Source organism: Xanthomonas hortorum, assembly GCF_024339125.1.
GTDB lineage: Bacteria > Pseudomonadota > Gammaproteobacteria > Xanthomonadales > Xanthomonadaceae > Xanthomonas > Xanthomonas hortorum.
This window is the reverse complement of the sequence record NZ_CP101417.1, coordinates 746,058-803,728: the sequence shown is the minus strand read 5'-3', so window position 1 is coordinate 803,728 and position 57,671 is coordinate 746,058. Positions and strand designations below refer to the sequence as shown.

The 57,671-nt window shown below is 62.8% G+C and carries 50 protein-coding genes (2 of these 50 cut by a window edge); 25 read left to right on the top strand and 25 right to left on the bottom strand.

All coding sequences use genetic code 11. The features are described 5' to 3' along the window. From NMB96_RS03315 to NMB96_RS03305, 3 genes are all read left to right on the top strand, one after another. On the top strand, positions 1-532 hold the 3' portion of the coding sequence (locus NMB96_RS03315) for a tryptophan 2,3-dioxygenase (protein WP_043888876.1). It extends 362 nt beyond the left edge of the window; only the last 532 of its 894 coding nucleotides appear in the window; the start codon falls outside the window, past its left edge; the stop codon is at positions 530-532. Positions 533-789: 257 nt separating this feature from the next. Continuing rightward, positions 790-2,310, top strand: a complete 1,521-nt coding sequence (locus tag NMB96_RS03310) for a peptide MFS transporter (RefSeq protein WP_023902346.1) — start codon at positions 790-792, stop codon at positions 2,308-2,310. Between the two features lie 11 nt (positions 2,311-2,321). Beyond that, positions 2,322-2,927 (top strand): thioredoxin family protein, encoded by a 606-nt coding sequence (locus NMB96_RS03305; protein WP_006448741.1) that lies wholly within the window; start codon positions 2,322-2,324, stop codon positions 2,925-2,927. 235 nt (positions 2,928-3,162) lie between these two features. Here NMB96_RS03305 and NMB96_RS03300 read toward each other — a convergent pair whose 3' ends face one another. Beyond that, on the bottom strand, positions 3,163-3,651 hold the full coding sequence (locus tag NMB96_RS03300) for a MarR family winged helix-turn-helix transcriptional regulator (protein WP_255086216.1): 489 nt from the start codon (positions 3,649-3,651) through the stop codon (positions 3,163-3,165). Between the two features lie 122 nt (positions 3,652-3,773). Between NMB96_RS03300 and hppD the strand changes: the two genes are divergently transcribed. From hppD to hmgA, 3 genes are all read left to right on the top strand, one after another. Beyond that, complete coding sequence (hppD, locus tag NMB96_RS03295; RefSeq protein ID WP_255086215.1) at positions 3,774-4,889, top strand: 4-hydroxyphenylpyruvate dioxygenase; 1,116 nt, start codon at positions 3,774-3,776, stop codon at positions 4,887-4,889. 283 nt (positions 4,890-5,172) lie between these two features. After that, positions 5,173-5,565 (top strand): endonuclease domain-containing protein, encoded by a 393-nt coding sequence (locus NMB96_RS03290; protein WP_183086625.1) that lies wholly within the window; start codon positions 5,173-5,175, stop codon positions 5,563-5,565. Between the two features lie 35 nt (positions 5,566-5,600). Further along, the gene (hmgA, locus tag NMB96_RS03285) at positions 5,601-6,905 is read left to right on the top strand and encodes a homogentisate 1,2-dioxygenase (RefSeq protein ID WP_043888878.1); all 1,305 of its coding nucleotides are present in this window, start codon (positions 5,601-5,603) and stop codon (positions 6,903-6,905) included. Between the two features lie 322 nt (positions 6,906-7,227). Here hmgA and NMB96_RS03280 read toward each other — a convergent pair whose 3' ends face one another. Next, positions 7,228-7,782, bottom strand: a complete 555-nt coding sequence (locus NMB96_RS03280) for a hypothetical protein (RefSeq protein ID WP_255086214.1) — start codon at positions 7,780-7,782, stop codon at positions 7,228-7,230. 198 nt (positions 7,783-7,980) lie between these two features. Here NMB96_RS03280 and NMB96_RS03275 point away from each other — a divergent pair, with 198 nt between their 5' ends. Beyond that, positions 7,981-8,607: a lectin gene (locus NMB96_RS03275; RefSeq protein ID WP_255086923.1), complete on the top strand. Its 627-nt coding sequence runs from the start codon at positions 7,981-7,983 to the stop codon at positions 8,605-8,607. A gap of 76 nt (positions 8,608-8,683) precedes the next feature. Here the strand turns inward: NMB96_RS03275 and NMB96_RS03270 are convergent, their stop codons facing one another. Genes NMB96_RS03270 through NMB96_RS03245 form a run of 6 tightly spaced genes read right to left on the bottom strand, consistent with a single transcriptional unit; the run spans position 8,684 to position 14,627 of the window. Continuing rightward, positions 8,684-9,103: a Na+/H+ antiporter subunit G gene (locus tag NMB96_RS03270; RefSeq protein WP_023902356.1), complete on the bottom strand. Its 420-nt coding sequence runs from the start codon at positions 9,101-9,103 to the stop codon at positions 8,684-8,686. Beyond that, positions 9,100-9,384, bottom strand: coding sequence for a K+/H+ antiporter subunit F (locus NMB96_RS03265; RefSeq protein ID WP_023902357.1), 285 nt, complete (start codon positions 9,382-9,384; stop codon positions 9,100-9,102). The genes NMB96_RS03270 and NMB96_RS03265 overlap by 4 nt, the downstream gene beginning before the upstream one ends. Further along, positions 9,381-9,887 (bottom strand): Na+/H+ antiporter subunit E, encoded by a 507-nt coding sequence (locus tag NMB96_RS03260; protein WP_023902358.1) that lies wholly within the window; start codon positions 9,885-9,887, stop codon positions 9,381-9,383. Before NMB96_RS03260 ends, NMB96_RS03265 begins: the two co-directional genes overlap by 4 nt. Continuing rightward, positions 9,884-11,428, bottom strand: a complete 1,545-nt coding sequence (locus NMB96_RS03255) for a monovalent cation/H+ antiporter subunit D (protein ID WP_023902359.1) — start codon at positions 11,426-11,428, stop codon at positions 9,884-9,886. Before NMB96_RS03255 ends, NMB96_RS03260 begins: the two co-directional genes overlap by 4 nt. Continuing rightward, complete coding sequence (locus tag NMB96_RS03250; protein ID WP_023902360.1) at positions 11,425-11,799, bottom strand: Na+/H+ antiporter subunit C; 375 nt, start codon at positions 11,797-11,799, stop codon at positions 11,425-11,427. The genes NMB96_RS03255 and NMB96_RS03250 overlap by 4 nt, the downstream gene beginning before the upstream one ends. After that, complete coding sequence (locus NMB96_RS03245) at positions 11,799-14,627, bottom strand: monovalent cation/H+ antiporter subunit A (RefSeq protein ID WP_255086213.1); 2,829 nt, start codon at positions 14,625-14,627, stop codon at positions 11,799-11,801. Before NMB96_RS03245 ends, NMB96_RS03250 begins: the two co-directional genes overlap by 1 nt. A 166-nt stretch (positions 14,628-14,793) precedes the next feature. Here NMB96_RS03245 and NMB96_RS03240 point away from each other — a divergent pair, with 166 nt between their 5' ends. Further along, complete coding sequence (locus tag NMB96_RS03240; RefSeq protein ID WP_255086212.1) at positions 14,794-15,696, top strand: NAD-dependent epimerase/dehydratase family protein; 903 nt, start codon at positions 14,794-14,796, stop codon at positions 15,694-15,696. A 25-nt stretch (positions 15,697-15,721) separates the two neighbouring features. Here NMB96_RS03240 and NMB96_RS03235 read toward each other — a convergent pair whose 3' ends face one another. The 7 genes from NMB96_RS03235 to NMB96_RS03205 form a co-directional block, all read right to left on the bottom strand. Beyond that, on the bottom strand, positions 15,722-16,207 hold the full coding sequence (locus NMB96_RS03235) for an Mpo1 family 2-hydroxy fatty acid dioxygenase (RefSeq protein WP_023902363.1): 486 nt from the start codon (positions 16,205-16,207) through the stop codon (positions 15,722-15,724). 99 nt (positions 16,208-16,306) lie between these two features. Then, positions 16,307-17,902 (bottom strand): M4 family metallopeptidase, encoded by a 1,596-nt coding sequence (locus NMB96_RS03230; protein WP_255086210.1) that lies wholly within the window; start codon positions 17,900-17,902, stop codon positions 16,307-16,309. 431 nt (positions 17,903-18,333) lie between these two features. After that, positions 18,334-20,100 carry a peptidoglycan-binding protein gene (locus NMB96_RS03225; RefSeq protein ID WP_255086209.1) on the bottom strand — a complete coding sequence of 589 codons (1,767 nt, stop codon included), beginning with the start codon at positions 20,098-20,100 and terminating at the stop codon, positions 18,334-18,336. 74 nt (positions 20,101-20,174) lie between these two features. Next, on the bottom strand, positions 20,175-20,711 hold the full coding sequence (locus NMB96_RS03220; protein ID WP_255086208.1) for a hypothetical protein: 537 nt from the start codon (positions 20,709-20,711) through the stop codon (positions 20,175-20,177). A 231-nt stretch (positions 20,712-20,942) separates the two neighbouring features. Next, positions 20,943-21,440, bottom strand: coding sequence for a hypothetical protein (locus NMB96_RS03215; RefSeq protein WP_255086207.1), 498 nt, complete (start codon positions 21,438-21,440; stop codon positions 20,943-20,945). 303 nt (positions 21,441-21,743) lie between these two features. Further along, positions 21,744-22,379: a hypothetical protein gene (locus tag NMB96_RS03210; RefSeq protein WP_255086205.1), complete on the bottom strand. Its 636-nt coding sequence runs from the start codon at positions 22,377-22,379 to the stop codon at positions 21,744-21,746. Between the two features lie 256 nt (positions 22,380-22,635). Then, positions 22,636-23,562 carry a phosphoribosylaminoimidazolesuccinocarboxamide synthase gene (locus NMB96_RS03205; protein ID WP_016901356.1) on the bottom strand — a complete coding sequence of 309 codons (927 nt, stop codon included), beginning with the start codon at positions 23,560-23,562 and terminating at the stop codon, positions 22,636-22,638. A gap of 206 nt (positions 23,563-23,768) precedes the next feature. Between NMB96_RS03205 and NMB96_RS03200 the strand changes: the two genes are divergently transcribed. After that, complete coding sequence (locus tag NMB96_RS03200) at positions 23,769-24,098, top strand: J domain-containing protein (protein WP_006448472.1); 330 nt, start codon at positions 23,769-23,771, stop codon at positions 24,096-24,098. A 139-nt stretch (positions 24,099-24,237) separates the two neighbouring features. Here NMB96_RS03200 and NMB96_RS03195 read toward each other — a convergent pair whose 3' ends face one another. Then, on the bottom strand, positions 24,238-25,077 hold the full coding sequence (locus NMB96_RS03195; protein ID WP_006448473.1) for an outer membrane protein: 840 nt from the start codon (positions 25,075-25,077) through the stop codon (positions 24,238-24,240). A 144-nt stretch (positions 25,078-25,221) separates the two neighbouring features. Here NMB96_RS03195 and rpe point away from each other — a divergent pair, with 144 nt between their 5' ends. The 6 genes from rpe to NMB96_RS03165 all read left to right on the top strand — a co-directional run bounded on the left by rpe (position 25,222) and on the right by NMB96_RS03165 (position 31,312). Next, positions 25,222-25,893 (top strand): ribulose-phosphate 3-epimerase, encoded by a 672-nt coding sequence (gene rpe / locus NMB96_RS03190; RefSeq protein ID WP_104551395.1) that lies wholly within the window; start codon positions 25,222-25,224, stop codon positions 25,891-25,893. Continuing rightward, positions 25,890-26,381: a GNAT family N-acetyltransferase gene (locus tag NMB96_RS03185; RefSeq protein WP_168959940.1), complete on the top strand. Its 492-nt coding sequence runs from the start codon at positions 25,890-25,892 to the stop codon at positions 26,379-26,381. Before rpe ends, NMB96_RS03185 begins: the two co-directional genes overlap by 4 nt. A 233-nt stretch (positions 26,382-26,614) precedes the next feature. Then, positions 26,615-27,544, top strand: a complete 930-nt coding sequence (gene yegS / locus NMB96_RS03180) for a lipid kinase YegS (protein WP_006448476.1) — start codon at positions 26,615-26,617, stop codon at positions 27,542-27,544. 415 nt (positions 27,545-27,959) lie between these two features. After that, a complete protein-coding gene (gene trpE / locus NMB96_RS03175; protein ID WP_006448477.1) occupies positions 27,960-29,435 on the top strand; it encodes an anthranilate synthase component I in 1,476 nt (491 codons plus the stop codon). Further along, the gene (locus tag NMB96_RS03170; RefSeq protein WP_255086202.1) at positions 29,435-30,511 is read left to right on the top strand and encodes a threonine aldolase family protein; all 1,077 of its coding nucleotides are present in this window, start codon (positions 29,435-29,437) and stop codon (positions 30,509-30,511) included. The genes trpE and NMB96_RS03170 overlap by 1 nt, the downstream gene beginning before the upstream one ends. Before the next feature lie 18 nt (positions 30,512-30,529). Then, a complete protein-coding gene (locus NMB96_RS03165; RefSeq protein WP_023902374.1) occupies positions 30,530-31,312 on the top strand; it encodes an SIMPL domain-containing protein in 783 nt (260 codons plus the stop codon). A gap of 132 nt (positions 31,313-31,444) precedes the next feature. On the opposite strand, the gene NMB96_RS03160 is transcribed toward NMB96_RS03165, so the two are convergent. Together NMB96_RS03160 and NMB96_RS03155 are read right to left on the bottom strand one after the other, a co-directional pair. Next, positions 31,445-32,353: a LysR family transcriptional regulator gene (locus NMB96_RS03160; protein ID WP_255086201.1), complete on the bottom strand. Its 909-nt coding sequence runs from the start codon at positions 32,351-32,353 to the stop codon at positions 31,445-31,447. Between the two features lie 191 nt (positions 32,354-32,544). Further along, positions 32,545-33,450, bottom strand: coding sequence for a LysR family transcriptional regulator (locus tag NMB96_RS03155; protein WP_255086200.1), 906 nt, complete (start codon positions 33,448-33,450; stop codon positions 32,545-32,547). A 486-nt stretch (positions 33,451-33,936) separates the two neighbouring features. Here NMB96_RS03155 and NMB96_RS03150 point away from each other — a divergent pair, with 486 nt between their 5' ends. Beyond that, on the top strand, positions 33,937-34,413 hold the full coding sequence (locus NMB96_RS03150) for a flavodoxin family protein (RefSeq protein ID WP_255086198.1): 477 nt from the start codon (positions 33,937-33,939) through the stop codon (positions 34,411-34,413). A gap of 104 nt (positions 34,414-34,517) precedes the next feature. Here NMB96_RS03150 and NMB96_RS03145 read toward each other — a convergent pair whose 3' ends face one another. Continuing rightward, the gene (locus tag NMB96_RS03145) at positions 34,518-35,498 is read right to left on the bottom strand and encodes an IS5 family transposase (protein ID WP_183086603.1); all 981 of its coding nucleotides are present in this window, start codon (positions 35,496-35,498) and stop codon (positions 34,518-34,520) included. Between the two features lie 142 nt (positions 35,499-35,640). Between NMB96_RS03145 and NMB96_RS03140 the strand changes: the two genes are divergently transcribed. Further along, positions 35,641-35,940 (top strand): YciI family protein, encoded by a 300-nt coding sequence (locus NMB96_RS03140; protein WP_023902378.1) that lies wholly within the window; start codon positions 35,641-35,643, stop codon positions 35,938-35,940. A gap of 270 nt (positions 35,941-36,210) precedes the next feature. Here the strand turns inward: NMB96_RS03140 and NMB96_RS03135 are convergent, their stop codons facing one another. Together NMB96_RS03135 and NMB96_RS03130 are read right to left on the bottom strand one after the other, a co-directional pair. Continuing rightward, positions 36,211-36,951: an SDR family oxidoreductase gene (locus NMB96_RS03135; protein ID WP_255086196.1), complete on the bottom strand. Its 741-nt coding sequence runs from the start codon at positions 36,949-36,951 to the stop codon at positions 36,211-36,213. Between the two features lie 337 nt (positions 36,952-37,288). Then, positions 37,289-38,176, bottom strand: coding sequence for a LysR family transcriptional regulator (locus tag NMB96_RS03130; RefSeq protein WP_255086195.1), 888 nt, complete (start codon positions 38,174-38,176; stop codon positions 37,289-37,291). 170 nt (positions 38,177-38,346) lie between these two features. On the opposite strand from NMB96_RS03130, the gene NMB96_RS03125 reads away from it, so the two are divergent. The 4 genes from NMB96_RS03125 (at position 38,347) to NMB96_RS03110 (ending at position 45,608) form a co-directional block, all read left to right on the top strand. Beyond that, entirely contained in the window at positions 38,347-39,258 is a 912-nt protein-coding gene (locus NMB96_RS03125; protein ID WP_255086193.1) for an NADP-dependent oxidoreductase, read from the top strand. 12 nt (positions 39,259-39,270) lie between these two features. Continuing rightward, on the top strand, positions 39,271-39,960 hold the full coding sequence (locus NMB96_RS03120; RefSeq protein WP_255086192.1) for a glutathione binding-like protein: 690 nt from the start codon (positions 39,271-39,273) through the stop codon (positions 39,958-39,960). A gap of 281 nt (positions 39,961-40,241) precedes the next feature. Next, on the top strand, positions 40,242-42,455 hold the full coding sequence (gene paoC, locus NMB96_RS03115; RefSeq protein WP_255086191.1) for an aldehyde oxidoreductase molybdenum-binding subunit PaoC: 2,214 nt from the start codon (positions 40,242-40,244) through the stop codon (positions 42,453-42,455). Between the two features lie 321 nt (positions 42,456-42,776). Continuing rightward, positions 42,777-45,608: an HrpF/NolX family T3SS translocon protein gene (locus tag NMB96_RS03110; RefSeq protein ID WP_023902384.1), complete on the top strand. Its 2,832-nt coding sequence runs from the start codon at positions 42,777-42,779 to the stop codon at positions 45,606-45,608. Between the two features lie 453 nt (positions 45,609-46,061). On the opposite strand, the gene NMB96_RS03105 is transcribed toward NMB96_RS03110, so the two are convergent. Next, positions 46,062-47,024, bottom strand: coding sequence for an IS1595 family transposase (locus NMB96_RS03105; protein WP_023904071.1), 963 nt, complete (start codon positions 47,022-47,024; stop codon positions 46,062-46,064). A 205-nt stretch (positions 47,025-47,229) separates the two neighbouring features. On the opposite strand from NMB96_RS03105, the gene NMB96_RS03100 reads away from it, so the two are divergent. Together NMB96_RS03100 and NMB96_RS03095 are read left to right on the top strand one after the other, a co-directional pair. Next, positions 47,230-47,481 carry a hypothetical protein gene (locus NMB96_RS03100; RefSeq protein WP_183086628.1) on the top strand — a complete coding sequence of 84 codons (252 nt, stop codon included), beginning with the start codon at positions 47,230-47,232 and terminating at the stop codon, positions 47,479-47,481. 489 nt (positions 47,482-47,970) lie between these two features. Then, entirely contained in the window at positions 47,971-48,933 is a 963-nt protein-coding gene (locus NMB96_RS03095; protein WP_023904071.1) for an IS1595 family transposase, read from the top strand. 103 nt (positions 48,934-49,036) lie between these two features. On the opposite strand, the gene NMB96_RS03090 is transcribed toward NMB96_RS03095, so the two are convergent. Further along, a protein-coding gene (locus NMB96_RS03090; RefSeq protein ID WP_255086190.1) for an IS3 family transposase occupies positions 49,037-50,124 on the bottom strand; the annotation gives its coding sequence in 2 pieces (ribosomal slippage) (positions 49,037-49,872 and positions 49,872-50,124; 1,089 coding nt in all). A 524-nt stretch (positions 50,125-50,648) separates the two neighbouring features. Here NMB96_RS03090 and hap3 point away from each other — a divergent pair. Together hap3 and xopF1 are read left to right on the top strand one after the other, a co-directional pair. Then, the gene (gene hap3 / locus NMB96_RS03085) at positions 50,649-51,092 is read left to right on the top strand and encodes an Hpa3 family type III secretion system protein (RefSeq protein WP_023903165.1); all 444 of its coding nucleotides are present in this window, start codon (positions 50,649-50,651) and stop codon (positions 51,090-51,092) included. Further along, a complete protein-coding gene (gene xopF1, locus NMB96_RS03080; protein ID WP_043889033.1) occupies positions 51,089-53,122 on the top strand; it encodes a type III secretion system effector XopF1 in 2,034 nt (677 codons plus the stop codon). The genes hap3 and xopF1 overlap by 4 nt, the downstream gene beginning before the upstream one ends. A gap of 111 nt (positions 53,123-53,233) precedes the next feature. On the opposite strand, the gene xopZ is transcribed toward xopF1, so the two are convergent. Next, positions 53,234-57,184 (bottom strand): XopZ family type III secretion system effector, encoded by a 3,951-nt coding sequence (xopZ, locus tag NMB96_RS03075; protein WP_255086189.1) that lies wholly within the window; start codon positions 57,182-57,184, stop codon positions 53,234-53,236. A 256-nt stretch (positions 57,185-57,440) separates the two neighbouring features. Continuing rightward, positions 57,441-57,671, bottom strand: partial view of a pectate lyase gene (locus NMB96_RS03070; protein WP_043889717.1) — the end only. 798 nt of this gene lie beyond the right edge of the window; the window shows 231 of its 1,029 coding nt (coding positions 799-1,029); its start codon lies off the right edge, out of view; the stop codon is at positions 57,441-57,443.

Below are 57,671 nucleotides of genomic sequence, written 5' to 3'. Positions count from 1 at the left end.
CCCTTCTTCCGGCTTTCAGTCGCTGCAGTACCGCTATATCGAGTTCCTGCTCGGCAACAAGAACCCGCAGATGCTGCAGGTGTTCGCTTACGACCCGCAGGGCCAGGCGCGGCTGCGCGAGGTGCTGGAAGCGCCCAGCCTCTACGAGGAATTCCTGCGCTATCTGGCGCGTTTCGGGCATGCGATTCCGCAGCAGTACCAGGCGCGCGACTGGACCGCCGCGCATGTGGCCGACGATGCATTGCGTCCAGTATTTGAGCGCATCTACGAAAACACCGACCGCTACTGGCGCGAGTATTCGCTGTGCGAGGACCTGGTGGATGTGGAAACCCAGTTCCAGCTCTGGCGCTTCCGCCATATGCGCACGGTGATGCGGGTGATCGGCTTCAAGCGCGGCACCGGTGGGTCGAGCGGTGTGGGGTTTCTGCAGCAGGCGCTGGCGCTGACGTTTTTCCCGGAGCTGTTCGACGTGCGTACGTCGGTAGGTGTGGAAAACCGCGCGCCGAGTGGTGGTGAGGCTGCGAAGGGTTGAGGAAAGAAGCTGAAGCTGGCAGAGCGGAAGTTGGTCCGCTAGAGCAGAGTCCGGTCGCACGCAAGGCGAGGGGTGGGGTGAGCGTATGAGCGTCATCCTGTGCCATCTCCACCACCAAGCCCCCAATCAAACCCGCTGGCATCGCGCTCCCGAGTCCGGCGAATTTGACGTGAACATGACGTCTAAGTGATCCTCGCGCGTCGCCCAGGGCTCGCCCTGGTGCACCCAGCCATCACTGAATACGCAAGGGACACCTCATGAGCGTTGACGCTACTGCGCCGACTTCCGCTACCACTCCGCCGCAGCCGCCTGCGCCTCCCGAGTTCCCGACACTGCTCGGCCACCCCCGGCCGCTGTGGATGCTGTTCATGACCGAATTCTGGGAACGCTTTGCGTTCTACGGGATTCGTTGGGCGCTGACGCTCTATATCGTGGCCCAGTTTTACGAGGGCTCCGGCGCCGGCGAGGCACCGGCTAACCGCCTCTACGGTGCATATCTGGCACTGGTATATGCCTCGGCGCTGTTCGGTGGGTTCGTCGCCGACCGACTCATCGGCTACCAGCGCTCGCTGCTGATCGGTGCAGTCGTCATGTCGGTCGGTCTATTCCTGATCGCAGTGCCAAACGAACAAGTGTTCAAAATTGGCTTGGCGACGATCATCGCCGGCAACGGCCTGTTCAAGCCGAACGTCTCGACCATGGTCGGCAAGCTGTATCCGCTGAACGACCCGCGTCGGGATTCGGGATTCACGATCTTCTACATGGGCATCAATGCAGGCGGTTTTTTAGCGCCGATTCTGACTGGCTTGCTCGCCGACAAATTTTTCGGCACCGAGGCGATGCCTGCCTACAAGTACGTGTTCATTGCCTCTGGTGTCGGCATGTTGATCAGCCTTGTGTGGTTCTGGCTGGGACGTCGCCAGCTTGGGCCGGTCGGTTCGCCGCCGGTTGGCGGAGAAGGGATGGGGCGCACCGTGGCAGTGTTGGTAGGCACGCTGTTCGCCATTCCAATCGCCTACGGCTTGTTGTTGATCGATGCCAGCATCCTTGGCTGGATCCTGACCATCTTGTTCCTTGCGCTGTGCGGATTGATTCTGTTCGAAGGCATCCGGGAAGGTAAGGTACAGCGCGACCGCGCCATTGCCATGCTGATCGTCTTCGTATTCAACGTGATGTTTTTCATGTTCTTCGAACAGGCGGGCAGTTCGTTTAATTTCCTAGCGCAGAACATCGTTGAACGTGACCTCGGCGGCTGGATGTTCCCGGTGGGTTGGTTTCAATCGGTCAACACGCTGGCAATTCTCGTGCTTGGGCCTGTGTTCGTCTGGCTGTGGGTCGCTCTGAAGTCTGCCAATCCGTCGATTCCGCGCAAGTTCGGTCTGGGTTTGATCTTCAACGGCCTGGCCTTTGCGTTGCTGATGTATGCGCTGTCCGCACTTGTGGACGATGCCGGGAAGATTCCTTTCTGGACTTTGTTCATGGTCTATGTGATCCAGACAGTCGGTGAGCTGTGCTTGTCTCCTATTGGCTTGTCGATGACGACAAAGCTGGCTCCGGCCAAAGTCGTTGGCCTGGCAATGGGTGGCTGGTTCTTGTCCACAGCAATTGGTAATAACCTGTCCGGCATCTTCGCTTCCGCGGTCAGTGGCGAGACCGGTATGACCGTGGCCTCTGCACTGAAGGGCTACACTTTTGGCTTCTGGTCGCTGATCGCTGCGGGTGTGCTGCTTCTGTTAATTGCCCCCTTGGTCAACAAACTGATGCATGGTGTGAAGTGAGGAGAACCGCAATGCCGATGAAATCCACTGTCTGTGGCCCGCTGCTGGCGGGCATGTTGCTCACAAGCTTGTTGAGTGCCTGCGGGCAGCCCAGCGAGCAACAGGAGGCGCCACGGCCGCTGGACACCTCGATGCAGAAGCCGCCCAGCGCCGATCCCAGCCAGCCGGTGTCTTCCGGCAACACGCCGACCGCTGCGGATATCGCCGCGGCGGCAGCGCTCAACGCGCAATATGACCCCTCACGCGATCCGGCCGCAGATCTTGAGACCGCCAAGGTCGAGGCCAAGCGCGGTGGCAAGCGCATCGTGCTCAACGTCGGCAATGCGGCCTGCGAGCCGTGCAAGGCGCTGGACGAGCTGATGGGCGGCGATGCCGAGCTGCGCAGCTTCCGCGATGCGCACTTTGTGGTGGTCAAGGTCAACCGCGATGCGGCCAACGAGAACGCCGCGTTCCTGTCGCAGTTCGCGCAACTCAACGACTACCCGTCGCTGCTGGTGCTGGATAACGACGGCAAGCCGCTGACCCTGCAGTCCGGCCCGGAGCTGCGCAAGGGCGAGGGGTTCGATCGCAAGAAGCTGTTCGACTTCCTCAAGCAGTGGGCGCCGCCGCAGGCGTGATGCTCGCTGCAGCGTCATGCAAACCCCCGCGCTGCGGGTAGCGCTGTTCACTCAGGCGTCTGATCGAGTCTTGGCGACTCGGTGCAGTGTCCCAGCGCAATAAAAAAACGGCGCTTCCCCGCAAAAGGGAAGCGCCGTTTTTGTTGACCGAACCGCATGGCCGTGCTGCATGGATTGTGAGTGGTCTGCGCCGAAACGCCGATCACCCGCACCGCCTCTCAACGGTGCGACAGCCTCACTCCTTGCCGGCCATGCGCGGCAGCCCGTCCTTGGCCAGCCGGTCGATCAGCTTTTCCAGGATCTGCTGCTCCTCGGCGCTGAACACCGACATCAGCCGCTGCTCCATCTCGTTGACCAGCGGGGCGACGGTCTCGTACACCTGGCGTCCGGCCGGCGACAGCGCCAGCATCGAGCGGCGGCGGTCGTCGCCATGGGTTTCGCGGCGGATGAAGCCGCGCTCCAGCAGGCGCGCCACGGCGCGGCTCACTGCAACTTTATCCATCGCCGTGCGGTCGGAGACTTCACTGGCCGAGGAACCCGGATACAGCGCCAGGATGGTGATCACCCGCCACTCGGGAATGGCCATCCCGTAACGATCACCGTAGACCTTGGCGATGTTGCTGCTGATGCGGTTGGACAGCACGCTGAGGCGATACGGCAGGAACTGCTCGAGGTTGAGCAGCACAGGATGTTGCGGCGGAGTGGGGGCGTCGAGATCGCTCATGTTGCACTGTGTCTTGATTTTGGTTTCATTTGCAACTACAAACCGTGGGTGGCCTGCACATTCTCGCGGGTCTTCTGCCACCCCGCATAGCCCTGCGGATGGCCCAGCGTGGAGAAACGACGATGAGTGCACAACCGAACACCCCCATCAGCCGCCCCGATCCCGGCATGCAGGTCACCACCTTCGACAATCCGATGGGGATCGACGGGTTCGAATTCGTCGAATTTGCCGCACCCGCCGGCCAGGTGGCGCAGCTGCACGACTACTTTCGCAAGATGGGCTTCAGCCCGGTGCTGCGCCATCGCAGCCGCGCCATTACCGTCTATCGCCAGGGTGGGGTCAATTTCCTGCTCAACGAAGATCCCGATTCGTTTGCCGCCGATTTCGCCGCTGCGCATGGCCCGAGCGCCTGCGGCTTTGCGATCCGCTTCCGCACCCCGGCCGAGACCGTGCTGCAGACCGTGCTGGGCAATGGCGGCGAAGCGGTGCAGGACAAGGCAGAAACGCGCGCAGTGCCGGCGCCGGTGGTCAAGGGCATCGGCGACTGCATGCTGTATCTGGTGGACCGCTACGGCGAGGCGGGCAGCATCTACGACGCCGACTACGAGCCAATCGAAGGCGCCGACCAGCACCCGGCCGGCTTCGGGCTGACCTTCATCGACCACCTGACCCACAACCTGTACTTCGGCAACATGCAGCGCTGGTCGGACTATTACGAGCGCCTGTTCAACTTCCGCGAGATCCGCTATTTCGACATCAAGGGCGCCAAGACCGGCCTGGTGTCCAAGGCGATGACCGCGCCGGACGGCATCGTGCGCATTCCGCTCAACGAATCCTCCGACCCCAAGAGCCAGATCAACGAGTATCTGGACGCCTACCAGGGCGAAGGCATCCAGCACATCGCCTGCTTCACCGACGACATCTACACCAGCGTGGAAAAGATGCGCGAGGCGGGCGTGAGTTTTCTCGACACGCCGGACACCTATTTCGAAGTGGTGGACCTGCGCATTCCCGAGCACGGTGAAGACGTCGCACGCCTGCGCCGCAACAAGATCCTGATCGATGCGGATGTGGACACCAAGCAGCGCAAGTTGCTGCAGATCTTCACCACCAACTGCATCGGCCCGATCTTCTTCGAAATCATCCAGCGCAAGGGCAATGAGGGCTTTGGCGAGGGTAATTTCCAGGCATTGTTCGAGAGTATCGAGCGCGATCAGATGAAGCGTGGGGTGCTGTAAGTCTGGGATTGGTGATTCGCTATTCGGGATTTATGGTTGGTGCCATTAACTGCGTCGGTGCGGGTTTGAGTGGCACTCGTTGTGATGCCGAACGCCGCAGCTTGTTAAGTCAGGCGCAGCTTTGGTATGGATCAGGCGAATTACGCAGACAAGTCGCATGTAGCAGCCAATTGCGCGCGCGCCAAGCAACGCATGTGTCTGACAACACAGAGTGATGAAAACGTACGTTGCTGAAGCCCCTCTCCCCACGGGAGAGGGGTTGGGGTGAGGGTACGGTGGAACGATGAAAATCAAACCACCATTACCCACCGTCGCACTCACCAACGCGCGTGCGTTACGCACGGAGATGACAGACGCAGAGCGCGCACTTTGGCGCTGTCTACGCAGCAATCAGCTACAAGGTTTCAAGTTCAGACGTCAGCATCCGATTCCGCCGTACATCGCAGATTTTTGTTGTATCGATGCGGCGTTGGTTGTTGAGCTGGATGGATCGCAGCACCAAGCATCCAGCGATCAGGCAAGGACGCGGTGGCTGCAATCGAAGGGATGGACAGTGCTGCGCTTCTGGAACAACGATGTGTTGTTTTCGCTGGATGCGGTGGTTGAGACGATCTGCAAGATGGTCGCTACGCCGTACCCTCACCCCAACCCCTCTCCCGGTGGGAGAGGGGCTTAATTCCAGCCCCTGTGGGGGCCAGTCCGGACGCACCCATGCACAACGACCAGCGTTACATGACCGGCTTCGGCAATGAATTCGCCAGCGAGGCAGTAGCCGACACCTTGCCGGTCGGCCAGAACTCGCCGCAGCGGGTGGCGCACGGGTTGTACGCCGAACAGTTGTCCGGCACGGCGTTTACTGCGCCGCGTGGCGAAAATCGGCGCAGTTGGCTGTATCGCATCCGTCCGGCGGCGGTGCATGGCGCGTTCTCGTTGATCGAGCAATCCGCCTTCCACAACGACTTCGGCAGCGGCCCGGTGCCACCGGACCAGCTGCGTTGGAGTCCATTGCCATTGCCGTCCACGCCGACCGATTTCATCGATGGTCTGTACACGATGGCGGGCAACGGCGGGCCGGAGACCATGTCCGGTGTTGCCGTGCATCTGTATGCGGCCAACGCCTCCATGCGCGATCGCTTTTTCTACGATGCCGATGGCGAGTTGCTGCTGGTGCCGCAGCTCGGCCGCCTGCGTATCCACACCGAGCTGGGCGTGCTGGAGCTGGAGCCGCAGCAGATCGGGGTGATACCGCGCGGTATGCGGTTTCGCGTCGAGCTGCCGGACGGCAACGCGCGCGGCTATGTCTGCGAGAACTTCGGCGGCCTGCTGCGCCTACCCGACCTGGGCCCGATCGGCTCGAACGGGCTGGCCAACGGGCGTGATTTCGAAACACCGCATGCCGCCTACGAACAGCGCGAAGGTGCGTTCGAGCTGGTGGCCAAATTCCAGGGCCATCTGTGGCGCGCAGACATCGATCACTCGCCGCTGGACGTGGTGGCCTGGCATGGCAACTACGCGCCGTACCGCTACGATCTGCGCCGCTTCAACGCCATCGGCTCGATCAGCTTCGATCATCCGGACCCCAGCATCTTCACCGTGCTGACCTCGCCCAGCGACACGCATGGCACGGCGAACATGGATTTTGCGATCTTCCCGCCGCGCTGGCTGGTGGCGCAGCATACCTTTCGCCCACCGTGGTTCCATCGCAACGTGGCCAGCGAGTTCATGGGCCTGGTGCACGGTGTCTACGATGCCAAGGCCGACGGCTTCGCGCCGGGCGGGGCATCGCTGCACAACTGCATGAGCGGGCACGGCCCGGACGCGGCAACCTTCGACAAGGCCTCGCATGCGGATCTGACCCGCCCGGATGTGATCACCGAGACCATGGCTTTCATGTTCGAGACGCGTGCGGTATTGCGTCCTACCGGGCAAGCGCTGCAGGCGGCGCATCGACAGGGCGATTATCAGCAGTGCTGGTCGGGCTTGCGTGCGGCGTTTCAGCTGCCGACCTCGGAATGATGCGATGTCAGAGCGTCTGATAAGAAGTCGCGGGCGCTCGGCAGGCGGTTGCGGGCAGCACGCATGACTTTCGCCATCCCGTTCGCGCAGTTGCAGTTGCAGCGCGCTGAACCGCGTTCCGATACGGCCAGTGGCGTGGCATCGTTCGCCTTGCTGGGCAAAACGGTGCGCACGAAGGGACGATGCCGCATTGAGCAATGACCGTGCCGGCTGGCGGTGAGCAGCAGTGGTGATATGGATCGCTTCAAGCCCGCAGCTAGCCCAGGGTGATATCAGGGCGCACCGCTCGCGCTACCCATTGCGGCTGGATACCGCTGCTGGATCATGCCGCCTGCAACGTATCCGGCAGCAACTCGCCGATGCGTGCACGCACGCGTTCGGCGTAGGTTGCCGAGGTGATCTGCGGCAGTTCGCGTAGCGCCTCGGCAATGGCGGCACCGATGGCGTCTTCCGCGCGGGCGGCCTGCAGCTGACGGTGCAACGCGGCAGCGGCGGGGTTGCGTTGCAGTTGCAGGATGTCGAGCAGATACAGCCGTGCATTGGTGGCCGCGCGCCGCCGCTGACGCTGCAAGTCTTCTTCGGTCTGCTGCGCATCCGGCAGTTGCACGGGCGCAGCGGGCGTCGGCTCTGTCGCAGCGGACGTGCCGGACGCACTATCCGCGCTACCCGCACCTGCATCCGCTTCACCCAGCTGCAGATATCCCATCGCACACAAGGTCTGCACCAGCGTGGCGGCATTGCCGCCCAGCAACTGCGCCAGCGTCGCCAGGTCGCGCTGGCCATCGGCCAGGATCAGGGTGCGCCGCTGCAACAACGTGAGGGGGCTGCGGTGCGACTGCAGCGCGGTGACAGCGAGTTCGGTCTTGCGTGGGGTCATGGTGGCAGTCCTGCGAAGCCGTCAGCGTGACCGCAGCCAATGAAGCGCCGATGACATCGGCAAGACGCAATGGTCACACCGGCAATATGGTCACGCCGGCAATGGTCACAGCGTTCTGCACATCACCGCGCTGCGCGCTGTGTAGGCTGTCGCGGAGCCATAAGGAACGCACGCATGACATCCAGACTGCTTGGTTTGATGGGCGCACTGCTGTTACTGGCCGGCTGCAATCGCGCCGACGACTCCAGAATCACGGTTGAGGCAGCTAACGCGGAGCAAGTGCCTGTCCCCGCAGCCCCCAACGACCAGCCGCCTGGCGAGGTGCCACCCGCCACCGCGCCCGCCGGCACGTTTCCGCCGCAACTGCGTCAGGACCCTGCCGCACTCGCGCGTCTGGACGGCTACGGCGATCTGCGCCTGGGCATGGACGCGGCGCAGGCGCATGCTGCCTGGGGCGGCGACTTGCGCGGCGAAGCGGCAAGCGATGGCGGTTGCTATCTGCTACGGCCGCAGTGGGCCGACGACGCGCGCCGTTTCGGTTTCATGTTCGAGGGCGACCACTTTGTGCGCTATCAGACCAGCGAGCCCAAGGAACTCGCACCCGGTGGCGGCAAGGTCGGCATGACGCTGACGCAGTTGCGCGCGCTGTATCCCGATGGCCTGACCGAGCAGCCGCACAAATACGTCCCCGGGGCGCTCAGCCTGCGCTTTGCCGATGCGGCGGCACAGTCGGCGCTGGTGTTCGAAACCGATGCCCAGGGCAGGGTGACCAACTGGCGGGTAGGGCAGCTGCCGCAGGTGGATTATGTCGAAGGCTGTGGCTGAAGCGCTTGCCGGATCGCGTTCGAACGCCTGGTGCAGCTCAGTCGATCACCCGCCTTTCGAGGCCTCAGTTCAACGCCTAGTGCTGCTCCGACTCTGGCCCCAGATGCTGTTTCTCGGTTTCTTCGTTCTCGCCGACATCGCCCTGCACCTGCGGTAATCCTTCCTCGCGCATCTCGCTCTTGTTCGGCACTTCCGGGCGGTTTTCCATCATCAGCGACAGCGCCGCCTTGGCCATCATGTGCGCGCTGATCGGTGCGGTGATGAACAAAAAGACGGTGATCAGCAACTCGCGCGGTTGCGGGTCCACGCCTAAAAACAGGTGATAGCCCACCGATGCCAGCAGCACGCAGCCCACCCCCAAGGTGCTGGCCTTGGTCGGCGCATGCAGGCGCTTGAAAAAGTCAGACAGCTTCACCAGCCCGAGCGCGCCGATCAGGATGAAGAACGTGCCGACCAGCAACAAAGCGCTCAGCAGGTATTCGGTCAGGGCGATCATTCGACGATGTCCCGGCGCAAGACATATTTACTGAGCACCACGGTGCTGCCGAAGCCAAGCATTGCGATCACCAGCGCGGCTTCGAAGTAGATCGGCGAATCCAGGTACATGCCCAGCAGCATCAGCTCGGCGATGGCGGTGATGGAGAGCGTGTCCAACGCAAGAATGCGATCGGGCACGGAGGGGCCCCGCAGCAATCGCCATAGCGCCATCAGCATGGCCAGACCCACCGCGTGCATGCAGATGACGATGGTCGATTCGATGAACATGTGGCCGGTCATGGAAAGATCTCCATCAGGGGCTTCTCGTAGCGGGTCTTGATCTCGGCGATCAACGCGTCCGGATCGTCCAGATGCAGCACGTGCACCAGCAGATATTTACGGTCGTCCGAGAGCGCCGCCGACACCGTGCCGGGGGTGAGCGTGATCATGCTGGTCAGCGCGGCGATGCCATGGATGTTGGCGATATCCAGCGGCACCCAGATGAAACCGGGATGGATGCGCGACTCCGGGCCGAGCACCTGGCCGGCCACCTTGATGTTGGAGCGCACGATATCGCCTGCGGCCACCAGCAGCATGCGCGGCACCGAACGTAGTGAACCGATCTGCGCAAACTCGCGGTCCAGTCGTGCCGCGAAGATCGGCACCACCCAGCCCAGCAATAAGCCGAGCACCCACTGCTGCGGCCCGAAGCTGTCGCTGAGCAGCAACCAGAACACGAACACCATCACGCTCAATGGTGCCGATGGAAACATCCGCCGCCGCAGCGGCACACGCGCGCTCATGGTTGCCTCCGTTGCGGTGTGGTGGCACGCACCTGTTCCACATACGCACCGGGGTCGCGCAGCTGCGCGCCGGCCGCATCGGTGTAACGCATCAACGGACCGGCGCCCACCGTCATCGCCACCAGGCCACTGAGCAGCAACACGGTGGCGGCGGTTTCCACCGGGCGCATGCGGCCACGCCGTTGCGGTTGCAGCTCCGGCACATCTTCCACGGCTTCGGGTACGCGCCAGAACAGGCGCACGCCGGCACGCGTCAGTCCGATCACCACCAACAAGCTGCTGCCGAGGATCGCGGCCCAGACCGGCGCGACCAGACCATCGGGCACATGCTGCAGCAACGCCGCTTTGGCCAGAAAGCCGGACAACGGCGGCAAGCCGGCCACCGCCACTGCGGCGATCATGAACATCGTGCCGGGCATCCCACGCCGTGGCAGTGGCGCGACCACTTCCTTGCGATCGCTGGCACTGCCGCGCCGCCGGCGGATCAGATCCGACACCATGAACAACGCAGCCGCCACGAAACTGCTATGCGGCAGGTAATACAGCCCCGCACCCAAGGCGCCGGCATCGTCCAGCGAGAACGCGATGAACAAGGTCGCCGCCGAAAACACCACCAGATACGACACCATCACCCGCAGCCGCGATGCCGCCATCACCCCGATGGCGGCCATCACCAGCGTGGCGATACCCAACCACAGCAGCGCGTGCCGACCGAAGCCCTGCAGTGCGCCGGCACCGGCGCCGAACCACAGCGACGACACCCTCAGCGTGGCGTACAGCCCGACCTTGGTCATGATCGCGAACAACGCGGCCACCGCGGCCGGCGCACGCGAGTAAGTTTCCGGCAGCCACAGATACAACGGCAGCAACGCGGCCTTGCTGCAGAACACCAGCAGCAACAATCCCAATGCAGCTTTGGCCAGCGGCACATCCTGCGCCGGCAGCTCGGCGATGCGTTGCGACAGCTCGGCCATGTTGAGCGTGCCGAACACACCGAACAACAAACCCAGCGCGACCAGGAACAAGGTCGACGCACACACGTTGAACACCACGTAATGCAGGCCCACGCGCATCTGCAAGCCGCGCCCGCCGCTGAGCAATAACCCGTAGGAAGCGATCAGCATCACTTCGAAGAACACGAACAGGTTGAAGATGTCGCCGGTCAGGAACGCACCGTTCAAACCCATCAACTGGAACTGGAACAAGGCATGGAAATGTGGCGCGCGGCGGTCCCAGCCGGCACACGCATGCAGCAGGCAGGCCGAGCCCAACATTAAAGTGGTCAACAACATCCACGCCGACAAGCGGTCGCCCATCAACACGATGCCGATGCGTGCCGGCCAATCGCCCAGCAGATACACCAGGACCTCGCCTTCGGCGGCGCGCGCGAACAGCGCGATCACTGCCGCAGCCAGCAAGGCCATGCTCACCCACGCCACCGTGCGCTGCACGCGTGGCCCATAGCGACGATGCTCGACAAACAGCGACGCAGACGCACCCAGCATCGGGATCAGGATCGGCAGGATCAGCAGATGATTCATCGCCGCGCCTCGCGCGTGTCCAACCCGGTAGTGGCATCTTCGTGCGCATCCACATGATCGCTGCCGTTATCGCTGCGGCTACGGATCGCCAGCACCAGGCTCACTGCAGTCATCGCAAAGGCGATCACGATCGCAGTCAACACCAGCGCCTGCGGCAACGGATCGGTGTAGTGCATCAGATCGGCGGGCACGTCGTCGCGCAACACCGGCGCCTGACCGCTACGCACGCGCCCGCCGGCGAAGATCAGCAGGTTGGTCGCATACGACAGGAAGGTCATCCCCAGGATCACATCGAAGCTGCGCGCGCGCAGCAACAGGTAGATCGCCAATGCAGTGAGGACGCCGATCGCGCTTGCCAGTGCCAGTTCCATCAATGCTGCTCCGCGGTGCGTGTCGAACGTTGGGTGGGGTCGATCTCGCCGCGCTGCGAACTGCGCGTGCGCGAAGGTTTGATCGTGCCCATCATCGACAGCATCAACATCGCCGCGCCGAACACCACCAGATACACGCCGATATCGAAACCCAGCGCGCTGGCCAGTTCCAGCTCACCCAATAGCGGCAACGGAATCTCCACATGCCCGCTGCTCAAGAACGGCATGCCGAACAGCAGCGACCCTGCACCGCTGACCAGTGCGAACAACAGCCCGATGCCGATCAGGCGGATGTAGTCGAAACCGAAGCGCGATTCCACCGAGGCGGTGCCCTGGATCACGTACTGCATCAGCAACGGCACCGCCAGCACCAGGCCGGCGATGAAGCCGCCACCGGGCGCGTTATGGCCGCGCAGGAACAGAAACAACGACACCGTCAGCGTGAGCGGGAACATGATCTGCGCCAGATCGGCCGGCACCGGCAACTTGATCGGCGGCCCCGGCATGCTGCGCTCCGGCGCCATGCGCGAGCGCCGCAGCAGTGCATGCACCACCAGCCCGGCAATGGCGAACACGGTGATCTCGCCGAAGGTATCGAACCCGCGGAAATCCACCAGGATCACGTTGACCACGTTGTGGCCGTACGCTTCCGGCAGCGCACGATGCAGCATTTCCCCTGCCACGGTGTGGCTGGGCTGTGTCATCAAGGTGTAGGCCAGGGCAGCCAGGCCGGCGCCACCGACGATGGCAATGGCGGCATCGCGGATCTTGCGCAAGCGCGCAGGCTCGGGCAACGAGCGCTCGGGCAGGTAATTCATCGCCAGCAGCATCAGCACCAGCGTCACCATCTCCACCAGCAACTGCGTCAACGCAAGGTCCGGTGCCGACAGGAACACGAAGGTCAGGCTGACCGCCAGGCCGGTGCCGCCGAGCACCAGCACCGCCAGCAGGCGCTGCTTGTACAGGAACAGACTACCCAGCGCGCAGGCGATCATCAGCAGCCACACCGTCCAGCCCAGCAGCGGCATCGGCGTGGGGGCAGGCCAGGCCGGCAGCGTGCCGCCTTGCAGGAACGGGACCAGCGCCACCACCACCGCACTCAACACCAGCAACATCAGCATGCGTTGCAGATTGCCGTTGGTGACCGCATCGGTCATGCGCGCGGTGGCGGCATACAGTGCGCGAAGATTCCAGTTGAACAGCGCTTTGCCTGGCGAGCGGTTCTGGATCGCATACAGGTCCAGCGTGCGGCGCAGCGCCATGTACAACAGCGTGCCACCCACCATACCGGCGATGCTCATCGCCAATGGCCAGTTCCAGCCATGCCACAGGGCCAGGCTGTAGTCGGGCAACCTGTCGCCAAGGATCGCACTTGCACCGGCGCGTAGCACTGGCGCGATGGTCCATGCCGGCACGATGCCCACCGCCACGCAGATCAGCACCAGTACCTCCACCGGAATCTTCATCCAGCGCGGCGGCTCGTGCGGGGTGGTGTCCAGATCGCGCGGACCTTCGCCGAAAAAAGTGTCGTGCACAAAGCGCAGGCTGTAAGCCACGCCAAGCAGACCGGCCAGCAGCGCAGCGATGCTGGCCAACACACGCATCGCCTGCGGCGCTTCGGTTTCCAGTGCGACGGCAAAGAACATTTCCTTCGACAAGAAGCCGTTGAGCAGCGGAACGCCGGCCATCGCCAACGAGGCGATGATCGCCAGCGCGCTGGTGAATGGCATCAGGCGGCGCAGATTGCCCAGCTTGCGCATGTCGCGCGTGCCGGTCTCGTGGTCGATGATGCCGGCGGCCATGAACAACGAGGCCTTGAACACCGCGTGGTTGAGGATGTGGAACACGCCGGCCACCACCGCCATCGGTGTTGACAAGCCGAACAGCATCGTGATCAAGCCCAGATGCGAAATGGTCGAATACGCCAGCACGCCTTTGAGATCGTGCTGAAAGATCGCATGCCAGGCACCCAGCAACAGCGTGATCGCGCCGATGCTGGTGACCGTATAGAAAAACAGATCGGTGCCGGCCAGTGCCGGGTGCAGACGCGCCAGCAAAAACACACCGGCCTTTACCATCGTGGCCGAGTGCAGGTAGGCCGAGACCGGCGTCGGCGCGGCCATCGCATGTGGCAGCCAGAAGTGGAACGGAAACTGCGCGCTCTTGGTGAAAATCCCCAGCAGCACCAGGCACAACGCATACGGATACAGTGGGCTGGCGCGAATGAGATCGCCGGCTGCCAACACCGCATCCAGCTGAAAACTGCCGACAATGCGGCCGATCATCAAGATGCCGCCCAGCAGCGCCAGGCCGCCACCAGCGGTCAACACGAAGGCCATGCGCGCGCCCTCGCGCGCGTCCTTGCGGTGCGACCAGAAGCCGATCAACAGGAACGAGCTGATGCTGGTGAGTTCCCAGAACACCATCAGCAACAGCAGGTTGCCCGACAACACCATGCCGAGCATTGCGCCCATGAACAGCATGAGATAGGCGAAAAAGCGCGAGGCGCTGTCGCGTGCGCTCAGGTAGTAATGCGCATACATCACCACCAGCGCGCCGATGCCCAGCACCAGTAATGCGAACATCCATGCCAGGCCATCGAGCCGCAGCGAGAACAGCAAACCGATTTGCGGCAACCACGCATGTTCGCTGTGGATCACTTCACCGCGCAGTACCGCCGGTGTCAGCATCGCCAGGATCAGCAGCCCGCCCAACGGCGCGGCCGCAGCCAACCACGCAGTGATCGAACGGGAGGTGCGCCAGAACAGCGCGGTGGCGGCCGCCATCACGAAGGGCAGCGCGAGCAGGATTTCCAACGAAAAAGGCATGCAGGGAACACAAGATTCGCGAGCAGGCCAGAGAGCTTAACAAAACGTTGACTAACGGCCGCGTCAACGTCATCGCCGGGCGCATGCGGAAATCGCCGCTGGACCGTCGCCGCATCGCTGCGTTGCACTCGCTATGCTGGGCTCACCAAGACTGCATCCGAGCCCTGTGACCGCTGCCAATCCCGCCCCGTCCACCGCTGTCTCTGCGCCACGCGCCCTGGTGTTCGGCGGCAGCGGGCAGATCGGCGAACGTCTGCTGACGCGGCTATTGAGCCGTGGCTGGCAGGTCACCGCGTGGTCGCGGCAGCCGCGTGCGGCACGTACCGGGTTGATCTGGCGGCAAGGCGATCTGGCTGTGCCGGCAGCGGCAGGCGAAGCGTTCGAGGTGATCTTCAGTTGCGGCCCGCTGGATCATTTCGCACGTTGGTACGCTGAAAATCCGGTGCTCGCCCCGCGCATTGTGGCGTTCGGTTCGACCAGCCTGGAGGTCAAGGAACACTCGATCGATGCGGCCGAGCGCGATGTCGCCCAGCGCCTGGCGAACGCCGAACAGGCGCTGTTTTCTGCAGCGCAGGCACGCGGCGCAACCGCAACGGTGCTGCGCCCGACGCTGGTCTACGGTGCCGGGCGCGACCGCACGCTCACCCAGATCGCCAACCTGGCGCAGCGCACCGGCGCGTTCGTGTTGCCGGCCAACGCCACCGGTTTACGTCAGCCGGTGCATGTGGACGATCTGGCCAGCGCCGCGCTGGCGGTAGTCACCCAGCCGGCCACGCAGCAGCGCAGTTATGCGGTGGGCGGGGGCGAAGTGTTGGCCTACATGCAGATGGTGGAGCGCGTGCTGGCTGCTTTGCCACGACCGGCGCGGTTGTATCAGGTGCCGCCGACGCTGTTCGGGTTGGCGCTGAGCGCTGCACAACGCCTGGGCCGCCTGCGTGGCATGAATGCGGCGGCGTTGCAGCGCATGCGCGATGACCTAGTGTTCGATCTGGAACCGGCGCGCCGCGATTTCGGTTACGCGCCGCGTGCGTTTCGTCCATTGCCGGAAGAACTCGGCGTTCGCGAGTGAGGTTAGTGAGGTTGGTGCCTCGAGCCTAGTAGCGCCAACCCAGCTGGCGATACAACTTGGCCAGCACCCAGATCGGCCCGATCAGCAGATAGGTCAGATCGGTCAGAAAGCTCGGCTTGCGGCCTTCGATCTTGTGGCCCACGAACTGCGCGATCCAGGCCAGCACGAATACCGCCACGCCTAACTTGAACACGCCGCCCAGGCCAAGCTTGCTCTCGATCAAGCGGCACAGACAGCCGAAGAAGAAGAAGATGCCCAGCATGCCCAACCCCAGCGGGCGCGACAGCCGGTTGTAGTACGACCACACCGCAAACATCGACAGCGCCGCCCACACGCCGCTACTGAACCAGGTGCCGCCCACCGGGATGCACCACAGCAAGGCCACCACCGACCACAGGATCGCCGGCACTGCCAGCACATGGATCTGCTGGTTGGTGGCGTTTTGATGATCGTCGGAATAGCTGGCGAAATAGCGGTCGATCGGCCGCGCGGTCGTGGTGCGTTCGGTCATGTTCCCTCCCAGGAATGACCCAAGCATACGCGCGCGGATGGCGCTGTGGCAGCCGGGCACCTTGCCACGCGCCGGTCGCGTGGCAAGGGCCGGCATGCATCAGTTGACCGACACCGCGCTCCACGCTGCGGCAACCGCGCGGTATTGCGTGGAGGTGCCGCCATACAGATCGGTGGCCGCGCTCAACGTGGCCCTGCGTGCGGCCGCGTAGTTGGTCGAAGAGGTCATGTAGACCGTCAACGCGCGGTACCAGATGCGGCTGGCTGCGGCACGGCCGATCGACGTCAGCGCGGTATTGCCGTTGCACACCAGCCCGGCCGGCGTCACGTTCCAGCTGGTGCCCGCACCAAAGCCGCTCGGCACCACCGCGCCCTCGGCCAGCAGATAGTAGAAATGGTTGGCCACCCCCGAGCTGTAGTGCACGTTGAGCGAGCCCAGGCTGCTGCTGTAGCAATCGGGCGAGTCGCCATCCAGGCTCGGCTTGAACATGTAGCGCAACGCCAGCGTGCCGCTGCTGTTGCCGGGGACGATCTTTTCGCCGATCAGATAATTGCCCGGCTGCGCGCTGTTGTTGGCGGAGTACTCCACCATCGCGCCCATGATGTCGGAAGTGGCTTCGTTCAAACCGCCGGACTCGCCCGAGTACACCAACCGTGCGGTGCGACTGGTCACGCCATGGGTCATCTCGTGGCCGGCCACATCCACCGAGACCAGCGGCGTGAATGTGCTGCCGTCGCCATCGCCGAAGGTCATGCAGAAGCAGCTGTCCTGCCAGAACGCGTTGTTGTAACGGCTACCGTAATGCACACGGCTGCGCGCACCCGCGCCATCGTTGGCGATGCCGCTGCGCGCATGCGTGGTGCGGAAATAGTCCCAGGTCAACGCCACGCCGTAATGCGCATCCACCGCTGCCGTCACCGTATCGCTGTTGGCGCCGCTGCCCCAGGCGTTGTCGGCATCGATGACCAGCGTGCCGTTGCCGGAGGTGCTGTTGCGCATGTTGTAAGTGGCACCGCTACCGCGGCTCAGATCGGTCAACTCGTAACCGCTGCTGCAACGCGTTGTCGATAATCCAACGTTGCCTGCATACAGCGAACGCCCGGTACCGGTTGCGCTGGTGCCGCCACTGCACACGGTGTGCACCGTATCCCAGGATTCGAGAATGCGTTGATTGACCGCATCGACGATGTAATGCATCTCGGTGGGCGTCTGGTCGGGCTTGATGCCGCTGTAGATCACTTCGTAGACCAGCCGCGGTGCGCCTTGGCGCGCATACAGCGCCAGACTTGCGCGTGGCGCGGCGTCGGGTGCCACATCGAACTGCGCACCGGCCGCACGCACCGCAGTGTCGGCATCGATGCCCGGCACGATGGCCGGGCGCACGTTGGTGTCCATGGTCTGGCTCAATTGACGCATTACCCCGCGCCGCGAATGCACCACCACATCGCCGCCGATGACCGGCAAGCCCTGATAGGTGCGATCGAAGCGCACATGCTCGGTGCCATCGGCATCGACAATGCTGTCGCGCGCGACAAACGCATCGGCGGTTGCACGATTGGCCAACGCCGCAGCGTTGTTGCCCAACAACGATTGCGCGCGCGCTACCGCGGCATCGGCGGAAAGATCCGCGGCACTGGCGACAGCAGACAACGATAGCGCACAGCAGATCGCTGCGCCCAATACATGGAATTGCATGACGACTCTCTCCCAGGAAACGTGCAATGCAAAGATCGGCGGCGACGAGCATCAGCCGATCGCGAATGGCAGCAGGGTGCCGGCAGCCAACCTTGCACAGTCTGTGATAGCGCAGTAGTAAAAATTACAGTTGTGTTGCGTTCTGTGCGCCGCGCCACTTTGCGTTGTGGAGCGCATCGCAGACAGATGCAAGATGTGCTGCATGATCGCCGCTCATCGCGCTACAGACGCGTATCGCAGCGCTGTTCTACAAGATCGTTGTTTCTACAAGAATGTGTCGGCGCCCAGTGACACGCGGTGCGCCAGGGAGCATGCAGTGGTGTTCGATTGCGGCATCGCTTTCAGTCGCGAGCGACGATGGTGATGTTAGGGCGCGCACAAAAAAAGCCGGCCAGAAAACTGGCCGGCTTTGTTGATGCACTACTGCACCCTTAGCGGCCGCCGATGGCGACCTTGTGCTGCTCGTCCTGCGTCTGTTGCTGCTGCGTCTGGCCAGCCAGCAACTGCGCACTGGTCTGCTCCAGCGTGGGAGCGGGCTGATTCAGATCCACTGCCGCACGGAAGCCTGGCGTCGTTCCCATGACGAACGCCTTACCGTTCTGCACCGTGACGTCCTGCAGCTTGTCGGCAGAATCGATGCCGTTCTGCTTGGCCTGCAAGGTGACGTGGGCCGCCGTTTCGTTGGAGATCATGCTTGGCAGCCTGCTGCGGATCGCGGTGTGCAGCGCATGGTCCGGATGCGAGGCATCGTTCAACGATGGACCCTTCGGCGCGGCCTGCTGCGTCTGGCCTGCCTGCATCTGGGTCTGCGCCGGCAACGCGGACAAGGCGGCCTGTGTATTGCGGCCCACCACGCCATCGGGCTGCAGCCCATGCTGCTTCTGGAATGCGATCACCGCCTCACGCGTGTTGTCGCCGAAGCGGCCATCCTCGGCAAGCCGGTTCCCCTGCGCATCGCGCACGCCAAGTCGGTTGAGGTCCTGCTGCATCTTGCCGACATCGGGATTGTGGTCGCCCTGACGCAGCGTGCCGTTGCCAGCGTGTGTCGATGCTTGAGCCTGACGAGCGCCTGATTCCTGATGATGTCCTTGATTCCAGAACGTCTCCGGACTGGTCAGCTTGCCGTTGGCATCGCGCAGTTGGTAATGCACATGCTGTGCGTACTGGTTGACACCGTTCGGGCCACGTCCGCCCATCGTGCCGATGGCATCGCCCGCGGACAGCGCCTGGCCTTCTTTGACCTTCAGCCCTTCCAGATGCAGGATCTCGTGCGAGTTGCCCTGCGCATCGCGAATCTTGACGGTGCCGTAGTTGCCACCGGCGAACGTGACGGTTCCCGAGACCGGCGAATGCACGGTCGGATGCTGCAGATTGCGACCTGCCTGGCCGCCTTGATAGTTGAAGTCGGTGCCGCCGTGGTCGCGCGCGCTGCGATGCTCGCCGTAATGACCCGTGATATGCGGCGCCGTCCCATTCTGGGGAGGTAGCATCCGCTCCATGGTGGTCTGAAACGAGCTGGATGCCGCATGCGGGGTCTGCGCAGGTGCTGGCGCAACATGCTGTGCGGGCTGCACTGGCTGTCCTAGCTGGCCGTGTGCAAGGTTGTTCATCAACTCGGGCGTGATATCGCGCTGCCAGCGAGCGAATCGGTTTTCGCGGTCGGCCAATCCATTCGGCGGGTCACCGCCATTGATTGCAACGCCTGCGGCGTGTGCATCCTGTCTGGCTGCTTGCGGAACATTGTTCTGCCAATACCAAGTGGCGATACGAGATGCATTTTCAGGCTGCGCGGCCAGATCCGGATGTGCCACCAAATCCAGGTCCAAGGCTTCGCCTGCCGCGCGATATTGATCCTTGCCGGTGAGTTGCATGTAGCCGCGGCCGCGATACAGATAGCCGTCGCCGGGCTCGTTGTTGCCCATGCGCCCGCCATACATCAACTCGGCCAGTTTTTCCGGCTGCCCGCGCAAGGCCTCCAGACGCGCTTCTTCCAACGCCTCGGGGCCCTCACGCAGTGCGGAGCGCACTTTCGAACTCACCTGCGAGGATCCGTGCGTATAGCGGAAACCTTCTTCCAGGCGATTGAGACCCATCGACTCATGACCGACCTGAGCCATGAAATTCGCCAGTTCTTTCGGTTGGGTAATGCCTGATGCATAGGCCGATTGCAGCAGCCCTGTTTCGCGATCAGTTGCCATTGGTGTAACTCCTCATTTCTCAGCAACGTTAAATAACGGACTCCATCCTTGTCCGTGCAAACCACTACTTCCCTTTAATTCGTTTTCTCGTTCCCTGCTTCATCCAGCGCTGCGACTTTCTTTAGCGTCGCAGGGTCGAAATCCTGGAAGGTGACCGTACCGAAATCCTTCGATGTCAGTTCCAGTGTGTTGTGCTGTTCTGTTTCGGTATCCGTGAGGTCACGGACGACCTTGTCCAGCATCCAGGTCTGTTGATCGGCGGAATATTTGAACGTGAAGTCGTCTGCCCAGCGCTCGCGCGACCCACCAGAAATGGAAATCGTGAACTGACCCTTTTGAATGCGTGAAAACGCATATGGGTCTCCAGCTAAACCGCCGCAGCGTGCACACGGCACGATCTTGCGATTTTCTGCTGCTTTTTGCAGCGCTCCCTCGGCAATCTGCGTCAACAGCAGGACCGTGCGCGGTTGCCCTTCGCCCAGCTTCTCGCTGCCGGTGGCCGGCGGGGACACGACGACCAGCGCATCGGAGTGGCCTGATCCAGTCAGATCGCCGCGGATGGTTTCCAAAGCCTTCGATCCTGCTGGAACGAAGGAGTCAATCGTGCCCATGGGGACAGTCCCTTGTGTAGGTGAGGCGGTGGATGAGGTGTCCGGTGCCGGCGGCTGCGCAGCAGGAGCGCCGCTCTCGACTGCAGGCTTGTCAGGCGCGCTGGCAGCCTGAGGGCCGTTACAGGCTGCCAGCGTGATCGCCAACACAGGGCCGATCAATCTAAGTGGATGCAAGGTCGTCTCCTGAAGCAGTGGGGTTGCGTGCGGCGCAAGATAGCTGCCGCATTAGAGTCAAAGTGACTGGTCGTCCACCTTCACCAGCGTCCAGCAGGGCTGCTGGGCGAAGTGGTAGACCTGCTGGTCGCCGGTGTCCGGTGTGCGGACCAGCACCTGGCGGCCTTCAGCCTCCTCGGAGATCGTGACCTCGCGGCCGCCGTTGCGGGCCGCCTCCAGGTTGGGGATCACCGGCCACTCGACCTTGGCCAGCGGAACCGTACGCGTCACCGGCGCAGGCTCGGGCTGCGCGCCCGGATCGAGCTGGATCATCGTCAGCGGATCGGCCGTAGCCTTTTCCTGCACTGCAATGTCTGCACTGAAACGTTTCAGAAAGGCGGGGAAGTCGGCATCGGGACAGCTTGTCGCCGGGGCGGGCGTCGTCGGCGCGGCGGCGGGCGTTGAGGCTGCAGGTGCGGCAGGCGTCGCAACGGTAGCTGGACCCGCTTGTTGAGTGCAGGCAGCAAGCGCCAGGCTCAGTGCCAGGGCATGCAGGGAAATTCGGAAAAGGGCCAACGGATCCTCCTGATCGTATCGGGGGCAGCTAGAGCGCGGGCGCGATTTTATCCGTGTGCTGCTTGCAGATATGTGAAGGCTTGCGGCTTCACCGTTTGCACGAGCTGGCGGGCACCAGGCAGATCAATCGGCCTGGCTATCTGCTCGCCTGACCGTCGTCCCGAAGCCCTTGAAGAAGTGCGCTTGGTCATTTCGCTGTTCGTCCTGTTGCCCTCGGACGCAAGCGTGTTTCAAAAGGGCCGTCGATAATGACTAAGCGGCAGTAATTAAAGTCGTGAGTTTGCCGGGTTTGATTGCCAGCAACTAGATTCCGTTTGAAAACACGTCGAGTGCATTTGCACTCACCCACCCCTGTACGCAATCGCCGACATACTGGCCTGGTGCGGCTGCATGGCAGGCATCACCGGCGGTAGGCGCCAAGCGTTTGATCGGCCTGTCGCCATACTGCTCGCACAACGCATTGTCCTTGCATTTTGCGACACTGCTTGCGGGGATTGCGACGACATAATAGTAAAGAGGATTCTGCCCTGCGCGGCCGATGCCTTGTACGCAGACGAGTTGGCCCTGCGCCAGATTGGCGTTGGCGGACGCATTGCTGCCGGTAGTCGGCACGGCACTGAGTGCGTCCACACCCTGTGCCTGCGCTACACCGGCAAAAAATCCGTCGTCGCCACACACAGGCGAAAGCTCCACGTCGTAAAGGTCGCCTGTCTCCACATTGCCAGCCGTGCAGCCTTTTGCGGTCGTTGCGTCGGTGCACTTCACGCCACTTGCCTGTATCAATGCTGCGAGTTGGTCACCGACAGGAGTCTGTGCAGAGGCTGGCGATGCCGTCGGTGCTGTCGATGTGGTCGTCGTCGCGGCGGGGGGCACGGACTCGCCCGCAGTGCATGCGCTTAATGCAAGCAGCAGCCCCGGCAGCAACGCGCTGCGGAACATGGGAAAACTGCGTAGAGAGACACTTGACGGAGCCATCGCGACCTCGTTGAACAATAAAGTGCACCATTGCAGTGTGCCTGTTGGCAATCGGCTATCTGCCTCTGCATCGCTGACCATTACACACTTGGCGCGTGATGGCCGAATTGCCAGCTGTCGCTTTCAGAATTCAAACCGCGTGCGCCAAGTAAGTCGCTTGGCGCTCAGGTCATCGCTGCAATGGTGCAACTTCAAAGCCCCGCAATCGGGGCTTCAAACATCAATCAACCGAAATACCTGCCAACCGCTGCAGTGCTTCGGCATATTTCGCACGCGTACGCTCGATCACCTCTGCCGGCAGGCTGGGGCCGGGCGCGGTCTTACCCCAGTCCAGAGTTTCCAGATAATCGCGTACGAACTGCTTGTCGTAGCTGGGCGGGCTGGTGCCCAGTTCGTATTGGTCGGCCGGCCAGTAGCGCGAGGAGTCCGGGGTCAGCATCTCGTCCATGATGTACAGGCGGCCATCGGCGTCGGTGCCGAATTCGAACTTGGTGTCGGCCAGCAGAATGCCGCGTTCGGCGGCAAAGTCGGCGGCGAAGCGGTAAATGCGCAGCGTGGCATCGCGCACGCGCTCGGCAAGCTCTGCGCCCACCGTCTTGACCATCGCATCGAAGTCGATGTTTTCGTCATGGTCGCCCACGGCGGCCTTGGTGGATGGGGTAAAGATCGGTTCGGGCAGTTTCTCGGCCTGGCGCAGGCCGTCGGGCAGTTCGATGCCGCTGATCTTGCCGGTGCGCTGGTAATCCTTCCAGCCGCTGCCGATCAGGTAGCCGCGTGCGATCGCTTCCACCGGCACCGGCTTGAGCTTGCGCGTGACCACTGCGCGCTTGGCATACAGCGCCGGGTCCACGCCGTCGGGCAGCACCTGCTCCACGCGGATGTCGACCAGATGGTTGGGCATCAGATGGTCGGTCTTGTGGAACCAGAAGTTGGAGACCTGGCACAGCATCTCGCCTTTGCCGGGGATCGGGTCGGGCAGCACCACGTCGAACGCGGACAGGCGGTCGGTGGCCACCATCAGCAGATAGTCGCCCGGGGGCGCATCGGCGGGCAGGCGCTCGCGGGGAATGTCGAAGACATCGCGGACCTTGCCACGGTGACGCAACGGCAGGCCGGGCAGATCGGATTGCAACAGCGTGGTCGACACAGGCACTCCTAAGGACGTCGCAATGACGCTGTCCCCGGGACCCGGCGGGCCCGCGGGTGGGCAGCGGGCCGCGTAGTGTACGGCGCTTCGGTGCGCGCCGCTGGATTTATTGGAGGCAACCGTGCGGCCGCGTGCAGGCCGTGTCAGCCAGGCCGGGTGGGCGTTCGGGTACTATCGCCAACCCGCCTCCCCGCCCCCGATCGCCCATGTCCTGGTACGGAAAACTGCTCGGTGCACTGGCCGGCGCCTTGCTGTTTCGCGGGGCACCGGTGGTGGGGCTGATGATCGGCCTGGCGATCGGCCACGCAGTGGACGCCGGTTGGTTCAAGCGTCGTGCGGAAAATCCGTATGAAGCGCTCGGGCTGGAGCCGGACGCCACCACTGCCGAGATCGACCTGGCCTATCGCCGGCTGATGTCGCGCTACCACCCCGACAAGGTGGCCAATGCCGGTCCGGAGGCACGCAGTCAGGCCGAAAAGAAGGCCAGCCAGATCAACGCCGCCTACGATCGCATCCAGCGGCTGCGCAAACGCTGATCGAAGGCCTGGCGCCTGGTCCCTGGTTGCAGTGCCTGACCGTGCAGCTAACCGCTTCGGGATCGAAGCCGAAAACCACGCAATAAAAAACGCCTGACCAGTTAAAGGCCAGGCGTCATTGTCACTCAAACATCAAGACTCAGAAACGATACGTCGCCGTCAGCCGCACTGCATTGGCCGAGAAATCGGTGTCTGTACGGCGCAGATCGGTACCGGCCGGATTGACGCGCAGGAACGGATTGGTCGCCGGTGCTGTGCCCGGCCCGACGCGCACGCGGGTGTCTTCGTCCTCCAGGCGGGTGAACAGGTATTCCACGCCCACCGAGACGTTGTCGCTCAAGCGGCGCTGCAGGCCAACACCGGCCTGATAGCCGTCGGCGCTGTCGCCACCGCTGCTGGTGAAGCTGTTGGCGGTGTTGCTGCTGGAGAAGCTGTGGTCGAACTCGCCGCGGGCCACGCCGGCGGTGAAATAGGCCAGAAAATCGCCCTGCTCGCCGAAGGCATACCCGATCCGGCCACGCAGGGCGGCGGTGCGGTTGAGCTGGCGGGTGAAGGTGTAGAACGCCGGGGTGGTGCTGAAGGCGCTGACGCTGTCGCGTAGGTCGTTGCGGGTGTACTCGGCGACCACGCCGTAGACCCAGTTGCCGGCCTGCCAGTCATAACCGAGACGCGCGCCATATTCGGCACCGCCCTTGTCCTTGCTGCAGCCACTGGCCGGGGTGCGGCCGGCTGCGGCGCCACCGCAGAAGCCGGGCGAGAACGCATCGGCACCGGTGGCGGTGCTGACCTGGTCGCCATCGCGGCCGTCCAGATTGGTGTCGAAGCCGAAGCGGCCGCCGGAGACGCCACTGACGTCGGCGCCGCCGACATTGGCGCCAATGGAGAAGCCGGACCAGTCGGCCGGGCCGGTTTGTGCCCAGGCGGACGGGGCGAGGGCCAACAGAACGATGGCGGCAGAAGCGAGCGGGGTGGTTTTCATGCGTTCTCCTTAATCGGGCGCAGCGCGCCAGTTCTGTGTGTACGCACGATGGCGGCGCACGGATGCAGAACGCTTTCATCCTGACGCTTTCATCCTGTGATCCCGGTTGCGAGAATGTGCGCTCCGTTACCTTCCGAGCTGCCCATGCAACCGACGGCGATCGCCCCGTCCATCCTGTCCGCCGATTTCGCCCGTCTTGGCGAAGAGGTGAACAACGTCCTGAAGGCCGGCGCCGACTGGGTGCACTTCGATGTGATGGACAACCACTATGTGCCCAACCTCACCATCGGCCCGATGGTGTGCCAGGCGCTGCGCAAGCACGGCATCACCGCGCCGATCGACGTGCATCTGATGGTCGAGCCGGTGGACCGCATCGTGCCGGACTTCGCCGATGCCGGCGCCACCACCATCAGCTTTCATCCCGAGGCCAGCCGCCACGTGCACCGCACGATCCAGCTGATCAAATCGCACGGCTGCCAGGCCGGGCTGGTGCTCAATCCGGCCACGCCGGTGGATATTCTCGATTGGGTGCTGCCGGAGCTGGATCTGGTGCTGGTGATGTCGGTCAATCCCGGCTTCGGCGGGCAGGCCTTCATTCCCTCGGCGTTGGACAAGCTGCGCGCGATCCGCAGCAAGATCGATGCGCTCGGCAAGCCGATCCGGCTGGAGATCGATGGCGGGGTCAAGGCCGACAACATCGGTGCGATCGCCGCCGCCGGTGCCGATACCTTCGTGGCCGGCTCGGCGATCTTCAATGCCCCCGACTATGCGCAGGTGATCGCGCAGATGCGCGCGGCGGTGGACGCGGTGCGATGAGCCAGGCCCCGCTGCAGATCCGCAGCGCCACGCCCGATGACGCCGCGCTGTTGCACGAACTGGTCACCGCACTGGCGGTCTACGAACGCGAGCCCGACGCGGTCAAGGCCAGCCCGGACGACCTGCGCGCCAGCCTGTTCGGCGACGGCGCCACCGCGCACGCGTTGATTTGCGAGCAGGACGGGCAGGCGCTGGGATTTGCGGTGTATTTCTTCAATTACTCGACCTGGCTCGGCCGCAACGGACTGTATCTGGAAGACCTGTTTGTGCGTCCGCAAGCGCGCGGGCAGGGCGCTGGCCTGGCGCTGCTGCGGCATCTGGCCCAGTTGGCCGTGCAGCGTGGCTGCGGGCGGTTCGAGTGGTCGGTGCTGGACTGGAACGCGCCGGCCATCGCGTTCTACCAGGCCGTCGGTGCGCGCCCGATGGAGGGCTGGACGGTGTACCGGCTCGACGGCGAGCGCCTGGCCGCGTTTGCCGCTGGCGCTTGAGCCAAGCGCGGCGCGCACCAGTGGTACATAAAAAGAAGGCCGCTCCCATTGGAGCGGCCTTCAAGAAAATTGGAGGCTGATCCTGCCCCCGCCCGTCGTCCCTGCTATGGACTTCCATCCTCCGGGTCATCGATGACATGCCAATGACAGCCCGGTGGCAGTGCGTATTCACGATGCACGCAGCGGCCCGCTGCTAGCCTGCGCGCATCACTCCCACAGCATTGGCAGCGCGCATGGCCCCGTCCCACTGGCGTCTGATCCTCAACGGCAAGTCCACCGACAATCTGGACCTGCGTGAGGCGGTGGGAACGCTGCGCAAGCGCGGCATCCAGCTCGATGTCCGGGTCACCTGGGAAGAGGGCGACGCCGAGCGTTATGTCGGCGAAGCCGTCGCCGATGGCGTGCACACCGTGGTCGCCGCCGGAGGCGACGGCACCCTGAGCGAAGTGGCCGCCGCACTCGCCCATCACGACACCGATGCCGCTACGCTGCCTTCGCTGGGTCTGGTGCCGCTGGGCACCGCCAACGACTTCGCCACCGCCGCCAACATCCCGCTCGAGCCGCTCGACGCGCTGACGCTGATCGCCGAACGCCCGGCGCAACCGATCGACCTGCTGCGCATCGACGCCGAGCACGGCCCGCATTGGTGCGCCAATGTCGCCAGTGGCGGCTTCGGTACCCAGGTCACCGTGGAAACCGACGAGGGTTTGAAGAAGATGCTCGGCGGCCTGGCCTATTTGATCACCGGCATGTCGCGGTTGGGGCGGATCGACCCGATCAGCGCCCGCTTCAGCGGCCCGGATTTCAGCTGGGAGGGCGAGTTCATCGCACTCGGCCTGGGCAACGGGCGCCAAGCCGGCGGCGGCCAGGCGCTGTGCCCGGAAGCCTTGATCGACGACGGCCTGCTCGACGTCACCATCGTGCCCGCGCTCAACGGCGAAGTGGCCGCCACCCTCGGCACCCTGGTCACCGGCGGCAAACAGGCCGCGCTGGAACGCGTCGCCGTGCGTGCCCGGCTGCCCTGGCTGGAGATGGTCTCGCACCAACCCCTGACCTTGAATCTGGACGGCGAACCTGAGACCTCGCAGCATTTCCGCATCGAATGCGTGCCGGCGCGCTTGCGCATGCATTTGCCGGTGGAGTGCCCGTTGCGCAGCGCTTGAAGCTGGGAATGGGGAATGGGGATTGAAGCCCCTCTCCCTCCGGGAGAGGGGTTGGGGTGAGGGTCCCTGTGCCGACACACATGCCGCTACCAGGCATCTCGCCCTGACATTGACCAACAGCAAGTCGTCGCAGACAGCCCACAGCCCAATACACCTATCAACGACAAACACGCGCCATCCGGCCCGGATGTCGCTCAGTTTGAAAAGCCACACCCAACAACACACGACCCAACCCACCTTCGCAATTCGCACATCTTCGGCACCGCACCTGCTGCCCTAAACCAGCAGTTGCGCTACAGTACCCACGTGTCCCGCCTGACGACTTCACGCTCCTTCTCTTCCGCTCGCCGCTGGTGGCGATGGTGGCCCGTTGCCGTCGTCCGCCCCGCCACAGAGTCCCGGAAGGAAAGTCGTCTTGATCACCGCAGAGCAGTTCCAGCGCCAGGCCGCTGAAGGTCACACCCGTATTCCCGTTGTCCGCGAAGTGCTGTCCGATCTGGACACGCCGCTGTCGGTCTATCTGAAGCTCGCCGACGGCGCCTATACCTATCTGTTTGAATCGGTCGAAGGTGGCGAACGCTTCGGGCGCTATTCCATCATCGGCCTGCCCGCGCGGCGCGTGTACAGCTTCCGCGGGCATACGCTGGAAATCAGCGAGCACGGCGAAGTGCTGGAAACCCGCGAGGTTGCCGACCCACTCGCCGAAGTCGATGCACTACGCGCCGAGCATTCGGTGCCGCAGCTCGACGGCCTGCCCGGCTTCACCGGCGGGCTGGTCGGCTGGTTCGGCTTCGAGTGCATCCAGTACATCGAGCCGCACCTCGGCGGCGGCGACAAACCCGACGAACTCGGCACGCCCGACATCCTGCTGATGCTCTCCGAAGAGCTGGCGGTGTTCGACAATCTCAAGGGCCGCCTGTACCTGATCGTGCATGCCGACCCGCGCCAGCCGCAGGCCTATGTGCGCGCCAATCGGCGCCTGGACGAGCTGGCGCATCGCCTGCGTCAGGGCGGTGCGGGGTATCCGCAGGCGCAGATTTCCGATGCGATCGACGAGTCGGATTTCCGTTCCTCGTTTACCCGCGAGGAATATCACGCGGTGGTGCGCAAGGCGCAGGAATACGTGCGCGCCGGCGATATTTTTCAGGTGGTGCCGTCGCAGCGTTTGCGTGTGCCGTTCCGTGCGCGCCCGGTGGATGTGTATCGCGCCTTGCGCGCGCTCAATCCATCGCCGTACATGTATTTTCTCGATGTCGGCGGCACGCAGGTGGTCGGTTCCTCGCCGGAAATCCTGGCGCGCCTGCGCGATGGCGTGGTCACCGTGCGGCCGATCGCCGGCACCCGCCCGCGTGGTGCCACGCCCGAGCTGGACAAGGCGCTGGAAGCCGAACTGCTGGCCGACCCGAAAGAGCGTGCCGAGCACGTGATGCTGATCGATCTGGGGCGTAACGATGTCGGCCGCGTTGCCGAACCTGGCTCGGTGAAAGTCGGCGAGCAGTTCGTGATCGAACGCTACAGCCATGTCATGCACATCGTCAGCGAAGTGACCGGTACGCTCAAGGCCGGCCTGAATTACAGCGATGTGCTGCGCGCCACGTTCCCGGCCGGCACCGTCAGCGGCGCACCGAAAATCCGCGCGCTGGAAATCATCCGCGAGCTGGAGCCGGTCAAACGCAACGTGTATTCCGGCGCAGTCGGCTATATCGGCTGGCACGGCGATGCCGACACCGCAATCGCGATCCGCACGGCGGTCATCCAGGACGGCTACCTGTACGTGCAGGCCGGCGGCGGCGTGGTCTACGACTCCGATCCCGACCTGGAATGGCAGGAGACGATGAATAAGGGCCGCGCGCTGTTTCGTGCGGTTGCGCAGGCGGCCAAGGGGCTGTGATGGACGGGCAGGGCAGCGCTGCGCGTATCAGTTTTCGCAACGACTACAGCGAAGGCGCGCACCCGCGTCTGCTGCAGGCACTGGTGCAGGCCAGTGCCGAGCATAACGCCGGCTACGGCACCGATCGTCACAGCGAACGTGCGATTGCGTTGATTCGGCAGGCGGTCGCGCAACCGCAGGCCGACGTGCATCTGTTGGTCGGCGGCACGCAGACCAATCTGACCGCGATTGCCGCGTTTCTGCGCCCGCATCAGGCCGTGATCGCAGTCGAAGCCGGCCATATCGCCACGCACGAAACCGGTGCGATCGAAGCGACCGGCCACAAGGTGCTCACCGTGCCCGCGCTGCACGACAAGCTCACCCCGGCGCTGATCCAGCCGGCGCTGGACGTGCACGGCAACGAACACATGGTGCAACCGCGCCTGGTCTACATCTCCAACAGCACCGAGAGCGGCACCATCTACACGCGTGCCGAACTCGATGCGTTGTCGCGTTTCTGCCGCGCGCACGACTTGCTGCTGTATCTGGATGGCGCGCGCCTGGGCGCAGCGCTGACAGCGGATGGCAACGATCTGGATCTACCGGCGATCGCCGCGCTGACCGATGCGTTCTACATCGGCGGCACCAAGAACGGCGCCTTGCTCGGCGAAGCCTTGGTCATCGTCACTCCTGCCTTGCAGGCCGACTTCCGTTATCTGATCAAGCAGCGCGGCGCGCTGCTGGCCAAGGGCATGGTGCTGGGCACGCAGTTCGCCACCTTGTTCGAAGATGGATTGTTCTTCGAGCTGGCTGCGCATGCCAATGCCATGGCGCAGCGTTTGCGCTCAGGATTGCTGGCCGCTGGCGCGCAGTTCACCAGCGACTCGCCGACCAATCAGCAGTTCATCGCCGTCAGCGCGCAGCAGGCCGCGCAACTGGCGCTGCGCTATGACTTCGAGCGCTGGGAAGTCCGCGCCGATGGCAGTCATGTGATCCGCTTCGTGACTTCGTGGGCGACCACGGCAGCCGCTGTCGATCGTCTGTGTGCGGACTTGGCGGCCCTTTTGCAGAACCCTGCCGTGCAGGGCCACGACTAGACATCAAGGAAGACGACGATGAACAAATTCGTAGGTTGGGTGCTCGCCACTGTCCTGATGCTGCCCGCCGTGGGAGTAGCTCAGATCAACACCTTGCCGTCGCAGCCGCACTTGCTGGTTAAAGGCCAGGCGTTTCGCACCGTCGATCCAGACCGTTTTATCGTCGACCTCAAGGTCAGCAAGACCGAGCTGCAGCCTGACCTGGCGCGTAAATTCGTCGAGGAGCGCGCCCGTGTGGTCCTGGATGGATTGCAGCGCAACCGCGTGCTCAAGGACTCGCTGTACGCCTCTGCGTTGTCGATTGCACCGCAATCGCGTTACGAGGCAGGCAAATCCGTCTTCGAAGGAACCCGGGTAGAGCGCAAGATCCGCGGCACATTTACGTCCTTGAAGGATGTGCGTGCCTTTCTCGGTGGGTTGGACGCCAATGAAAATGTCCAGGTGCTCTCGATGCAGACCGCCTACGGCGATGCCGCTGCATTACGTGCAGAACTCAAGCGCGAAGCCGCCACACAGTCGCGCGAATCAGCCCAAGGGCTCGCCGCTGCTTACGGCGTCCGGCTTGGTGGGATCTACAGCATCTCCGATGTCGCCCCGAATTTTGCCTATGGTGTCGAAGCAGGCACCTGGTCTGCCCCCGCAGCGCCAAAGCCAGGCTCGGTGGTGTCTCCGCCTTCGCCGCCGGCCCCACCGCCGCCGCCTGCGCCAAGCGCTGGGGTCCAGGGCGTCGGCGAAAGCCTCCTAACCGGCACCATCACCTACACCGAAAACATCTATGCGGTCTTCCTGATCGCGCAATGAGTCCCTGCCGTCCGGATCGTCAGCAAGGAAGGTGTCTATGTCATTGCCGAGCACCTGCCCACCAGGGCACGCGAACCGCATATCGCGCGCGCCGAGCGAAGTAACGTTCGGGCTGGTAACAACGCAAGGTATTTAGATGCCAAGCGGAGCCAGCTCGCGGACCAGATCGAGCAATAGGCGCAAGCCAGTAGGCAGTTGCCGTCGGCTCGAATAGTAAAGATGAAAGCCGGGTCCAGGGCTGGCCCAGTTCTCCAGCACGAGCCGGGCAGTGCCTGCAGCAAGCAACGGAGCCAGCACTGGCTCGGGCGCATAGACCAATCCTGCTCCACCTGTGAGTAGGGCCAGGGCCAGCCTGGTGTCGTCAATTGTCATGGTTCCGGGCACATCGACAGTCAGGAGTTCGCTGCCTTTTTCGAGCTCCCAGCGATAGATACGATCATTGCCCAGCCGGATGCGCACGCACCGATGATGGTGAAGGTCGAGCGGATGCTGCGGTATGCCATGGCGTGCGAGGTATGTGGGCGCCCCGGCGACCACCCATCTGATGTCTGGCGATAGCCGTTGGGCAATCATGTCTTCCGGCACGGTTCCACCGTAGCGAATCCCTGCATCGAAGCCCCCCTCAATGATGTCGATCATTCGATTGGTCGAAACAATATCGACTTCCACCTTGGGATAGCGTTCCGCAAAGATCGGTAGCACCGGACCGAGCAGGAGCGGCACCGCATCATTGATGACGTTGAGCCGGATACGTCCGGCGGGTGAATTCCTGTGCTGGTTCAGTAGCTCTATGGCCTCGCCAATGGCTCCAAACGGCCCAGATATCGCCTGCAGCAGCTGTTCGCCGGCAGCTGTCAGCGTGACGCTGCGGCTGGTGCGATGAAGAAGCCTGACTGCCAGGCGTGTTTCCAGTCCCTTGATGGCGTGGCTCAGCGCTGAAGAACTCACCCCAAGCTCTGTGGCAGCACGGCTAAAGCTCATATGCCGCGCAATTGTCAGGAAATAGACAAAGTCGGCCAAGTCTGCGCGATTAAGATTCATCTGCTTCCATCGTTATTCTGCTTTGTAGTGCTGGAGATGATTCGGGCGCCAGATTCATGGCTGCTCGTGTGAGTGAGCTTCGTCAAACAAGACCCCGCCTCGCGGCTGTTATTTGATCGCAACCACGTATATGGGCCATACGCAATGTTCGACTTTCATGGACTCGCGTATCTCTGCAGTCGCGCTACGGTTTATTCCTCTTTCCACTTCTCAAGTTCCACGGCGAGCAGGTCGATTGCCAGGCGCGATCGGAGCGGTAAGTAATGCATGGCTGGCCACACCGCGCTGCATTCCATGACCGTGCTTGGCCGATTTCCCCAGATTTCTACAAGCGCTCCACGCTGCATCCGTTCCCGAACCAGCCAGTAGGGTAGCCACGCCAGCCCCATCCCTTCTGTTGCTGCATCTGCAATCACCTCAAGATCGTTGAGGCGCATGCGTGAGCTGACCGCAACGTCGACTAGCTCACCCTGGGCATTTGGAAGACGCCAGACAAGACCTTGTCCATTACGCCAGTACGGAAGCAATGCATGGTCTGCCAGATCCTCAAGCGTGCGCGGCTCACCATGTGTCGCCAGGTAGTTCTGAGAGACACACAGAACCTTGCGTTGACTTATCAGGCGGTGAGAACGCAATGACGATCCACTTGCTACTCCTCCATTACGCACTGCCAGATCAAAGCCCTCTGCAATTAAATCCACACTGCGATCACTCAGGTGCAGCTCAAGTTCCAGCTTGGGATGCTGCCGTGCATACGCGCGCAATATGGGCGCCACGCAATGCCGGCCGAACAGGACGGGGAGGGTGACGCGCAGCTTGCCGGCCACTTCGCGTTGGCCGTTCTCCAACATGACCTCTCCGACCCGCAACTCTTCTATCGCGCGAAGGCAGCGCTCGTAGTACTGCTGACCATCTTCGGTCAGGCATTGTGATCTGGTAGTCCGCTGAAAAAGCTGAACACCGAGCCGATCTTCCAAACGCGCTATGGCTTTGCCCACCGCTGAACGCGTGAGCGAGAGTCGCTGGCCTGCTTTTGCGAAGCCTCCGGCCTCAACGACCTCGAGGAACAACTGCAAACCATCAAATCTGTTTCGCACGTGATGGTCCTTGCGTTCTCTGATTGTGGAGAAAAGGGGCTGAAGTAGAAATGACGACCGTGGCAGATCCTGGCTGCTCCACACTTAATAGCGGGAAAAAGCGTTGTCGCACTAAATCGTTCTTCATTGGGTTGCCTGGTGGATTTGCTGGTGGCCTACTTCGTGAGTGCATTGCTCTCATCGTATCGCTGTTGCTTCGTAGAATCCTGGATAGATCTTACGCGAGCTCCTTGTCGCTGCCATTGTAGAAAATGCGGATGCATCCTCCGGAAAAATGGCCGCCAATGCTGGCTCGGCTTCTACTTTATAGTCCCGCAGGTGCGTATCGAATGCACCGGCGACAGGTGAGTAATACGCGCCTGACTCGGTCGACTCCGCGCGAGGAGGCACCACAGCACCAAAATTGACAGGTAGGCAGATGCTGATTTCTATCGTATATGACAGCGGTTTTGGCCATACGGCCCGAGTCGCTGAGGCCGTGGCGAAGTGGCGAAGGGCGCCAGAGAGGTTGACGAGGTCGATGTCAGGCTGATTGCAGTGGCCGATGACATGATCGACTGGATGGTGCTTGAAGCAAGTGATGCGATCGTTTTTGGATCGCCTACTTACAACGGAATGATCAGCGCGAGGTTGAAGAAGTTCTTTGAAGATTCGACCAAGGCGGCATGGACGCGCATGAAGTGGCGCGACAAGGTCGCGGCAGGCTTCACCAACTCTGGCGCGCAGCATGGAGACAAGCTCAATTCCTTGATATCGATGGCGTTGTTTGCCGCCCAGCACGGGATGATCTGGGTGGGTCTGGATCTGATGCCCGGGAACAGTAGCAGCAGTGGAGGCGTCGACGATCTCAATCGCCTCGGGAGTTGGCTTGGCGTGATGACGCAGTCGAACAACGACCAAGCTCCAGAGCTTGCTCCTCCTGCCAGTGATCTCAGAACGGCAGAGTACCTAGGGATGGTCTGATCAACGGCATCGGAGGATGAGCCTAACCACATCGACCAGGCTGACGGCGCTCAGATCCTCGATTTTTTTGCCGTTTCCGGCGCGTTTGCAGGGTGTTGCCCGGGTTACAGGCGCACGCTCCCCATCGTCGGCAGTAACTGCTTTCGCTTCATCCACAGGTTCGATAGCGCAAACAAGGTCAGCACCTGCGCGGTGTTCTTGGCCAGGCCGCGATAGCGGACCTTGGTGTAGCCGAACTGGCGCTTGATCACCCGGAATGGATGCTCCACCTTCGCGCGCACGCTGGCCTTGAAGTGTTCCCAACGTCTTTCCCGAGCACGCTCGCGTTTGTTGCCGAGGGCTTGCATCGTCGAGGGCCTGGCGGCGATGAAGAATGCAGCCTTGCAGGCCTGCAGTTCTTCGCGTTTGTCCGCACCGGTGTAGCCGCTATCGCCGAACACGCTGTCTTCTTTGCCATGCAGCAACGTGTGCATCACCGTGACATCGGCGACGTTGGCGGCTGTGCAATGGACGTGGTGCACCAACCCGGAAAATTCATCCACGCCGATGTGCGCCTTCATCCCGAAATACCACTGATTGCCCTTCTTGGTCTGATGCATCTCAGGGTCGCGCGCGTTGTCGGCATTCTTGGTCGAACTGGGCGCCGCGATCAGCGTCGCATCGACGATCGTGCCCGACCGCAGGCTCTGGCCCTTGCGCGCCAGATGCGCGTTGACCGCTTCCAGCATCCGCGCGGCAAGGCCATGGGTCTCCAGCAGGCGCCGAAAGTTGAGAATCGTGGTCTCGTCCGGAACGTTGTCCAAGCCACCGAGCTGGGCAAACCGCCGCAAGGTCGGGATCTCGTGCAGTGCTTCTTCCATCGCCGGATCGCTCAGCGCATACCACTGCTGCAGCAGATGAATCCGCAACATCGTCGCCAGTGCGTACGGCTGCCGACCTGGCCGGCCCGATACCGGATAGTGCGGCGCGATCAGACCGAGCAGTTGCTGCCACGGAACCACCTGCTCCATCTCGGCCAGAAAGATCTCGCGCCGGGTCTGCTTGCGCTTGCCCAGGCCCTCAGCGTCACCGAACGTCAGTTGCATGGATCACTCCTCAACATCAGGCGGGTAGTGTCGCGTATCTGTGGTGCGTTGTTCAGAGGTTCCCTAGGTCGCCGTGTTGCCGAGACGACCCGCCGCTTTTGCAGCACTTGAATCGTCTGACACCCAACCAAGGACATTGACCATGAGATTGCTTTGCCTCGACATCCCGCAACCGGGTGTAACCCTGGAAAAGTACAAGCCGTATATGCTGGAAGAAGTCCAGCATAGTTGGCAGCACTACAAGGACGGCGTTATTCGTGACATCTACTTCCGACAGGATCGTCCCGGTGTCGTGATCATCGCAGAGGCGGATTCGGTAGCAGCTGCAAAGTCTGCGCTCGCTGAGTTCCCTCTGGCCAAGGCCGGCCTGATCGATTGGGACGTGATCCCGTTTGGGCCCTTTGTTAACTGGGAAGTTCTGTTTGCGGCGGGCGGTCACTGACTGTTGCTGTTTTGTCATTGGCAGGACTCACTCAAGAATTGAGGGAATCGAAGGGACGTCTCACGCGGTCAAACCGATCCTCTGAGCATCAAGTACACAGAGCGTGGCCTCGCATGTGCAAGGCCACGCTCTTCACCCATTACAAGGTGATTCCTGTGTGCCATCAGGAAATAGCCGGGTTCTCTGACGATCAGCCCGGACGCGTCTCCAGATCACCGCCACTCGCTCAGCGCAATCAAAGGCGATCACGGATTAAATTGCAAGATTGAACTATGCGCGGTTGTTCATGCGATCGAACATTGCTTCTCCCAACTCGCGCGTTCTTGCGGAGATGCCGACAAGCACCTCGTCCTTACCCTGTTCAAGCTGCGCGAATGCCTCGTCGACGAAATCTTCTGCACTGACCATCATGTTGTTGGAGACACCTTCGCTGCGCGTGTTGCCGCCCAAACCCGTATCAACGATAGGGGGAGCGATCTCGATCACACGGATATTGGTGTCCCTCAACTGATGCCGCAGACTGAGCGTGAACGAGTGGATTGCAGCCTTCGTGGCGCAGTAAACCGGGACATCGGCCATTGGCGAAAAGGCCAGGCCAGAGCTGACATTGACGATATAAGCGTTGGTCTGCCGCTGCAGTAACGGCAATAGATGGCTTATCAAGTGAATGGGAGCAGTGAAATTGATAGCCACTTCTTGGTCGAGGGTGTCCATCGCGGGGTCGGCCATGAAGTCGCGATGCACCTGAATCCCCGCATTGTTGACGATGGCGTTGAGGGTGGGGTGCTCGTCCTGCAGCCACTGTGTCAATGCGTTGCGGCTATCTGGATCTGCCACATCGCAGATGCGCGTGATCAAGGCGGGGATTTCGGCCTTTGCTTGCGCAAGAGAGGATGCATTGCGGCCGCAGATGATGACCTGGTTGCCGTCGGCGGAGAAGCGCCTTGCCAAGGCAAGACCAATCCCCGTTGCGCCGCCGGTGATGAGGATGGTGTTATGTGTGAGTTTCATCGTCTTGGATCCTTCGCTAAGAAATGGAGAAGGTATGTCGACGATGAACCAGGCATCAGCGGCCACACCTTCGCTACCGGCATGCCGGGGCGGGAGGTGTCGCGGATACCCTGAGGCGGGAGGAGTTGCCATTCACTTGAATAGCGACCGGGCTACCATCCGGTCAGCACTCTTTCGACAGCCGCTTTCTACCATGGCGCCCCTTTCGCTACAACTGCTCTCCTCTTGCGACATTCAAAAAAATCCAAGGTGAGTATCTGGAAAGGCGCTGATTGCCAAAGGAAATGCAGAGCGTCTGTTTGGTCTTTGAGCGTGGATGCGTCAACACCAGAAACCGCTAAGGCGTGTTCTTGGAAAAATGTCCGCATAGAAACTCGACGAACGCGGTCACCTTGGGGCTTACCAGGCGGCGTGACGCATGCAACACCCAGCCTTCGAGCGGCGGTGCCTGTACGACGCCCCATTCGGCAACCCTCCCGCCGGCGATGTCCTCTACCACGGCGGACCGCGGCACCACTGCTGCGCCGGCACCAGCCAGTACTGCGTTTCTGATCAGGAGCGGCGTCGAGTACCAGAGCACCGGCCTGGGGAGATAGGTGTACATGTGCCCATCTTTATCGACGACCTTCCACGGAGGAATGACCTTGCGGCCGATGCGTGTGATGACCTGGAGTTCTACACCGGAGGGAGTCGCTTCTCTGGCTTGAGGACGATTCAGGCCCGGTGGAGCAACCAGCACCAATTGGTCGTTGAGAAAGCGCCGGCCGACCAGCTTGTCGTCCGTTGGAGGGTTGAAGCGAATCACGATGTCGTATCCGTCTTCCACCAGGTCGACAAGGCGGTCTTCAGCAGTCACCTCCAGTTGCACATCTGGATGCGCGCGCAGGAAGGCTGCGCCGATGCGCCCCATGGCAATGTGTGAGAACAGCAGCGGCGCACTGATGCGCAGCACGCCGCGTGGCCGACCGATGCCTGATTTCAGCTCTTCAACCACCTGGGCGATTTCGCCGAAGGGGTCGGACGTTCTCGCGTGGAGAACTTCGCCCTCCGGTGTGAGCCGTAGCGTGTGGCCGCCCCGCTCGACAAGCCGTATGCCAAGGCTCTCTTCAAGCGAACGTACTCGACGAGACAAGGTGGCCTTTGGTTGCCCGCTGGCACGGCTTGCGCTTCCGAAGCCCCCGTGGATGACGACAAGGTTGAAGTCTGCGAGGGCTGCGATATCCAAGGGATGTTCCATTTGCAAGACATCATGTCCAGGTATTCGAGACTATGCGCTTGGTTTGTGCGGGCGAACAATGGCGGCGTCGACAGGATCCCGGAGTTCACAGGTGCGCTCAGCCTGTGATGTGATTCGGGTTGTCATTTCATTCACTCACGTCTTCAAGGAATGCTCGCATGAAAGCAGTACGTTTCCACGCCTATGGAGGCTCTGAGGTCCTCAAGATCGAACAGATCGATAAGCCAGTGCCGGGTCCGGGGCAAGTTCGCATCCGGGTCAAGGCGACAGCAGTCAATCCGATCGACTGGAAACTGCGTGCCGGATACATGCATGCAATGATGCCGCTTGCGTTTCCCGCAGGAAGCGGATGCGAGGCTTCAGGCGTTGTCGATGCCGTTGGTGAAGGCGTCCCGGCCGATCTGCTGGGCACCAGCGTGTTTGGCAAGGGCAACGATACGATGGCCGAATACGCCATCCTGGATGAGTGGGTTGCCAAGCCTGACGCACTGACATTCGAGGAAGCGGCTGGCCTTTCGGTCGCTGCCGAAACGGCTGCACGCATCATCGATCAGGTGGGAGTCAAGCCCGGGGAGACGCTATTGATTAGCGGTGCTGCTGGCGGCGTGGGTTCTGCCGCACTTCAACTCGCGCGTGTTGCTGGTATCCGCACAATCGGCACGGCAAGCGAGCCAAAGCATGACTATCTACGTTCGTTGGGAGCGATCCCGACCACCTACGGACCGGGTCTTTCCCACCGTGTTGCCGAACTCGCACCCGAAGGGGTACAGGCCGCGCTCGATGTGGTCGACTCTGGAATGATTCCGGAGTTGGTGGCAATCACCGGTAGCCCGTCGAAAGTGGTGTCGATCGCCGATCTCACTGCACCGCAGTACGGGGTGACGACCTCCTTTGAGCCGATGGATAAGCAAAGCGCGGTTAAGGTGTTGGAGCACGTTGCAATACTCAGTGTCGCGGGATCCTTTACGTTGCCGGTAGCGCAGACATTCCAACTGCAGGATCTTGCAACGGCGCATGACCTGAGTGCCCAGGGTCATGTCACCGGACGGCTCGTTGTGACTTTTGACTGAGCTTGAGTGACGATGATAGATCTCTACTATTGGCCCACCCCCAACGGCCACAAGGTCACCTTGTTTTTGGAAGAGGCTGGTCTGGACTACACGCTCAAGCCGGTCAACATCGGCAAGGGCGACCAGTTCACACCTGACTTCCTGCGGATTTCGCCAAACAACAAGATGCCGGTCATTGTCGATCATGCTCCGGCCGATGGTGGTGCACCGCTGAGCGTTTTCGAGTCCGGCGCGATCCTTCTGTATCTTGCCGAGAAGACCGGCCGGTTCCTGCCTGTTGACGCACGCGGCCGCCTTGTTGCTCTGGAGTGGTTGTTCTGGCAAGTGGGTGGCCTTGGTCCGATGAGCGGCCAGATGGCTCACTTCAGCGTCTATGCGCAGGAGAACATTGCCTATGCCATCGATCGCTACACTGCCGAGGTGCGTCGATTGCATCGCGTGCTCGACCAGCGCCTGGCCGAGCACGCCTTCGTCGCTGGCGCCGAGTACGGCATCGCCGACATGGCCAGCTATCCCTGGTTCGAGGTCTATGGCGAGCTGAAGCCCGATTACGACGCGTTCCCGCATCTGCAGCGCTGGCAGGGTGACATTGCTGCACGCCCGGCAGTGCAGCGTGCCTATGCGCGCAAAGACCAGGTCAACCCGAATGCCGGGCAGCCCCTCAGTGATGAGGAGCGCCACCACATGTTCAGCAGACGCTGAGGACTGCTCCGGCAGGCTCCGGGACAGGCGCCTTGCGATGGTTGCCTCTGACCTGATCCTGGTGCCCAAACGCGATGAAGTGATTGCTGAAAAATTCTCATGAGCGCATCCCGGCCCGACCAGCGTCGATGCTCCTGGGGTCTGGTACAACAGCTGGCCATGTGCTCGTGTGCGCCCCCCAGCCCTGTTGGCAACTGAGCCGTCTGTTGGGCAGGAAACTACAGCACGCGATCGCACTGCCCGATACGCAGCTTTCGCATGCTGCGCTGGAGATACGCTCAATGAAGTTCGACACGCCGGCAGGCATCACTCCCATCGACCAGCTCAGGGTGGTCGGCAAGCCCGTGGACCGTATCGAAGGCCCGCTCAAGGTGACGGGCACCGCGCCTTACGCCTACGAGTGGCATGACAACGTGCAGGATCTGGCGTACGGCTACATCGTCGGCGCCGCGATCGCCAAGGGGCGTATTGCGCACATCGACACGACCGACGCTGCGAATGCTGCCGGCGTGTTGCATGTGCTCACCTACAAGAACGCCCAGGCACTGCGAACCGGCGAGTTCTACGTGCAGCGCTTCCTGGCCGCGCCCGAGGTCGAGCATTATCACCAGCCCGTTGCGGTGGTGGTGGCCGACACCTTCGAGCAAGCGCGTGCGGCGGCTGCGCTGGTGCGCGTGGAGTATGTGCGTGAAGCCGGCCGCTATGACCTGGCGCAGCAGCTGGACAGTGCGCCGATCGCACAGCAGGCGCCATTTGGTGGTCCACCGCAAACCTCGGTGGGCGACTTCGCTGCGGCCTTCGCGGCCGCACCGGTCAAGGTCGATGCCAGCTACACCACGCCGGACCAGGCGCACGCGATGATGGAGCCGCGTGCCAGCATCGCCAGTTGGCAGGGCGATCAGCTCACCTGCCGCACCTCGATCCAGCAAATGAACTGGGGCCGGCGCGATCTGGGCAAGATCCTCGGCATTCCCAAGCAGCACATCCGTTTGCTCTCGCCGTATATCGGCGGTGGCTTCGGGGGCAAGGGCACGGTCCAGTCGGATCTGGTCATGGCCGCACTCGCCGCCAAAGCGGTCGGTAGACCCGTCAAGGTGACGCTGCAACGGCCGCTGATGTTCAACAGCACCATCCATCGGCCAGCGACGATCCAGCGCGTCAGGCTGGGCGCCACACGCGATGGGCACCTCACCGCCATCGGCCACGAAAGCTGGTCCGGCAATCTGCCCGGGGGGCGTACCGAGCCCACGACGCTTTCGACCCGCGTGCTGTACGCAGGTGCGAACAGGATGACGCAGGTGCGCCTTGCCGTGCTCGACCTTGCCGAAGGCAATGCGATGCGCGCGCCTGGCGAGGCGCCCGGCATGATGGCGCTGGAAATCGCCATGGACGAGCTGGCCGAACAGCTCGCGCTGGATCCGGTTGCGCTGCGCATCCTCAACGACACCCAGGTGGATCCGGAGAACGCGGGCAAGCCGTTTTCCACGCGCGCGTTCGTCGAGTGCCTGCGGGTCGGTGCCGAACGCTTCGGTTGGAGCCAACGGCTGGCGCGGCCGGCAAGCGTGCGCGATGGGCAGTGGCTGATCGGCATGGGCATGGCCGCCGCCGTGCGCGGTGCACCGATTTCCAAGGCAGGTGCGCGTGCGCGTCTGGATCGCACCGGCACGGTGACCATCGAAACCGACATGACCGACATCGGCACAGGCAGCTACACCATCGTGGCGCAGACCGCTGCCGAGATGCTGGGCGTGCCATTGCAGCAGGTCGTCGTCCGCCTGGGCGATTCCAGCTTTCCGGAGACGCCAGGGTCGGGCGGTCAGCAGGGCGCGGCCTCGGTTACCGCAGGCGTGTATGCAGCGTGCGTCGCCCTCCGTCACGCGATCGCCCAGCGGCTTGGCATGCAGGCGGACGCGGCGCAGTTTGCCGATGACATGGTGACGGCCGGCACGCGCCGCGTGCCTTTGCGCCACGCGGCAGCGCAGCACGACATCGTGGTCGAGGATGCGATGGAATTCGCTGGCTTGAAGGAGCGCTATGCCCAGCAGACCTTCGGTGCGCATTTTGCGCAAGTGGCCGTCAACGGCTACACCGGCGAGATCCGCGTGCGACGCCTGCTGGCGGTCTGTGCGGCCGGACGCATTCTCAACCCGAAGACTGCCAGAAGCCAGATCATCGGCGGCATGGTGATGGGCGTCGGTGCCGCGTTGATGGAAGAGATGGCTGTCGATCGCCGCTTGGGCTTTTTCGTCAATCACGATCTGGCTGGTTATGAAGTGCCCGTGCATGCCGATATTCCGCATCTGGAGGCGCATTTCATCGACGAGGTCGATCCCACCATGTCGCCGCTCAAGGCGAAAGGCGTCGGCGAATTGGGGCTGACAGGTGTAGCGCCGGCCATCGCAAACGCCATCTACAACGCCACCGGCATTCGTGTCCGCGAGTATCCAATCACCTTGGACAAACTGCTGGCGCAGCTTCCGCTTCCAGCGGAATGAGCGAGCTGCGGCCAGGCAATCCGCGGGCTTCATAGGCGTGTCTGCAGACTATTCACCGCGCAGCCAATGGTAACGATCCGGCCAATTGTCTCGTGCCCGCGTCCATGGATCAGCATGTCTTACCCCTACCTCGGTTTGCAGGCTCGCCGCCCGCGCGCACTTTCTTGCGCTTTTTTCGCCAAAATAGTTCATCGGCGCATGCATCCCTTGGCGAGAATGGCGAACATTCGTGTTCGCCGCATGAGACATGCCCGTGTGACCGTATGAGCATGTACTCATATGCAGCCGCTCTGTCACTGCTCTGCCATTGCGAGGCCGCACATGTCGCTCAACACGCTTTCGACCGGGAGTGCCGCCGGTCTGTTTCTACCTCTCACGGATGACGCGTCGTCGCCGGAGGCGCCCGGATCCGATTCGGCCATGAATGACTCCGATCTGTTGCTGGCGATGGACAACCTGTTCTTGCAGCAGATTTACAGCTTGATTGCCGCCACCTACGGCAACACGCCAATCAATGGGCCTGGCAGTGGCATTCCGGGGTTGGCAACGCCTTCAGCCGACGACATTCAAGCCAACCAGCCGATCGAGAAACGCACGTCCTGGCAGACGCTGCCGACGCCGTTCGACCCCAAGGACATCAAGGGCGCCACCGCGCCACCCGCCATGCCGGGGTCATCGGTGACCTGGGACGGTGGCACGCTCACGCAGTCGCAGCTTCAGATCGTCTCTACGCTCAATCAGCATCGCGACAAGATGCCGATCGAGTTCGCCAAGCTCGACGAAAAGATCAACGATCCATCCACTCCGCCGGACCTGAAAAAAGCGCTGCAAGGTCTGCAACAGGATCCTGGGCTGTTCTTCGCCATGGCATCGCAGGGCCACGGCAAGCACCACGGCGACGACCAGGGCAAGTGCAACGGCAAACTCATTGCAGACAACCTCTACGACTTTGCCGACCGCCATCCGCAGGTGAGTGAGCTGGGCGGAAAGAACGCGACCTACAACCCCGAAAAGTTGAAGGGATCGACTCCGCCGCCGGCGGCAGAAGGTTCATCGGTGACATGGGACGGTGGCACGCTCACGCAGTCCCAGCTTGAGATTGTCTCCACGCTCAATCAGCATCGCGACATGATGCCGATCGAGTTCGGCAAGCTCGACGAAAAGATCAACGATCCATCCACTCCACCCGACCTGAAAAAGGCGCTGCAAGGCCTGCAACAGGACCCTGGCCTGTTTTTCGCGATGGCATCGCAGGGGCACGGCAAGCACCACCACGACGACCAGGGTAAATGCAACGGCACGCTCATTGCAGCCAACCTCTACGACTTTGCCGACCGCCATCCGCAGGTGAGTGAGCTGGGCGGAAAGAACGCGACCTATAATCCCGAAAAAATGAAGGGGCGCGACCTGCCACCTGCGGTGGACGGCTCGTCGGTCACCTGGAAAGACGGGACGCTCACCCAGAACGAATTGGAAATCGTCACCACGCTCGATCGCCACAAGGACCAATTGCCGGTCGCCTGGGCCGATCTCGACGCGAAGATCAACGATCCGGCGACGCCGCCGGATCTGAAGAAGGCATTGACCGAACTGCAGAAAGATCCGCGGCTGTTCTTTGCCATTGGCTCGCAGGGCGATGGCAAGTGTGGCGGCAAGATTACCGCCGGCGATCTCAGCAAGTTCTCGGCCGGCCACGCGCAGGTCGCGGAATACTCCAACAAGCAAGCCAAGGGCTACACGCAAAACTATGTGGCGTCGGACAGCCCGGACAAGACCCAGCCAACGGTCATGACCGAAAGCGACGCGATGCGCGAACTCTATCGCTACTCGGACTATCTGCCGAAGGATCTGAACCAGGACGCCTTCAAGCACTTGGTCGAAGGCGACAGCAAGACCAAGAAGTGCCCTCCGCAGGTCATCGCCGCCGCGCAGTACTTTCGTGAGCACCCCGACCAGTGGAAGGCGCTGGCGGGAGACGCGGGTTCGCTGAGTACGCCGGATTTTCTGCAGAAATCCGCATCGCAGATGCACCTGACCGCCCCCGAACTGAAAACGCTCGACACCATTAACACGCACCAGGATGCGTTCTTCGGCGACGGCAAAGAGGTGACCCGCGACAAGCTCGACACGATCGTCAAGGACGATAAAGCCGACCCCGCCGTGCGTGACGCCGCCAAACAGTTGTTGGGCGACCCGCTGCTGTTCGGCTTGTTGAACAATTCGATCACTGGCTACAAGAAGCCCCACAGCTTCTTCGGCGGTGGCCATGTCGTCGACTCAGGCAAGATCAGCAACAAGGATTTTCGGCAGTTCTACGATCATATGACGGCGGCCAACAAGGCCGTGGAGAAATCGCCCACGCACGCGGCCACATCGCCCGACCAGAAGAAGGCGGTCGCGGACATGTTGATGGGCAAAGCCGATCAACCCGAGATCAAGCAGAAGAAAAAGGACATCGGCACCTTCGGCAAGGGACTGCATGAGTTCCTCAAGTGGGACAGCAAGATCTTGGACTGGGCCTCCGTGGGACTCAGTGCACTGAACGGCATCCCCATCATCGGCGAGATTGCGGATGTAGGAGCGCTGGCATTGGAGAGCGAAGCGCAGGCAGCACAGGTGCTCGACACTGCACTGCAAGGCGGCGACATGAAACTGGCGTGGGAACTCGCCGGCATCAACATGGCTGGGGCGCTGGTGGGTGCCGCCGGTGGACCCACGGCCAGACTCGCAGCCAAGGGGGTCGCCAAAGGGGTGGCCGAGGGCGCAGCCAAGGGGGTGACCAAGGGCGCAGGCGAGGGCGCGGCCAAGGGTGCAGGCGAGGGCGCGGCTAAGGGCGCAGGCGAGGGCGCAGTCAAAGGAGAAGGCAAGGGGGCAACCAAGCGGCAAAAGCGCATTGATGGGGTTAAAGGATATTTAGTAGGCAACGACATTAATCGATCGACGGACATGCTCAAGGCGCCTGTGTTGGCGGGCTTGCATTATGAAGAGGTGCGGTTGGATAAAGAGAAGAAAAACGGCGAAATCCGCCAGAAGCTGGAGGACGCGGGCGGAGTGCCGTTGGGGAAGCAGATTATCCCGAAGGACGTTGCGGACAACTTCGAGGCGGACACGAAGGAAAACCTCCGGAATTTGCGGGGTGGGCGGCGCAGGTAATGATCGCCTTTGTTCGGCGTTCGCTGTGAGAGGAGCGCAGGCGATCACCATGATCGACTGATGCGATCCTGCTACTTTGAACGCCAATGCGCCTTGCCGGCTGCTGCTTGCGACCGGCAAGCATTAATGCAGCGGCCCCGGGCTGGGAGTGCTCGCGAGAGTTCTAGAAGTGGCGAGCGCCGCAATGACACTGCACCGAAACGTGAGAGGCTAGCTCGCTGGGTTAGCTCGCCGGGCGGCTCTCTCCGCTTGGGTTATCCGAAAAGCGGAAAGCGGACTGCGGATCATCCCGCCTGATGGTCATGAGAGGACGAGTCGTCATGCCAGACCTCTTTGTCCAGTTGGTGGCATTCGGTACGCTGCATGATGCGAGCACCGGAGGCCAGGGACGGCTCAGCGTGCGAAACCACTGTCTCCTGGTCAAGCATAAACTCTCCTGATTAGCCCTGACACTCAGCCATGAAAATTGCTCGCTGCACGTAAAACCGGCTCTGGGCATGGTGTGGATTGCATCATGGCCGTGGCAAGTCGCGGCAGCATCTCGCGCAAGCGGAATCGACGATTAAAACGATAGGCCGCCTCTCCCAGGTAACGCCTTGCGTATTTGCCTTGCGCGATGGCGTGATACACGCCACTGATGGCGCGTTTGAGATTGCCCAGCACCACGTTGACCCAACGTGCACCGGCCGTTTCGGTCGCGGCACGACCACCGCCAGTGTCCAGCGTGGTGTGCGCGTGGCCGGCGTCTTCCAGCCGGCGGAAGCAGGCCAGCCCATCGGTGTAGACCTCGCACCCGGGCGCCAGGCGACGGGCAATCCAGCCCTGCAGCGAGGTGTTATCGAAGCTGCGCACCGGCTCGATCACCACAAAGCGCGGCGCGGTGAAGGTGGCATCGGTCTGCACCGCAATCAGGAACGCTTGTTTGTTCTCCGATCCGCGTCCGGCCTTGCCACCGTTACGCTCGCCGCCCAGATAGGCATCGTCGATCTGCACGAAACCCGCCAGTTTCCGCCTGGATTCGCGCTCGGCCATAACCTGCATGATCTTGTGTTTCATCCGCCAGGCCGTCTTGTAGTTGACGCCCAGATGCCGCATCAACTCCAGCGCGGCCATGTTGGTTTTGGTCGAGGTCAGCAGGTGCAACGCCAGCATCCAGGTGCGCAGCGGCAGTTTGGTGCCTTCGAACATCGTGCCAGCGATCAGGCTGGTCTGATGCCGGCACGCGCTGCATTGGGAGTAGATCGCAGCACCCCGCTTGAAACGCGAGCGCACGCGCCCGGCACAGTGGGGACAGCGAAATCCCTGCGGCCACCGCCATTTGTATAGCGCGCGGTAGCACTTGGCCTCGGTGCCGTAGGACGCGAAGAACTCGGACATCGACAATCCAGCCTGGAACTGCACGGCATTGATGCTCATCACGCTGCCTCGTTAGCTTCAGGTGACAGCAGCATCCACAAAGCCCGGCGCAGATCCTGCGACTAGCGGCTGAAGGTCAGGGCTAATCAGGAAAACCGATGGGCCGCTTGCACAACTCCAGGGACGTTCCGCTCCGAAGAGATATCGCACCGCTCCCAAGCCTGCTCAATCGTCCGCACAGGCTCAGCAAATGCGGCCACTTGGCATGCCGCCATTCCACGCAGGCACCTGCAACGATTGCGGTCTTCATACGATTGCGGCACTGACCGGGCTTCCTGAGGCGCATGTGGTCAACGGGCTGGGCCTGACACCAGACAATATTCAATACATTAGCCAACATGGCATGACGCCCGACCAATTTACCTGGGCAATCAGCAAATTCGAAAATGGCAGTGTCAAACACCAGCGCGGATCGCCGGAAGACCTTGCCAGTGCACTGCATCAGCTTCCAGACTAAGAAAAGATTGCGATCGGCATGGAGCGTCATTCAGGCATCGGACACCTAGTTGCTGCGATGCGCCAAGGTGAAAAGCTGGTCATCTGGGATCGCCAGGTCAGCCATGTAACAGAAGTGCGAACGAGAGAGGAGTTATTGAATTATTTCAATAGCAATAATGTGTCAAGTGTTCAAACGTGGTCGCGTCAGTGATCCCCAGTAGTCCGTAGCTATTCGCAGGCAACTGGTAAAAATCCTCTGCCACACCCTGCTGCAGGGCTGCAGCCCAAGCGCTCAGCCCTGCATTGATCCGGCCGTTCACCTCTATCAGGCAGGCATAATTCCCTTCGGGCAAGCTATGCCAGTGGCGATTATCGATCGATAATCAAATTGCCGCTGCGCTTGCATACAAGAGTTTACCTGATTAGCCCTGACCTTCAGCCGCTAGTCGCAGGATCTGCGCCGGGCTTTGTGGATGCTGCTGTCACCTGAAGCCAACGAGGCAGCGTGATGAGCATCAATGCCGTGCAGTTCCAGGCTGGATTGTCGATGTCCGAGTTCTTCGCGTCCTACGGCACCGAGGCCAAGTGCTACCGCGCGCTATACAAATGGCGGTGGCCGCAGGGATTTCGCTGTCCCCACTGTGCCGGGCGCGTGCGCTCGCGTTTCAAGCGGGGTGCTGCGATCTACTCCCAATGCAGCGCGTGCCGGCATCAGACCAGCCTGATCGCTGGCACGATGTTCGAAGGCACCAAACTGCCGCTGCGCACCTGGATGCTGGCGTTGCACCTGCTGACCTCGACCAAAACCAACATGGCCGCGCTGGAGTTGATGCGGCATCTGGGCGTCAACTACAAGACGGCCTGGCGGATGAAACACAAGATCATGCAGGTTATGGCCGAGCGCGAATCCAGGCGGAAACTGGCGGGTTTCGTGCAGATCGACGATGCCTATCTGGGCGGCGAGCGTAACGGTGGCAAGGCCGGACGCGGATCGGAGAACAAACAAGCGTTCCTGATTGCGGTGCAGACCGATGCCACCTTCACCGCGCCGCGCTTTGTGGTGATCGAGCCGGTGCGCAGCTTCGATAACACCTCGCTGCAGGGCTGGATTGCCCGTCGCCTGGCGCCCGGGTGCGAGGTCTACACCGATGGGCTGGCCTGCTTCCGCCGGCTGGAAGACGCCGGCCACGCGCACACCACGCTGGACACTGGCGGTGGTCGTGCCGCGACCGAAACGGCCGGTGCACGTTGGGTCAACGTGGTGCTGGGCAATCTCAAACGCGCCATCAGTGGCGTGTATCACGCCATCGCGCAAGGCAAATACGCAAGGCGTTACCTGGGAGAGGCGGCCTATCGTTTTAATCGTCGATTCCGCTTGCGCGAGATGCTGCCGCGACTTGCCACGGCCATGATGCAATCCACACCATGCCCAGAGCCGGTTTTACGTGCAGCGAGCAATTTTCATGGCTGAGTGTCAGGGCTAATCAGGTCGGTTTTTGTGGTTGGCCTGCTTTGCCTTTCGTCGCTCGGTGAATTGGTAATCCCCCCATTTGTAGCAGTCGCCCAAAGTGGAGCTATGCAGCAAGTGCCAACTTTTGCATGGGGGTGATGCCGCCGAGCGCCATGTTGGGACGCTCGTGGTTGTAGGTCCATAGCCATCGTGTGGCTTTGTCTTGCACCTGCTCGATTGAGTCGAACATGGTTCGGGCCAACCATCCATAGCGTACCGTCCGGTTGTAGCGTTCAACGTAGGCGTTCTGCTGCGGCTTGCCAGGCTGGATGTGCTCGATCCGGATGCCGCGTTGTTCAGCCCAGCCCAGTAGCGCACCACTGATGTATTCAGGCCCATTGTCGCAGCGAATCACGCGCGGCTTGCCGCGCCACTGGATGATCTGTTCCAGTGCCCGAATCACACGAGCCGAGGGCAAGGACAGGTCGACCTCGATCCCCAGCCCTTGGCGGTTGAAGTCGTCAATCACGTTGAACAATCGGAAGCTGCGCCCATCACTGAGCTGGTCGTGCATGAAGTCCATCGACCAGACCTGGTTGATCGACTCGGGCACAGCCAGCGGCTCTGGGCGTTCTCGCACAAGCCGCTTCCTTGGCTTGATCCGCAGGTTCAACTCCAGCTCCCGGTAGATGCGATACACGCGCTTGTGGTTCCAGCCAAAGCCATTGACGTTGCGCAGGTGCAGGAAGCACAAGCCGAAGCCCCAGTCGCGGTAAGCGGTGGTCAATCGGATCAACCAGTCGGCGATCAGCGCGTTCTCATCCGATGCCTTGGCCTGGTAGCGGTAGCAGGTCTGACTGACCGTAAACGCCATGCAGGCTGACCGGATACTCATCGCCTTGTTGTTCACCGCCCATCGGGCCATCTCTCGGCGTTGAGATGGCCTCACCATTTTTTTGCCATGGCCTCCCGAAGCACCTCGGATGTCATCTGCGACTCGGCATACATCTTCTTCAGGCGCCGGTTCTCCTCCTGCAGCTCCTTGAGCTGGGACACCATCGATGCGTCCATACCGCCGAACTTGCTACGCCACTTGTAGAAGGTTGCCGAGCTGATGCCGTGCTCACGGCATAGCTCTGGCACAGGCGTGCCGGCCTCGGCCTGCTTGAGTACCGCGATGATCTGACTGTCGGTGAATCGTGATGTCTTCATGGAAATCTCCTCAGGAAAGGTTACGAGAAAATTCCACTTCTGGCTCCTGCTGATCTGAGGGGGGATTACCAATTCACTACATGGTTATTTTAGGAACGTGCTGTCTGGGGGTGCGGAAGAAACCTTCATGAATACCACTCGCTTGTATTGATGAAATAGGGTGAAGCGAAACGATCGATAGCGAATCCACGTCTGATGTTTCGGGTGGCCGCTATGGGCGGAAACAATGCAGCACGCTGACCCATTTTTGCGACCTGCATCGCGAAGTCGAGCATATCGATGTGAATGTCCGGGGTGTAAGCGACTGAATCCCGGACCCGTGGTGTGCAACGTGATCTCGCATTGCCTCGGAGTGCGGTGCACTTGATCCAGGTCTCGGTTGCATGTTTTTCGGCAGGACATCTTCGCGCACGGCAAGAGTCTTTCGCAGGGGTTTACCTGGGTATGCGTCCCGCACCGGAGACTTTGTCCTACCGGAATGGTGTATCGGTACTCATCGCCTACTTTCTCGAGGATTTCGGAAAATGTCGGAATTGGGAAAACTCCACACCGCGAACGACGCATTTTTCACCAACCTGGCGGTCCGTCTTGGGTTGCCCGACGAGCTTGCGCAGCGACTTGGCGAAGGTGAAACCATCCTTGGGCCTGCGGGCATGCGGTGCCGTGTCCACACGCAGATGCAGCAGGGCGAAATGACGGCCTTTCCGGAAGTGATCCTGCCGTTGGCCGCACGCGAGCTCGGCGGCGATGAGGTGGTGACGCTGCTGGCGCTGCAGGAACAATTACTGACGCACTACGGATGGCGGCTCACGCTCTCGGATCTTGGGCTGCTGTGTGTCTGCCCGCTGTTGCTCGGGCGCACGCCCGATGCCGTGGCCACCGCGCTGGAGCGCGGGCAAGTGGTCGCCCGTGTGGTGCTGGACGCGCTGGTGACTCAGGCCGGCAGCCCGGCGGAGGTGGCCTCATGAAGCTCACCAGCGACATTGGGGCCTCTTTCAGCAGCCGCGCAACCTCGCCTGCCCCCACACACCCAACGCAGGCCGAGGAGGCCGCTGCAGCACCGCAGACGCGGCCTCCAACCGGGCCGCTTGCGGGCTTACGCTCTCCGGGCCCGATGTTGCGTGGTAGTCGCGCAGCGTTTCCACGTCGCGCGACGACCGACGCAAGTCATGCCGAGTGCTCGCATGGCGCATCCCATCGCTCGCAGTCCTCGCAGTCGTCGCATTCTTCGGAGCTGACGGATGCCGCGTTTTACACTCCGCCGCTAAGCCCCTGGTCCTCGGTCAGCGATGTGTCGGACGCGCCTGCCGCGCCTGCCGTTGCAGCGACCTATGCGCAGCGCAGTGCGTCGACAGCCGCTGACTTGAAGGGGCAGATACGCGCACGCCTGGACAGACTGCCATTTGCAGCGCCGTCGGAGGAGCAGCAGGCGCTGCAGGCCGCGTATCTGGAATGGGCGGACGCGCGCGTGGATGAGCGCATCACTGCGTTCGGGCCGGATGCCGGATACCAGGTCGTCGGCGATATGAAGACGGCGGGCGCAAAGGCAGCGTGGCCGATCGCCTACGAGTGCCTCAACGCCTTCCTCATCACGGCGATGCGGAACCCGTTCGGTATAGCAGCGAGCGCCGCCTACGAAAGAACGCGCCCGCGCGGATCGGAGGCCGTGAGCACGGCGGCGCTTTTCGGTGCGGTGTCGGGATTGGCCTCGTATACCTGCCAGACCATGTTGATCCCGGCGATGGATCGGCGCGCGCGTGTCGCCAACTTGCCGCGGTTCAAGGCCATCGACCCCAAAATCCTGTTGCCCGATTCGCCGCCGGTTTTATTGGAGATCACCGGCCAATGCAAGCGATTCACGCGCCCCGGCGAGGGCAACGCACCGACGCTCGCGGAGCTCAAGGCGCAGGCCTACGATCTGCGCGCAGGCATCGCCCACTGGCAATCGACATTGGACGACAAGTCCCTGGACACCTTGTTGCTCAAGCCGACAATCAATGCAGGATTCAATGTGGCGCGGCGAACCTCCGACGATCCGGATACGCTCACGCCAGCGGGCCAGCTGGGGTTGAGCGCACTCGCCATCGGCGGGGCAGGGGTCGTGCAGAAAGCCTTGCTTGAAACCGGCAAGGCAGTTGCGCGCACCGGCCAGATGAGCGTTCCCGATCTGCTGGGCGGACAACAGAGGTTGAATCTGTTTTCGCTGGCGTTGCCGGACAAGGCGCGTCGACCTGCGCAGTGGTCCGATGCCGTGCGATTCCCCCCGACCTATTTGCTGGAGACCGGTGAGGAAGCACTGGCTTTGGCCAGGCAGGCCTTCAAGACGACCAATGCAATGACAACTGCGGTGCGGGATGTGTTGGGCCGCCACGTGCTCGGCAATGTGTTGGCCAGTTTCGCTTCGCTCGGCGCCGGTCGCTTGATTGCTGCGCCGTTGCGTGGCGGTAACGCAAGCGGAGCCGTTGCGGGCGAAGCCGGCAACTCCACCGCTTCGGTCGTGCAGCAGGCGGTGCAGACCCTGTTCAACGATACGGTCTGGAATGCGCTGAAGGCCAAGAACGGCGCCAACACCACCCAGGCGACGCGACTGGATCAGGAACGTGCCGTCACCGCAGCCAATCATCAACGCACCATCGCACGCACGCTTCAGGCGCTGGCCGAGCCCATCGACGAGGCGATCGCGCTGTTTTCGGCGCCGACACCGGCGCAGATTGCGCGCGCCCTGGAAGAGGGGGAGCGGCTTGCGCCTGCGCCGGGACCACAGGTGGGGAGGTTGCGCGAAGCCCTGGAAACATTGCGCGCGGAAATCGGCACGCAGTCCCCCTCGATTGCGACCATCGACACGGTGCGCGATGCGCTGCACGCCCGGCAGAAGGCGATGTTCAGCGGAGTGCCATGCAACGACCTCACCGCGACACTGGATACCGAGTTAACGACGCTCAGGGAGGCGTTGCACGAGAGCGAGAAACTGCGCCAGTGGGAAAGCGGCCGACCGTGAGCGATCGATCGCGCGGGTGATCCGCTCGCGGATTGCACGCTGCAAGGACAGACGCAGCCGCCGTTGCGTCTGTCGCTTGCTGGTGCTCCCGGTGCCGGCCTGGCGCGCGGCTTACCTGCGAGCAGTGGGAGTGGAACGGGACGCTGCGGCGCGCGGGACCGCTTCGTACGCCGGCCATTGACCGACCGTGCGCATGGCCTCGGCGATGCGGTTGCGCTGGCGCTTGACGATGAAGTCCACGCCACGTTCTTCGGTCAGTTTCGCCTTCTCGCGGACCAGCAGCAAGGTCGGCTCCCACACGGCGGGCTGCTGCAGCAACGCGTCGAAGGCCGTACGCTCGGCGAGTGCACGCGCGTGGTCACCCGTGTCCTGCGCCACCAGTGCAAGTGCACGGTGCACGTCCAGCAGCGGCGCAGCGGCGCTGCGCAACGCCTCGTCGGCAAACAGGGCGGCCAGCGCGTTGCCATCGGCAAAGCGCCTGGCCTGCTGCATGAAATGCTCCAGTTGCAGCTCTGCCAGCACCGGCTGCAAGGTCTGGTCGACGTCGTTGCCCAGCTTGACCAGGCCGTAGTCGGCCCAGCGCTCCCACCGGCTGCGGACCAGGCGTTCGAACGCGGCGAATTGCGCGAAGTCGGTCGCGCGGTCGCTGCGAACCGGATCGATTTCGCCGCCGAACTGGAACAGCGTGCAGAACGCGGTGGCCACGTCCGCGCTCGCTTCGGCCGCATAGCCGGCTTCGATTGCCGAGACCGTGGTGCTGGCTGCAGGCGTCGCCGATGCGCCTCCGCGTCGATGCTGGGCAAGTGCCAGTTGTACGCCGGCCGTCAGGCGTGCGCCCGCTTCCACCCGGCGTGCGGCGGTGGCGTCGCAATACTGCGTAGTCATGTAGCCGGCCACGGTCGTCGACGTCCAGCCGAGGTCCTGGCGCGATTTGACGCCGAGCCCGAGCGAGCCGCCCGCACGGCGGCCGTGCGTATCGCCTGCGCGCAGGCCGGCGCTGACGCTGGCGCTGCATTCGGTTCCCTGGCTGACGCGTGCGGCCTGGTCGATCAGCCCGACGCTGGCCTCCGGATGCTCGGCCAGCAACGCATGCATCCAGTCCGCGCCGTGTGGCTGCTCTGGATGATCGGGTGCTGCGCGGCGCACCAGATGCTCCAGCATGCGCAAAAACGCCTGCGACAGCGCCGGTTCGCGGCCCTTCCCCAGCCGGGGGATACGGATCTGCAGGCCATCTTCCACGCCGACCTCGCGCCGATAGCGCCAGTCCACGGCGGCCGACACGCCGGCTGCCGCGTAGGCACTGTCCACAGCGATGCCATAGCCGGCAGTCAGGCCCGCACCGAGCTGGCGCTGTGTCGTGGATTGGCGACTGATCTGCAGGTACAGACCGGTACGTCCCATGTAGAACTCCAGCGAGGCATCGCGATTGCACTGCATGCTGGCGATCAGTCGCGCGCCCAGGCCGAACGCAGATCCTGCAACGGCAGCTGCCGCCGAAAGCGGTGCGAGATTGGCGCCCCAGGTCCGTTGGCAGGTCATCCGCCAGCGGTCGCGCCATTCCAGGTGCGAGAGCATGTCGCGCAGCAAGTCCAGCAACGTCTCGGGGTGGGTCAGGGCGTCGGCACCGGTCTGCTTCGCCAACTGCAAGGTCTTGTCGACGGCGGTGTCGAAATGCGCCAGGCAGTCATCCGCATGAGTGAGCCACACTGTGGTCTGTGGCCAGGCATCGCTTGCTTGCAGCTCGGCCGCTTGCTCCGCGTGCACGGTAGACAGGCAGGTACGCAACAGATCGAACGCGGCTGGCGCGGTGCAGCGGCCGCTTCGCACCTGCTCCCAGGCACGCCGCAATCCTTCAGGTGGCGCTGCCTGTACCACTGCACCGCCCGGGGTGCTGGATGCCTGTGCCTGATGGTGGTCGTGCAGCACCGCCGCACGTTCGGCGATGCGCGCCAGGGTGGCGGCATCGAAGACCATGCCGCTGCGGTCCACGTCCTCATCGACCCATTGCAGCAACTCGGCAGCCGCTTGCCAGTGCAACTCGGCCTGCGATGGCACATAGCCCTGCGGCCGGGCGGCGTGCAATGCGCCCAGGTAGCCGATCAAGGCAGCGCAGGCGTGTTCCAGGGTCAGGTTGGCGCGTCGACGCGGTGTCGGCAGTGCGGTGGCCGATGCGACCTCCAGCCCCTCCGACAAGGCATGCAGCGGATTGGGAGCGCTCGCGTGTGCGTCCCCAGGATGGGGCGAGGTGGCCGTGCGCACCGCCTCGCCGAATGCCTGCAAGTGGGCGTTTGCGCGCGCATACGCCGAGTCGGGAGCACACGACTCGTAGCCGTTGCGCAGCGCATGGTATGCCGCGCGTTGGTCGCTGCTGCAGGTCTGCAGCGCCTGCGCCGGGTCGGCCGCGTGCAGGGCACTGACGGCCGCGCGCCGTGCATCGCTCAGCCAGCACCGCGTGGCGGTATCGTCCAGGGGCGTGGCGCGCAGCAGCGCATCGGCCCGTAATGCGATGCGCGCGATGTCCTGGCGGCCCGGTTCGTCGGCACGTTCGTGGCGTGCCTGGATCAACTGGCCGAGCACCTGGCGGCCGCGCGGCACGCGCGCCAGAGTCGCCAGCCAGCGCGTCGTCGCCGCCTCGATCGCTGCGCGAGGAATCCCGGTGTGCTCGCCCATCGCGCCCTGTCCGGCATCGTGCTGTTGCGGATCGGCAGGGATCAGCGCGCTCCAGGTGCTGTTGTGGACATGGTCGAAGGTGGCAAGCAGCAGCGCCGCCGCGTCAGCGCGGTTGTCGCCGAGCACACCGGCCACTGCCGAGCGCAGCGCGCCAAGCGCGATGGCCACGATGCCCGCTGCAGGCACCGCCTGGTCTCCGAAACGCGTGGTGGAGAGCCCGCTCGCCCATGTCGACAAGCGCTTGCGCAATGCAGTGGCCACAGCGGCATCGGTTGCGCTGGATGCGGTCTGCGCGATCTGCGCGGCAATCAGCGCGTCCGACGCGGCACTTAGCGCCTGGCTGGCGCGCAGATCGTCGGCCGCTGCGGTGTCGACCTCCTGCGCGAGCGAGTGCGTCAGACCCGCCAGCGCCGGCAGCAGTGCACGCAGCTTGTCGGCGTGCGCAGCGGTCTCGAACAGGTCGCCAGCCACGATGTGCGCAGACTGCAGCGCCTGCCCCAGGGTGGTGTCGAGGCTGGCGGCGCGCACTTGCAGGCGCTGCAGCGAGGCCTGCTGTTTCTCGCGCAGGGCGGACAGATGGCGCGCGTGCTCGTGCAGCTTGCGGATCCGATCCAGCTCGGCTTCGTGCTTGAGCATGTCGCGCAGGCGCGGTCGACGATCGCTTGCCGCAGGCGCGGGCATGGCCGTCAGTTGGTCCAACTGCTGCTGCAGCTGTTGCTCGGTGTGCGCCAGGCGCTCGCTGCAATCGGCGATGTGTTTGCGTAGTAGCGCGTTCCAGGTGGCCAGCACCTGTTGGCGTTTGCGGGTCTCGTTGGCACGGTCGGCCAGGCGCGGTGCGCGTCTGGCATGCAAACCGGTGTCCTGCTCCAGGCGATCGAGATGCAGATGCACCAGGCGCTGAAGCGCTGCGGCCTTGCGCGCGGCGATCCGGGCATCGCTCAGCCGTTGCGAGGCGGCGAATTTCGCTGTCTGCAAGGGAGCCAGTGAGTGCCAGTCGCCCGGCTCCGATCGAGCGGGCGGTGCAGGCTGCGCAGACGTGCCCTGGTAGCGCAGCAGGCGCGTATGGTCGGGAGTGGCCTGCCGGGCGATGCCCACTGCCGTGCCGGCGAGCCGGGCGAGCTTCTTCAACGACTTGCGCATGCCGCGCAGCCTGCCTGTCTCGCGCGACGCAGGCGTGCCCTGTCCGGTGTCGGCAGCAGCTGCGGTGTAGCGATGTACCCGTGCGGCCACATCCATTTGTGCCGCGCGTGCTTCGGACTCGGCCGCGGGCCCATCCAGTTGATGCAGTCGGTGATGCGCCTGCTTGTGCGGCGAGGGCGTACCTGCATGCGCGGTGCTGTGGCTGTTGCCAGGCAGCCCGACTGTCACGGTGGAAGGGCGGATACGGGTCAAGGTCGATCTCTCGCGTGTGGAGGTTCGCGTCCGACTGTGCACGCCGCTGCTGTAAAGCCGAACAGGGCGAGCGGCCCGTTTGCACATGGCAGCAGTGTTTGCTTGCCGCGACGCAGTGCGTGCCGCGCAGGCGTCGCTACGATGATGGTCGGTCTGCGGTCATCGCCTACGACGGCGGGCACTGACGCCCGGCAGATGCGGCAACCATGCATCTGCCGGGCGCGATCGACGCGCGGCGACGGCGCAGCGCGCGCGATCAGCCGCTGTAGGCCTTGTGGCCGATACGTGTCGCACCTATCGCCTGGGAAGCGTCGGGGGCAATCACCTCGTCGGGCGCATCGGTCTTCAGGTTTGCCAGCGTCACCGTCGCGCCGCGCGCGTCGGTCCGGAACACCGCTTCCTTGACCTGGTTGAACTCGCAATTCTCGACCTGAAGGTGCGAGTCGATATCGGCATGCCCACCGTTGGTGCGGAAGACCTTGCTGGC

What these genes read in the sequence shown, in the direction of transcription:
- NMB96_RS03310 (WP_023902346.1), top strand. Translation starts at nt 790, where the DNA reads ATGAGCGTTGACGCTACTGCGCCGACTTCCGCTACCACTCCGCCGCAG.
- NMB96_RS03305 (WP_006448741.1), top strand. Translation starts at nt 2,322, where the DNA reads ATGCCGATGAAATCCACTGTCTGTGGCCCGCTGCTGGCGGGCATGTTG.
- NMB96_RS03300 (WP_255086216.1), bottom strand. Translation starts at nt 3,651, where the DNA reads ATGAGCGATCTCGACGCCCCCACTCCGCCGCAACATCCTGTGCTGCTC.
- hppD (WP_255086215.1), top strand. Translation starts at nt 3,774, where the DNA reads ATGAGTGCACAACCGAACACCCCCATCAGCCGCCCCGATCCCGGCATG.
- NMB96_RS03290 (WP_183086625.1), top strand. Translation starts at nt 5,173, where the DNA reads ATGAAAATCAAACCACCATTACCCACCGTCGCACTCACCAACGCGCGT.
- hmgA (WP_043888878.1), top strand. Translation starts at nt 5,601, where the DNA reads ATGCACAACGACCAGCGTTACATGACCGGCTTCGGCAATGAATTCGCC.
- NMB96_RS03280 (WP_255086214.1), bottom strand. Translation starts at nt 7,782, where the DNA reads ATGACCCCACGCAAGACCGAACTCGCTGTCACCGCGCTGCAGTCGCAC.
- NMB96_RS03275 (WP_255086923.1), top strand. Translation starts at nt 7,981, where the DNA reads ATGGGCGCACTGCTGTTACTGGCCGGCTGCAATCGCGCCGACGACTCC.
- NMB96_RS03270 (WP_023902356.1), bottom strand. Translation starts at nt 9,103, where the DNA reads ATGATCGCCCTGACCGAATACCTGCTGAGCGCTTTGTTGCTGGTCGGC.
- NMB96_RS03265 (WP_023902357.1), bottom strand. Translation starts at nt 9,384, where the DNA reads ATGACCGGCCACATGTTCATCGAATCGACCATCGTCATCTGCATGCAC.
- NMB96_RS03260 (WP_023902358.1), bottom strand. Translation starts at nt 9,887, where the DNA reads ATGAGCGCGCGTGTGCCGCTGCGGCGGCGGATGTTTCCATCGGCACCA.
- NMB96_RS03255 (WP_023902359.1), bottom strand. Translation starts at nt 11,428, where the DNA reads ATGAATCATCTGCTGATCCTGCCGATCCTGATCCCGATGCTGGGTGCG.
- NMB96_RS03250 (WP_023902360.1), bottom strand. Translation starts at nt 11,799, where the DNA reads ATGGAACTGGCACTGGCAAGCGCGATCGGCGTCCTCACTGCATTGGCG.
- NMB96_RS03245 (WP_255086213.1), bottom strand. Translation starts at nt 14,627, where the DNA reads ATGCCTTTTTCGTTGGAAATCCTGCTCGCGCTGCCCTTCGTGATGGCG.
- NMB96_RS03235 (WP_023902363.1), bottom strand. Translation starts at nt 16,207, where the DNA reads ATGACCGAACGCACCACGACCGCGCGGCCGATCGACCGCTATTTCGCC.
- NMB96_RS03230 (WP_255086210.1), bottom strand. Translation starts at nt 17,902, where the DNA reads ATGCAATTCCATGTATTGGGCGCAGCGATCTGCTGTGCGCTATCGTTG.
- NMB96_RS03225 (WP_255086209.1), bottom strand. Translation starts at nt 20,100, where the DNA reads ATGGCAACTGATCGCGAAACAGGGCTGCTGCAATCGGCCTATGCATCA.
- NMB96_RS03220 (WP_255086208.1), bottom strand. Translation starts at nt 20,711, where the DNA reads ATGGGCACGATTGACTCCTTCGTTCCAGCAGGATCGAAGGCTTTGGAA.
- NMB96_RS03210 (WP_255086205.1), bottom strand. Translation starts at nt 22,379, where the DNA reads ATGTTCCGCAGCGCGTTGCTGCCGGGGCTGCTGCTTGCATTAAGCGCA.
- NMB96_RS03200 (WP_006448472.1), top strand. Translation starts at nt 23,769, where the DNA reads ATGTCCTGGTACGGAAAACTGCTCGGTGCACTGGCCGGCGCCTTGCTG.
- NMB96_RS03195 (WP_006448473.1), bottom strand. Translation starts at nt 25,077, where the DNA reads ATGAAAACCACCCCGCTCGCTTCTGCCGCCATCGTTCTGTTGGCCCTC.
- rpe (WP_104551395.1), top strand. Translation starts at nt 25,222, where the DNA reads ATGCAACCGACGGCGATCGCCCCGTCCATCCTGTCCGCCGATTTCGCC.
- NMB96_RS03185 (WP_168959940.1), top strand. Translation starts at nt 25,890, where the DNA reads ATGAGCCAGGCCCCGCTGCAGATCCGCAGCGCCACGCCCGATGACGCC.
- yegS (WP_006448476.1), top strand. Translation starts at nt 26,615, where the DNA reads ATGGCCCCGTCCCACTGGCGTCTGATCCTCAACGGCAAGTCCACCGAC.
- NMB96_RS03170 (WP_255086202.1), top strand. Translation starts at nt 29,435, where the DNA reads ATGGACGGGCAGGGCAGCGCTGCGCGTATCAGTTTTCGCAACGACTAC.
- NMB96_RS03165 (WP_023902374.1), top strand. Translation starts at nt 30,530, where the DNA reads ATGAACAAATTCGTAGGTTGGGTGCTCGCCACTGTCCTGATGCTGCCC.
- NMB96_RS03160 (WP_255086201.1), bottom strand. Translation starts at nt 32,353, where the DNA reads ATGAATCTTAATCGCGCAGACTTGGCCGACTTTGTCTATTTCCTGACA.
- NMB96_RS03145 (WP_183086603.1), bottom strand. Translation starts at nt 35,498, where the DNA reads ATGCAACTGACGTTCGGTGACGCTGAGGGCCTGGGCAAGCGCAAGCAG.
- NMB96_RS03140 (WP_023902378.1), top strand. Translation starts at nt 35,641, where the DNA reads ATGAGATTGCTTTGCCTCGACATCCCGCAACCGGGTGTAACCCTGGAA.
- NMB96_RS03135 (WP_255086196.1), bottom strand. Translation starts at nt 36,951, where the DNA reads ATGAAACTCACACATAACACCATCCTCATCACCGGCGGCGCAACGGGG.
- NMB96_RS03125 (WP_255086193.1), top strand. Translation starts at nt 38,347, where the DNA reads ATGAAAGCAGTACGTTTCCACGCCTATGGAGGCTCTGAGGTCCTCAAG.
- NMB96_RS03120 (WP_255086192.1), top strand. Translation starts at nt 39,271, where the DNA reads ATGATAGATCTCTACTATTGGCCCACCCCCAACGGCCACAAGGTCACC.
- paoC (WP_255086191.1), top strand. Translation starts at nt 40,242, where the DNA reads ATGAAGTTCGACACGCCGGCAGGCATCACTCCCATCGACCAGCTCAGG.
- NMB96_RS03110 (WP_023902384.1), top strand. Translation starts at nt 42,777, where the DNA reads ATGTCGCTCAACACGCTTTCGACCGGGAGTGCCGCCGGTCTGTTTCTA.
- NMB96_RS03105 (WP_023904071.1), bottom strand. Translation starts at nt 47,024, where the DNA reads ATGAGCATCAATGCCGTGCAGTTCCAGGCTGGATTGTCGATGTCCGAG.
- NMB96_RS03100 (WP_183086628.1), top strand. Translation starts at nt 47,230, where the DNA reads ATGCCGCCATTCCACGCAGGCACCTGCAACGATTGCGGTCTTCATACG.
- NMB96_RS03095 (WP_023904071.1), top strand. Translation starts at nt 47,971, where the DNA reads ATGAGCATCAATGCCGTGCAGTTCCAGGCTGGATTGTCGATGTCCGAG.
- hap3 (WP_023903165.1), top strand. Translation starts at nt 50,649, where the DNA reads ATGTCGGAATTGGGAAAACTCCACACCGCGAACGACGCATTTTTCACC.
- xopF1 (WP_043889033.1), top strand. Translation starts at nt 51,089, where the DNA reads ATGAAGCTCACCAGCGACATTGGGGCCTCTTTCAGCAGCCGCGCAACC.